The organism is Streptomyces albospinus (assembly GCF_014648695.1).
GTDB classification, from domain to species: domain Bacteria; phylum Actinomycetota; class Actinomycetes; order Streptomycetales; family Streptomycetaceae; genus Streptomyces; species Streptomyces albospinus.
Map to the genome: position 1 here is coordinate 374,163 of NZ_BMRP01000002.1, position 56,233 is coordinate 430,395.

The following is a 56,233-nucleotide window of genomic DNA, read 5'->3' on the forward strand; positions in this document are numbered from 1 at the left end:
CCCCGCCCGTCCGCCGGATCCGCGGACAACCTTGCCGGTCGCCGCACCAGCCGCGGCCCGGCGGCGGGAACTGCGGCCGCCGGTTGCGGAGGTGCCATCAGACGCTGTCTCCCCGGCGGTGGCCCGGCGGTCGGAGCCCCGGCTCCCCGTCCTGGTGGCTGCACCTGTCGCCGCTTTGGCCCCGCCGCCGTTTCGGCGTCGGCGGCCGGATCGCCTGCCGGGCTCGGTGTCGGTCTTCCCGTTCGGGCGGGAGGCCGTCGGTGTCGCCGGCTGGGGGACCTCGATGGTGACGGCCACGCCGGAAGGCTCGCGAGCACCGGTGATGGTGGCCAGTTCCGCGTCGCTGGAGGTGACGCGGGCCGTCCGGGGGCGGATGCCCGCGTCCGACATGAGCTGGGTGACGTCCCGTTTCTGGGCGGGCAGGACCAGCGTGACCACGCTGCCGGAGCCGCCGGCGCGGGCCGTGCGGCCGCCCCGGTGGAGGTAGTCCTTGTGGTCGGTGGGGGGATCGACGTTCACGACGAGGTCGAGGTCGTCGATGTGTATGCCCCGGGCCGCGACGTTCGTCGCCACCAGGGCGGTGACCTGGCCGTTCTTGAACTGTTCCAGGGTGCGGTTGCGCTGCGGCTGGGAGCGGCCTCCGTGCAGTGCCGCCGCGCGGACGCCGACGGCCAGGAGCCGCTTGGCGAGCCGGTCCGCGGACCTCTTGGTGTCGAGGAAGAGGATGACCCGGCCGTCACGGGCCGCGATGCGCGTGGTGACGGCCTTCTTGTCGGTCTCGTCCTGGACGTGGAGCACGTGGTGCTCCATGGTGGTCACCGCTCCCGCCGACGGGTCCACGGAGTGCACCACGGGGTCGGTCAGGAACCGCTGCACCAGGCGGTCGATGTTGCGGTCGAGGGTGGCCGAGAAGAGCATGCGCTGTCCGTCGGGCCGTACTTGCTGGATCAGCTTGGTGATCTGTGGCAGGAAGCCCATGTCGGTCATCTGGTCGGCTTCGTCCAGCACCGTGATGCGCACGCTGTCGAGCACGCAGTCCCCGCGTTCCACGAGGTCGTTGAGCCTGCCGGGAGTCGCCACGACCACCTCGGCGCCGCGCCGGAGCGCACCTGCCTGCTTGGTGATGGACAGCCCACCGACCACGGCGGCCAGGCGGAGGTTCACTGCGGTCGCGTAGGGGGTCAGCGCGTCCGCCACCTGCTGGGCGAGTTCACGGGTGGGCACCAGCACCAGGGCGAGGGGTGCCTTGGGCTCTGCGCGCAGTCCGGCTGTGCGGGCCAGGAGCGCCAGGCCGAACGCGAGGGTCTTGCCGGAGCCGGTGCGTCCGCGTCCCAGCAGGTCACGGCCGGCGAGCGAGTTGGGCAGCGTGGCGGCCTGGATGGGGAAGGGGGTGGTCACGCCCTGGGCGGTGAGGGTCTTCAGCAGTCCCGCGGGCATGTCCAGACCGTCGAAGTCCTCGACGGCGGGAAGTGTGGGTGTCGTGCTTTCCGGCAGCCGGAATTCCCTCGGTGACGACGCGGACCGTGGGGGTGACGAGGCGCGCCGGTTCGACTTCTGGGGCCTACGGGGCATGCAGTTATCTGCCTTCCTGGAAACAGCACAAACCGGGGTCCGCACCATGACGGTGCGAACCCCGGTGAGCGGATACGCGTCCGACGATCAGGCGGGGACGATGTTCTCCGCCTGCGGGCCCTTCTGGCCCTGCGTGACGTCGAACGAGACCTGCTGGCCCTCCTGGAGCTCACGGAAGCCCTGGGTCGCGATGTTCGAGTAGTGGGCGAAGACGTCGGGGCCGCCGCCGTCCTGCTGGATGAAGCCGAAACCCTTTTCGGCGTTGAACCACTTCACGGTTCCCTGTGCCATGACCTTCTCCTTCTGTAGGCAGAGGCCCCATCCGGAGATGCCGGAAACAAATAATGCGCCTGAAGGAGAAACATTCCTGTCAGGCGCGCATAGGTTCATGGGTACCACAACTGCAACGCCGAGACCGTAGCACGGCTCGGCGGCCCGTGGTGGATCATCGAGGCGCGCGCCGCTCCTCAGGGCCTTCGATGATCGTGACGTTCGCCTGGCTGTCGCCTTCGTACACGGTCCGGGGCCCGAACCGGCCGCCGGCGGCCCCAGCGGGTGGCCGAGGGCGATCGTTCCGCCGTTGACAGCTGCGTACGCGGAGGTGGTGAATGCGGGCACATGGGGTGAGCCCGCGGTCCCGGACTCGGTCCGCGCTGGTGAACGTCACCTCGGCGATCTTCGCCACGGGCATGCCCTGCGCGGACAGCAGCACCATCTGGGCCTGCGGCCAGGTCACCACCGCCCCAGTGCCTCCACAGAGCCGGCGCCGGCCGGGGCCGACCGACCTCGGAATTCGCCGCATTCGCCGGCCTGCTGTCCCAGACCAGTGCATCCGGGCGGTGATCAACCGCGAATAGCCGGAGACCATCACCAGCACCGGCGGCCGGCCGGTCCGTCCACAGCCCGGCGGGATATCGACGTCGGGGAACCACAGGTCGCACTGGGCCAGCTTGCCCGGACGATACGTTGTCCGCGACACCGGGTCGACCGGAGCACAGGCGGGGCGAAGCTCGCGGATCCGGTCCTTGAGGATCGGCATCCCCCTCCCCCAACCGATCCGCTCGGCGATCACCGTCGCTCACCCACCCACACTGGAACACCTGCAACGACGCCCCGCGCCAGGTCGGCCCTCAAGCACGCAGGCTCCCCCGACCCGACGCAGTGCGATGGACGAGCACGAGCCCACCTACCCTCGGGCCGAGGTCCGGCTCCCGGACGGCCAACGAATCCGGGTGGCAGTGACGCGGTGTCGGCCCGACCGTGGTGCGACTGCGAGCTGGAGATTCCCGACCGTCGACCGAAGCCACGGGCTGAGCCCGGTCATCGCATGGTTCCGCTTTCTACCGGCGGAGGGGCTGTATTCCGGCCGTGAACCATTCCTGACTACTCACCCGGCTGGCGTGACTCCAAAGCAAGCGCCTTGAGCGTTCCTCTGGTCGTCACGATCATCTCTCCAGCGCCAAGAGCTCGGAGGGCACTGATCCTGTGTGAGTGGGGCGATCTCTCCACGATCTGTCCGTCCGGTCGCAGGCGGAAGAGTGCGCCTTCGCTGGCCACGACGAACCCGCCATCTGCTCGCATCACACCGCTCACCAGCGGCTGTCCGACATCCACCCGCCACAGTGTCGATCCGGTGTCGGGGTCTGCGGCGAGATAGCCGGCGCGCGACTCCCGCAACCACACAACGCCGCCGACGAGCCCTGCACCCTCAGCTACCAAGTCGACGTCATGGCGGATGAGCTCATCGGCAGCTCCTGATAACTGAAGGCGCATCAAGGACCGCGGGCCCAGGCGCGCGAGACAGTGATCAGGGCCGACGGCAGTGAACACCGGGCGAAGCTCACTGTCGGCCAATGGCTCGGGCAATTGCCAGCGAGCCATCTCACTGCCGTCGCGTGGATCGATCAGCCACGCCTCCGGACCATGGCCCATCAGCACACCGCCGCCCCACGACACTGGAAGCGCCGTGTGCGCAGGCAACGGCGTCTGCCACAAAGGCCGCCCGTCCCGGAGATCGAACGCGGCCAGGGGGGTGTAGCCGCGCCAGCCACCGACGAGAACAGTGTCTGTGGAAGCGACGACATGCCCGGAGAGGCGAGGCAGCTCCACGTGCCACAACGCTGCCCCCGTCCTGAGATCGAGGCAGGACAGCTGGTGGGGACTCTGCGGCAGGACCAGGCAACGGCCGTTGGCTGTCACGAGGTCGCGCAGCCCTGTGCCTATGGGGGCATCCCAGCGGACGGAGCCGTCTTCACGGTCCAAGCAGACGAGGCGGGTGTGACGCTCGTGCACGACGACGCGGTCTTCCGTCACAAGGAACGACGAAGCGGAACCCCTTTGATGGAGATCTCGCTCCCACCGCGTTTCCCTGATCATCCGCCCAGTTGACCTGGCAAGTCCCCGTTGCAGCAAGCGCATCAATTCCAGCGGCATTGGCCCTCTTGGCCAGCAGAGCGCCCTGCTGCGAGGTACTCGGCCCAGGAGGTCTTCTGCATAGTTCGCCCAGCGGCGGGTGCCCGGAATCGGAACGACGTCGTCGCCCCGGTGCTGCACCCAGGCCAGCGCCAACTGGCCGGCGGTAACGCCTTCCTCGGCGGCGAGTTCGTTCAGCTTCGCCACGATGGCGAAGCTCCCGCCCGGCGTCAGCCGTCGCCACCGCCCGCTATGGCGCGCAGGGCGCGGCAGTGGTCGGCGAACACGGCCCGGCCGTCTGCCGTGAGGGCGAGCCAGGTGCGCGGACGCTTGCCGACGTATCCCTTGGTGACCGCTACATAGCCGGCCTTCTCCAGGGTGGCGACCTGCCGTGACAGGACCGAGTCGCTCACCTCGACCGTATCGCGGACGAACGCGAACTCGGCTTTCTCGGCGGCTGCCAGGGTCGCCACGATGGAGAAACGGACCGGGGCGTGGATGACCTCGTCCAGCCCGTGGCGCGGGTGGCTACCGGGGCGCGCGGCGGCTCCGGTCGCTGCGTCGACGTCCGGCGGTGCCGTGATCGCGTCGTGCGGGTCCGTCATCGTCGGGCCTCCAGGTATCCGCCGATCAGGCCGGGCAGGGCGACCGCCACCGCACCTGGCATCCACCAGCCTGCGACACCCTGGAACCAGATGAAGCCGGGCACCAGCACCGCCGCATAGAGCAGCGCCCAGGCGCCGACCATGATGGCGATCCGCGTCCCGAACCCCCGCCGGACGACGGGCTGTCGGCCCACGTACACCCACAATCCCGCCATGACGGCACCGAAGACCACACCACTGAACGACGCCGCGTACGCCGGTTTCAGCAGCCCGACGATGAGCAACTGCAGCCCGGCACCACAGCCGAACACGACCTGATACCAGGCAAACCACCGTGTGCCTCTGCGGACCACGGAGCCCAGCTCCTCCGCGCGAGCCAGCGCGGCAGACGCGTCGCTTGAGGCGTATTCCCCCATGTCGATTCCCCCTCGTCGTTCATGTTTTCGACACGCATCATACTGACAAGAACTTTCCAACCTGACAAGTACTTTCCGGCAAGCGTTCGCCAGCTGTTGGGTTTTCGCCGCGAACACGGCCGTGGCAAGGAGGTCCGGAGCCGCCCCGCCCTTCCCTGACCCCAGGAAGGCCAGGCACTGCTGCCCCGGCCACTGGCGCACCGCGCACCGGTAGTCGTACAGCTCGTCGGCGTACTTGTGGCCGAGCTGACTGGAGACGATCCCGCCGATGCCGCAGCCCTCGGCGGCGAGGTCGCCAGGCCCCGCTGCCGACGGCCGGTACGGGGGACCACCCACGTCGAGCGCTGCTCGCGGAAAGAGCCGCACGCTGCGCGCCCCGTCCCTAGCCCGGGAGGCGTGGCCGAACAGCGGCGCGAGCAGCACCATCGATGCGGTGCGCGCCGTTGTGGTGTTGTCGCCGATGCCGCGCTGGCGTCAGACAGCGTCGGGGAAGAAATGCGCCATTGTTCTGGATTGGTAACTTGCGGCGTGTGCAAGGGGTTTTGGGGTGATTGATCTGGAAGATTCCCTTTGCCGGTGACCAGCCGGCAGATCCGTGTCGTAATCGGCGGGGCTCTCGCCGATTACGCGAGGAAGGGAATCTTTCATGTCCTACAGCAAGCGCATCGCCGCCGCCGCGCTCGCGGCCGTCGCGGTCGTCGGCGTCGGCGCACTTCCCGCTTCCGCCGCGGACCGTGGCTACGACCACGGCCGTCACCACGGCTACCACGGCCGTCACCACCGCTACCACCACGACCGTGACGGATGGCGGCACGGCGGTGAGGGCTTCCGGGGTGAGGGATGGCGGCACGACCGCGACGGCTTCCGCGGATGGCGGCACGCCCGCCACGACTGGCGGTAGGCCGACGAGGCGTCAGGTGCCGCGCGTTGAGCCGGTCCGGGCCAGGTGATGAGACCTGCGGATGTGAGCGGGTGTCATCAAAGGCTTGATTCGGATTCGGCCGGGCAGCCGGCTCCGGGCACCGCGAACCGAGTGTGCGGCAGGCCCGCCAGCCCGGAGTTCACTGCTCAGGGCCGGCGGGCCTGTCGGCGTTGCCCGCCTGTCGCAGCGCCCAGCCGGCCGACCCCCCGAGGGTTTTCTCGTTCGCCATGGTCGGCACCGCACTGAGGCGATCACGCGGCGAGCAGCCGTTCACGAGAACCGGCCACCAGGGCGTACGGGCCGACCTGGAGCAGCTGCACGAGCGGGCCCGCCGCAAGGCGTCGTCGGTCGACACCAGCCGGGCCTGCCTGCTCTGGGGGCGTAGGCGGGGCAGGGTTTGCGGGCGGTCGTGCGCAGCGGGATGACCGCGCCGTCGGCTGCCTCGTTCCGGCTGGACGGTCGGCGCGGGTGGCATCCATGGTGCAACTCCTCGAAGGCGGTGGTGGTCATCGCCGCAGCCTGGGGCGAGGAGGGGCCGACCGGGCGCGCCCCCTGGCGGCTGAGTACGAGTCAATCGCTTGAGGGGCAGGCAGGCCCGCAGCCGGGTTGCGAGGTAGCAAACCCCTTGCTGGCAGATCGCAGCGGGGGTGACTGAACGATCAACTACAACTTTGCCTATTCTTGGTACATTTGGGCAAGGGTTTACATCAGTCTCTTCCTCAACGGGCGGCGATTCCAAGCGCATTGGCATCAATCGCCCCTCCCCCACGTATGAAGCGAGAGGAACGAACATGGTGACGAACAGAGCGCTGCGCCACGGCGCCCGGGCGGTGGCCCTGACCGCGACGGCGGTGGGCATGGTGGCGGCGATGGCCCTGCCCGCCGCCGCCGACAGCGGCCCCACCCGTAAGGAGCTCATAGCCGACTGCGCCTCCGGCCTGGGCAAGTGCAGCTTCAACGACCCGGTGCTCGGCAAGGCGTACCTCGGCGACTTCCGCCAGGTCTCCGACTCGCTCTACAACTGCAGTACCTCGCCCGCGACCCAGTCGATGACCTGGTCCGACACCGTGGGCTCCACGGACTCCGTCGGCGTGTCCATCACCACGGGCGGCAAGATCGCGGACATCATCGACCTCAGCGTGACGGCGAACTACAGCCACACCTGGTCGAGTTCCCACTCCGAGTCCAGCTCCCTGAACATGACGGTGCAGCCGGGCGAGGTCGGCTGGATCTCCCGCGCCCAGGTGATGCAGACCGTCTCGGGCACCTGGCAGACGCACTACGACAGCCCCAAGTGGAGCCACTACTACTGGTACGTCCCGGACACCGTCACCGGCCCCGCACCCAACGCCACGGACGGTGTGAGCAACGCCGTCGTCGTCAAGAGCCGCAAGATGACCCCGCAGGAGCAGGCGTCCTGCTCCGCGAAGAGCCACCAGGGGAAGACCTTCAGCCTCAGCCGGTGACGCCGCGAACGAGCGGCTGCGCCCCAGCCTGACTAAGGGCGGTGGGAGGTGCCCCCCAGCTCGACTGTTTGGGCGCCGGCGAGGCCGACCTGGGCGGGCACTCGTACGGCGGCTGGATCGCCCTGCACCACACCCTGCGGGCGCCCGCCCGGGTGCGCCGCCTGTTCCTCCTGGACCCGACCCGGTGTTTCGCCGGGTTCAAGGCGGCGTACCTGCTGCACGCCCTGCCGATGCTGGTGCGGCCCACGCCCCGCCGGGTCCGCGCCTTCCTGGAGTGGGAGACGGGGGCCGCCGGGGGAGCACCCCTGGACCCGGACTGGCTCGCCTTGCAGGAGGCGGCAGCCGGTTTCCCGGCCCTCAAGCCGGTCACCGGACCACGCCCGGCGCCGGACGTGCTGCGGGCGCTGGAGGTGCCGGTCCTGCTGCTCGTGGCTGCGAACAGCAGGACCCTCCCGCAAGCTCTCGGCTTCGCTCGAGCAGGGGCCCATCTCGGACGAAGTAGCGGCGAGGGCCGCTGAGACGCTGCCGCGCGTCGAGACCGCCGTACTGCCCGGCGTCTCCCATCACAGGCTCCCACAGTCCACACCGACGGACCTCACCGGTCGCCTCACCGCGTTCCTGTCCGGCGCCTGATGCTCCCGGCCCTCACCCCACCTTCTCGATCAGTGCGTGGCGGATGAGGAACTTTCCCGGTTCCCGGACCTGTTCGAAGGCCGCGTTGTTGAGCAGGACGCAACTGCCTGAGACCGAGGTGACCTTTACCGTCGTGGACTTCTTGTTGTCCAGGTTGGTGACCTTCAGGGCCGTCCCCGCCGGGAACTGGTCGCTGGACGCGGCCGGGGCACCGCCCTCGCCGGAGAGCGTGACGGTGGAGCCGTTGCAGACCTGCCGACCGGATGCGGCGGCACCACCGGCGCTACCGCCTCCGCCGGCGGCGGACTGCGAGGGCTGTGCGCTCGCCTGGGCACCACCGGGCTGCTGCTGCCCCGTCCGGGAGCCCTGAGCCGACTCCCCAACGGTGCAACCGGCCGCCTTCTGCTGGACCTTGATCTGCGCGACGACCGCCTGCCGGTTGGCGATCCGGGCCGCCGACTGGGCGTCCGGATTCGCCTGCTGCCCGGCGATGAACCGCTCGTTGTTGCCGAGAGCGGTGGCGAGTCCCCGGCAGGCGGTCGGGTCCCCGGCCGACAGCGCCTTCGCGTGCTGCGCGGGCTGGGCGGCGTTGGACGTGGTGGCGAGCGCGAAGGCCCCGCCGCCCGCCACGGCCGCGGCAGCGACGAGCAGCGCGAGCGTCTTCTTCGGGCCGAGAGTTCTCCTGTGCGACATGCGTGCCTCCTGAAGAGGTAAGGGAACGTACGTCGCAACGTACGAGATGCCGAACGAGGTGACTCAGCGACTACTGGAATCGCTGCTCTCTCCGCAAACCCCGGCGGCAGCAGCATCCAGTGTGCTAGGGGATGCCTCGTAATTGATCTTCAATCAGGTGAGCGTGCGGATGTCCGACCGGTAGGCGGCTCACTCACCCGGTGATGGCGAGGTTGTGCAGGCGGGCGATGCCGAGCATGGCGTGGTGTACGCCGATGCCCTTGAGGCGGCAGTCGCGCAGGATCTTCCAGCCCTTCATGCGGGCGAAGGCGTGCTCGACGCGGGCCCGAACCTGCTTGTGGGATCGGTTGTGTTCCTGCTTCCAGTACGGGAGTTCGGCCTGGCCTTTCGTCCGGCGGCGCGGCTTGACCAGGCCGGTGCCGGGATAGCCGCCGTCCGCGATGGTCGTCGTCTTGCCGACGGCGTCCTTCGCGCCGGATTCCGCCCATGCTCAGCGGTCGTTGCGGTTGCCGGGCAGCGGCCGGCCGACCGCGACGATGAGACGGGTGCCAGCGTCGATGACGACCTGGTGATTGGTCGAGTAACGGTAGGTAGTTCTTCGACTGCTCGGCCACCGTGTGGTCGCGGGTAGGTACCAGGGTGCCGTCCACAATGAGCACCGCGTCTTTCGCGAACCGCTGGCGCGGCTGGATCGCCAGCTTGGGGCCGATGTGGTCGGTGATCCGGTCAGCGGCGGACTTGGAGACGCCGAAGAGCGGGGCAAGCTGACGCAACGTCAGGTTCGTGCGCCAGTACGCCGCAATCAGCAGCACCCGATTCTCCAACGGAAGGCCCCACGGCCGCCCGCGCCGCGGCTCGTCCGCGATCTGGCGGCGCACCTCGGTCACCAGCTTGCCGAAGCAGCGCGGGCTCAGCTCGCCACCGCTGTTCGAACCCCAAAGGCCACCAGCACGGCTCCTGCCAGGCGACTCATCCACTGTCGAGATCGAGGCGTGTCGATCGCCTCGCCCGCGGAGGCGATTCACGAATGTCCAGAACAGCAGCCACACCAGCACGACGGCTACATGCGCGATCGCAAGTTCGACGCCTCCCGCGCGAAGTCCCAATGGGACACCTACGAGTACGTCAATCCGGCCAAGGAGTGGGACGGCCTCGGGCCGCCGTCCGCCGCCAAGGAAGCCGAACTGTCCAAGCTGACCAAGGCCCCCAGGACACAGCCTGACCGGGTCTGGTGGAGGTGGCTCCAGCAGAAGGACAACTACCCCAGGTTCGAGGACTACCGGGATGCGAAGTTCATCACGAACTCCGGGAACGACCCCCGCGGCAAGGCCTTCGAACGGAAGGTGATCAAGGATCACGGGCTGGTCGGACCGGACTGGATCTGCCAGAAGGAGGTCGAGTTCAAGGACCCCGAGACCGGCGAGACCTACCGGCGCAAGCTCGACGCCTACAACACGCGCACAAAGCAGATCCTGGAGATCAAGTCCAACGGCAGCCCGGACCGCAGGGAAATCCCCAAGGACCTGGCGTGGGCCAAGGACCCCAACTGGAAGGACAGCCGGTCTGTTTGATCCGCCGAGCTGTGCGCCGAGCAGATGTGATCCGCAAGGGGGACGGCCTCCAGGTCGTCGTCAAGGACCGTCCAGTACTTTTGCCCGGACGGCAGCACCACGGGAAACGCCCGCATCAGCAACTCCTGCTTCGAGTCGTACAACAACCCGCCGCAGAGCCACACCCCCCGAGAACGAGTCCCGGAAGGTCAACGAACCTCCATCACCACACGTCACAGCACACCCGATCCACACCCGGAGAAAGAGGGTTTCCGCCGGCGCCGTAGCGATGAGTGGGTTCTTGGCAAGATGTACAGGGGCCGATTTGTCGCGGCGTGCAGCGCAGCTCCGCCGTCACGACCCTGCGGTCGTGAGGCCGGCGGAGCGGTGTCAGCGGCGTCGCGGGTCTACCCGGCTGCGACCCTGGCGCCACCGTCCAGCCGCCCCCGCGTCGGTGGTCAGCCGACGTTCGACCCGGGCACGCGAGGGACGACCGCTGACCGGTACCCCGTTGCCCCGCCCGGGAGGACATTTGACTCAGAAAAAGGTTTTGTCCCAGCTGTCCGTTCCGATGGCGCGGATGGCATTCTCGAAGCCGTTGGCGATCCGCTGAATCCCGGCGTCGCCGGAGATGAAAATGTCATCATTGTCGGCCAGTAGCACAACGTCTTCGGTATCCCAGGCCGTACCGATCAGCACGACGGGCTGGCCGATGCGCTTTGCGTCGATGCGAACGTTCCTGGGGAGGGCGTGCGTTGCCTCCAGGGTCCTCTCTACGGAGGTCGTGAGTTCAACTTCGCGCTGCCGCCACGGCCAGATCACGGTGAGTTCGCCGTAGTCGGCCAGGAAGTCCCGCAGGCGAGAGCTGACTTCGTAGCCTTCTTCGGCGTATCGGCGGCAGGCGACCTCGACGTCCAGCGGACCGGCCTCAATGCGTGCCTCTCCCGCAACGGCAGCGCGCAGCCGCTGAACCGCTGGACGGTCAGGGGTGTTGTTCATCCTGTCAGGACCTCTCCTCCGAAGCCGGGCACCCACGTCTTGCAGTTGTCACACATGGGGAATTTCTTTCCCTTTGTGTTGATGGTCACCAGGTCGATGTTCTTCGGGTCTGCGCCATCCTTGATCGCGTTGGTGAACATTCGTGGTTCACCGCAGACGTTCGCCGGACGGCCATCTTTTGTATCCGAGGTGGCTGCGCAGCTCTGCCGGCACGAGCTACGCGGCGGAGTCGCGATGGGTGATCCCACGACGTTGGAGATGCTGCACTCCGTGTGGGAGCGTTGGCGCCCCGGCAGAAGCACATGACGTGCGGGATGCACCTCCGGCCGCTCCAGGCGCCCGGGGGACGTCTTCTTAGTCGCCGACCGAAGAGTCCACGGATGCGCCCCATGCGGCCGCGTCGGCCGCGATCGCCTGCAACGCGGACAGGTGGTCGGTGAGAGCAGTCCTGCCCGCAGCACTCAGGCGAAGCCACGTCCTGGGCCGCTTCCCGACGTAGCCCTTACGCACCTTGATGTACGAGGCCGACTCAAGGACCGCGGCCACCTTGCTCAGCGCGGACTGGGATACCGCGCACCCCTCCTGGACGGCACGGAACTCCGCCTCCGCGCAGCCCGAGAGAAACGCCATCACTGCGAGCCGGGTGGGGTGATGAATCAGTTCGTTGAGCGCGGGAGGGCGTGGACCGGTGCTCATGCGGCGCCCGTCATGGAGCGCTCCCGGTGCAGCAGCAGCCAGTTCACCAGACCACCGCTGACACCCGTGGTGATGAACAGGCCGGCCAGCCCGAAGGCGAGGCACAGCACGGCGGCCGGAGCGAGCGGAACCAGGTACGCCGTCGTGAGAAGTCGCCCACTGATGAACCGAGGGACGGTCTGGATGATTCCGGGGCGGCGTTCGATCCGCTGGGCGAGGGCGCACTGGACGACCAGCAGTACGGCGCCCGCGAGTTGGCAGCCTGCTGTCAGCTGCCAGGGGGCGGTGGTGACGACCCACTGGAGACCGATCAGTGTGAACCCGGCTGCGAACAAGAGGCCGTTGGCGGCCGGATACCACGACGGCAGCGGGCGGGGCCGTTGGGCGGCTGCTGTACGGGCCGTCTCGGCGATGCGCAGTGCCGCTGCGGCCCTGGCAGCGCTGGTCGCGGGTGTGTCATCCATCGGTAAACCTCCAAAAGACCAGTACAACACGTCATTTGAGATAGTGGCATTTACATTCCCAGCTGGCAAGTACTAGCGTGGCAGGCATGCTGGCCGGTGCGGAGAGCACGGCCGGGCGCGCCCACAGCCGCGCCGTTACACAAGACCGCAAGCGCAATGGGGGGAGATGCCTGTGTTCAACGGGTTGAGCAAGGGGACCGACGACAGGCTGGTGGAGGGGACATGACGGTGACTGCGGACGCCGTTCGGATGACCGACGGCACGACGTACGACCTCGCGATACGCACCACCGGACTGCGTATGCGGTACGGACAGCGGGATGTTCTCGACGGGATGGACCTCGAGGTACGCCGGGGGGAGCTGTTCGCGCTGCTCGGTCCCAACGGAGCCGGCAAGAGCACCACGATCGAGATCCTCGAGGGCTACCGACGCCGTTCCGCAGGCGACGTCGAGGTGCTCGGGAGGGATCCCGAGCGGGGCGACCCCTCTTGGCGGGCGCGCATCGGCATCGTGCTCCAGTCCAGTCGGGATCACGGCCGCTGGCAGGTCGGGGACATGCTCGACCACTTCGCCCGGCATTACGCCGACCCCTTCGACGCAGCCGAGCTGATGGAGCGGGTGGGACTCACGGCACAGGCATATCAGCCGCTGAGCACGCTCTCCGGCGGCCAGCGCCGGCGGCTCGACGTCGCCATGGGCATCGTCGGCCGCCCCGAGCTGGTCTTCCTGGACGAGCCGACAACCGGCTTCGATCCCGAGGCACGCCGCGACTTCCACGAGCTGATCGCGGAACTGCGCAACGAACGCGGCATGACCATCGTGCTCACCACACACGACATGACCGAGGCTCAGCAGCTCGCCGATCGCATCGGCATCCTCCAGTCCGGTCGCCTCACCGCACTCGGCACGCTTGAGGAACTCGCGGCGGCGGCCAGCGCCCGGTCCGAGGTCCGCTGGACGGACGAGGACGGAGTGACACAACGGCTGCTCACCGCGGACCCGTCACAGACCCTCTGGGAGCTGCACCAGCAGTTCAACGGCCCTATTCCCGGAATCGAGGTACGGCGTCCAACCCTTGAGGACACCTACCTCGGCATGGTCGGCACCGACCTTCCCGAAGGGTCCGAAACCGACCTCACCGCCGCCCGTACGGAGACATCGTGAACGCATTCCGCCTCGGCCTGCACCGCGGCGCCATCGAGCTGCGCCAGGTCCTGCGCACCCGCAAGGACCTCTACGCGTATCTGACGACTCCCGTGGTCTTCCTGGGTATCGGCTACTGGCGGGCCGGAGGACACAAGGGCGAGATGACCCAGCTGTCCCTGGCCGGCGGCATCGCCTCGACCATCGTCATGTTCGGCCTGATGACGGTGCCGCAGTTTCTCTTCGGCGACCGGGAGGACGGGACACTGCTGCGACTGCGTGGCATACCCGGAGCGATGACGTCCTACCTGACGGGCAAAACACTCTTCGTCCTGGTCAACTTGATTGCCTCGGTTGTGTTGCTGATCGTCGGCGGCGCGACGTTGCTGGGAGCCGATCTCCCGAGCGGTCCGGGGCAGTGGCTCACTCTGTGCTGGGTGGTACTCCTGGGCATCGCTGCCGTGGTGCCGATGGGCGCGGCCATCGGAGCGGTGCTTCCTGCGGCGCGGGAGGCCCTGGCTCTCTACATGCTTCCCGTCATGGGCCTGATGTTCATCTCTGGCGCCTTCGCGCCGCTGCGGAACCTGCCGTCATGGGTGCAGGACTTCGCGTCGGTGTTCCCGCTGCGGTGGATTGCCCAGGGGGTCCGTTCCGCATTGCTTCCTGACGCCGCAAAGGTCTTGGAGCCGACAGGTAGTTGGCAGCTCTTGTCCATGATGGGGGTACTGGCCATCTGGGTAGTTCTGGGATTTCTCCTGGCTCCCCAGTTGCTGCGCCGGATGACCAGCCGCGAGTCCGGCAGCCGACTCTCGGAACGCGAGCAGAAGCGTGTGGCCAAAACGGCCTACTGATGCAGCGGGCGGGCCTGCACAGGCTATTGCCTGTGCAGGCCCACCCCGGGACCCCGTCAAGCGCTGATGTACTGCCGTGCTATGAGTGCGGCTTCGGTTCGACTCGTCACGCCGAGGCGTTCGTAGAGGTCAGCCACGCGCCGATGGAACGTCCGAAGCGAGACGCCCAATTCACGCGCCCGGGCGAGGTCCTTTCCCGGCTTGAGAATGAGGGCCAGCAGCTCTTGGTCGGCGGGTGCCAGACGGAGACGCTCCTCCGTGAGCTGCCCGAGTCCGGTGGCCTGTTCCCACGCCTGCGAAAAGAGACCCCGCACCACCACCAGATCGGACTCCTTCGTGATCACGGCGCCGCCCTCAGGGTCTTCCGGGTTCGTGTAAAGGAGGGCTGAACGGTTGTCGCAGATCAGCAGGTTGCTCTTGAGGTCTGCCGCGATTCTGATCTCTGCTCCGGCCGCGCTGATCTGGCGGATGTATGCGCGAGTCGAAGCATCATCCAGCGCGGCGGAGTCAAACAGATAGCGTATTGCCACACGCCGTCGGAGCCAACGGAACGTCAGGTATTCATGAAGCTCAAGGCGATCCGGAGTCAGCCGGTCCAGCCGGAGGGCAGCAAGTACTTCATGATGGGTGGCGAAGGCCAGGTCCTCGATCTGTTCGCGTATTTCCTCCGGGCTGCTCAAGCGGCGTATGTGGACGCCACCTTGGCATCTTTCCGCTGATGCCGTATCGATATCACCAAGAAAAGGTTCCACGTTAAACATTTCCCCCCGAGGTCCACTGGACCCTTGCATGCGACTCAGCCCGATCAGGACCCACCCGCTCTAACGCAATGAGCCGGAATCGCCCCCCTCGATCACAACGAGTCGGAAAACAGTCTCCCCGATCATAATGAGTCGGACATGACCATTCCACCGTGATCGCCTGAACTTCGCAGGTATATACCAAGAGTAACCCTCAGCGTCACAGGCGAAAATGCGCCATGTATTGCCGTGCTTGAGCTGGAACGATTGAAAGGTCGGCATCATGCCGGGTACTCGCCTCAAATGAAAGGGTTTCCGTCAGTGATCTACTTGCCGCTACCGAACCGTCCGTCACCCCCCGACCTCGAGCCCATCAGAAGCGCCATCCAGGATGCACTCAATGATGCCGATGAGTCGGAACGTCCTGGTTTGCGAAGGGCGCTCGACATTGTGGACGAGTTCATCTCCGCCGACCGGTCCCCTGCCACGGAAGAGTGGGCTCGGAAGGCGCTTGCCGTTGCCGGAGTCGATCCAAAAGCCAAGGAGATCAAGGCAATTCAAGCGCTCCGGGCCGCGCGGCCGGGCCTGGGGATGAAGGCGGCAACTACCCTGGTCCGGTCTCTGAGGTCGTAGACCGCGACCGGCACGGAGCCGGTGTCTCTGGCGCTTGCGGGTTTTCCTACAGGGGAGGGGCGCCGGCGGGTCCTCCCTGATCGCGATCCTCAGAGACCAGAGCGCCGGCGCTCGGCCGCTCGCACTCGACTCGGGGCTGATTGCCGCTGGCGTGGCAGCAGTTCGCCCCTCCACCGGGCAACAGTGCGGTGCGAGGGTCGCGGTGCAACAGGACACATGCTGCCAACAGGATTCGCTGAGGAACCGTCCGATCGTCGATGCCGAGCAGCAAGGCAGCAACGACGGCGCCGGCAAGGAACAGCAAACCGACCACTGCAATCACGGGCGGGTGGCCGAAGCCGACGACCAGGCTGGCGGTCAAAGCTGCGGGTCGGACATTCAGTACGCGGCGTTCGCTCATGCATCCAGGTTGGCAATCCGGTGTCCTCAAACTCCTACATGATCACGGGTACATGCTGTTGGCTTGCTGAACATGCCTCGCGACTACAGCCGAGCCGACCGCGAGTTGGCCGAGCAGATCCAGGTGTCCCCACGTCAGATCGAACGATGGCGTGATGAGGGATGCCTGCGTTCTCCTGCGCAGTCGCACCCGTCAGGGGTGCCGGGGTCGTCCTCCGCGCATCCGCCGGACGCCACTGACCAAGCCGACGCGGTGCGGGCCTTGCTAGAAGCAGGCCCCCTCCTGTTCCCTGGTCCGAAGACCTCATTCGATGAAGTGCGCATCAGGCTGTGGTGGTCAGGCCGGTTCGTCGAGATCGAGCACTTACGGGCCAGCTACCTTGCCCTCCTCGGCCTTCTCGACCCGAGCGTGCGCGGCTACAAGAACGTCGCTCACGCGAAGCAACTCGCAAACGCCATAGTCGGCCGGGCCAGCAGGCCCCAGTCACTACGGTTGTGGATCGAGGCGCTCAAGCTAGCGAACAAGCACGGCGGCCGTTCCTGCGCTGATGCCGCAGAGCAGATACGGCTCGGATTGGCAGTGATGTTCACGCTGCTGCAAGGGGGCTCACCGAGCGACGACGACGTTATCGACACGATCGACAACCTCGGATTCGACCTCGACGACACCCTCACGGCCCACGACCTGGCGTTCCTGGACCTCGATGCAGTGCGCGCCGCCGTGACTCACGCTGGAAGCGCCGAGATCGAGCAGGGGCGGGATTGCCTGAGGGCTGTGCTCCGTTACGCGGAGACGCTCTCCTACCTCGGTTCGCGACTTGACCGATCCCTGCAGTGGCCCGCGCTGAGCCTGGTGGTCAAGAGGGTACTCACTGCGAATCCGGGCCAACTCTCGACAGCGGTCCCGTGCATGATCGCGATCCGCCGGCAGTTCCTGGCCATCGACGCGGGCTGGGACAAGACCTTCGACCGGCGCCTACGTCGCGCCGAGGCACAGGCCAGCTGCCTGCTGGCAGTGCCCAAACACCTGCACCGATTCATGATGCCAAGCGCCAGAACACGACGACGGCCCAGCCCGAAGCAGTGGCAAGCTCTTATGGACGCGGTCGGAGCATGGGCAGCCCGCCACCCTGATCTGGCCGAGTTGATCGGTAGTGGCGACCAGATGTGACTGTTGAATGCAGAGCCGGACCGAAGTAGGGGGTCTGCCATGTGGGCGCGAGCAGGCAGGACCAGTGGGGCGGGCGGACTGGTGGCGATGACACGCATCGCCCGGGCGGTTGCTAATTGGTATGGAGTCCACGAACTGGTCCAGATCGCCAGCTCGTTGAACCACCTCGGAATTGCCCCAGTGATCAGCGAGAGGTCCGACGCCTGCAAGGCGGCGGCGAGCCGGAAGCGGCCCCCATCTGAAGGGAAGAACTGGCCTCGCCCTACTTGCCCTTATCGACTGGCTGTCCATCCGCTTATGGAAGCCCCTCCGCTGGACGGTCGCGGTTGCGGGCGCGGTCGTGGGCGGCCGAGGGACAGGGGTGCCGTCACGGGTCAGGCCCTCGGCGATGGCGTATAGGCCACTGGCGCGCAGGTATTTGGGAAAGGAGAGGACCACGATGGGGCGGCGTCAGGGTCTGGTTCGAGGCGTGGGGGCGTTTGCCGTTGGCAGCCTGGGCCGGGTTGGGGTGCGGGCCCGCGTCGGCGATGCGGTAGCCGTAGGGGCGTCGGGGGTCCGCCGCGGTAGCGGCCCTCGATCTGGGCCTCGAAGGCCGTGGCGGTGCGGACGCGGATCTTGATGCGGTTGCATTCGCCCTTGCTCATGCCTCCCAGACTGCGGCAGCGTCAGGGCGCCTTCCGCTCTACGTCCGTTACATCCACCGGAATTCGGCTCCGTACGACGAGTCCATCTCGCCGGAGGACTGTGCGCATCGCGGGGGGGGCAACGACAGATGCCGCCTGCGGCGGTGATCTCCATGTACGCACTGTTATGAAGGTGTTGACGGCTCACCCGGGGCAGACGATTGGATCGAGCTCCGGTGCCAGCAGCTCGTCGATCGTCTGCCGGTGGCGGATCAGCTTGGTCTCGTCTCCGTCGACGAGGACTTCGGGAATGAGCGGCGGCGAGGTCCTCGTGCAGACGGCCTCGCATCGCTACTCCGCGCGCACTTGCCGTACGAGAGCCGTACGGTGTCGGCGAGTTGGCGTCGGGTGAGTGGGGCGTACTGCCCGTAGGCTCACTGCGCGCCCATGAGTTCGAGGACCTTGTTGACGGCCTCGACGATCGGTACGCCGAGCCCGCCGATGGTCGCGGCGATGCCCGCGACGGCGAGCAGAGCGCGGTGCCGCTCCTGCGGTTGGACGTCCGACTCGGTGCGGAGTGCCGGCAGCGCGTCGTCGAGGGCGTCGGCGCTGGCCGTCGGGACCTGGGCGCGCAGCTCCTGGACCAGGGCGAGGAGCTGGTGGAGGGCCTCTCGGACAGCCTCGGGCAGCTCTTGGGCCGGGGTGACACGCTTGTCGATGCCGACGTTGCCCGAGCCACCGTGCATGGTGACGTGGTCGCCGCCGCCGAAGTAGTAGTGCTGGTCTCCGCCGCTCATCAACTCGCCATCCCTACATTGCCGGTGCCGCCGTACATGTTGACGTTGTCTCCGAAGTAATAGTGCTTGGGGCTGATCGTGATGGTGTCCACCCGCACCTCGAACTCCGCCTTCGGGTTCTCGATCGCGTCGGCGATCTGCTGGGCGAGCCGCCTCAGTTGGGCCCGGTCGGGGCTGGTCACCACGGCGGTGGAAGGTCCGGACGTCTCGACGGCCAGGACGAAGTGTGACGGCGCGCCGAGTACTTTCAGCATCTCTACGAGGGAATAGACCAGCGCCGCACCCGCGCCGATCACGACGAGAGCGGTGAGCCCGGGGGAACCGCCGCTGCCGCTGCTTCCGAATCCGCTGGACGAGTCGATCAGGACTGCGAGCAGCCCGAGGAGTGTCAGCACCGCCCCGGTGATCAGCAGCCGCTTCACAAAGAGCAGGACGGCGTCCTTGCGCCGCGGATGGATGGTGAGCGTGTACACCCGGGCGATGTTCTGGAGCGGGTAATAGGCGTCACCGACCCAGAGCAGCCGCCTGCTCACCCGCAGGCTGACCCCGATGACCCGCTGCGCCGAGGCCGCCGGTGGCACATCAGGATAAGGGTCTGCGGCGGGGGGCGGGGCGGCCGGTGGCTCCGGCGGTACGGCGGGCGGCGAGCCCGCGGGTGTGAGTACGGCGTCGGCAGACGTGTTCCACGCCTCTCCCGTTGGATCTGCTGACGTCACACGAGCCCCCTGGTCAACCTTGCCGAGTGAAGTCGATTCACTTCGTCGCGTCTCACTCACGCAAGCGCTTCTGTCAGGAAAAGTATTACAACAGAAGGGAGTTGACGCCCAATGACTTGGCGTCACGCCGTGGTACCCAGCCTCGGCCGACGGTCGGGGTCGCTCTGCCGCCTGGCACTGACAGGCGCCGAACCGACGAGCACGCACCATGGCCGGCAGCCGCCCCGGCAGGTGTCGCAGGTTCGGATCCTGCCGGGGGCTCGAACCTGCGGCCAAGGCCACCCTCCCGAGCCCACGGCCCAAAGCCTCCCGCTCCCCAACGCTCGCTGACTTCCCCTGTCGGCGGCGGGGCCATCCGGTCGGGCCGCTTCACGTCGAACACCTCGACCTGCTGGGCCAGCAGAGAGCGGGACAGGGACGCATCGTAGCTGCCAGCCCCTTCCACCCCGACCCGGCGCACCGCGCCCGCAGTAGGTCCACTTGCCGGAGAGGTACGGCCGGGCAACTGGCGGGCGTCTACAACCGCTTGTCTGCATGGGCCCGCCGATGATTTCATCGCCTCCACCGAGGAGCTCCACGGCTCGCGAAAGCCTACGGCAAGGGCGCCCCCGACCTGCTGGCCATGGGCTTCCTCCGCAGGAGAGGAGAAGTACGACGACTTCAGGTTGTGGGGACTCCTCGGCGCTGCCGACGCTGGGCCAAGGGCGCGATGCTCCGGAAGGCGTTCACGGACAGATTCACCGGCGCCGAGTTCGGCGCCGATCACCTGATGGCGACCGTGTGTGGCCACTACAGGGGTGGATCACGGTCGGCATCGAGGCAACACCAGCCCTGGCGAGCCAACCCCCTGACGAGGCCTGGGTGCATACCCTACGGTCGGACCGTGGGACCGGAACGCATGCGCATCGCCGCCGTACTCGGCGCCCGTCAGGGCAGTGGCTATCTCCTGACGCCTCGTCTTGTCCTGACGGCCGGCCACGTGGTGAAGAACCGCGGTAGCGGACCAAGCGCGGTTTGAACATGACCACTGGCTTCGCCAACAGCGTCTGGAACTGTTCAGTCAATTCATGGGTACGTCCGAGAAGATCAAACGGGAACAGCTTCGGCAACCAGTTTCTGCCGGGCAACATGTTCGGCCCGTACTCCGGCGATGTCGCCAAGGAGCTCTACAACAACTCAGGCGTCCTGAGGTACAGCACGGCGCAGGGGTCCTCACACCCGTAACAGCCGGGCACGGTCCGCATGTTTTCTGCTACCGGCCGTTACGGGATTCACCATCGGAGACCACGCCCCGGTTTTGGCTTTCGCATGACGAACTTATTACCTTGGGCCGGGAGTATTTCGAGGGCAAGGCGGCGCGCCAATTCACCCCCAACAGGGAGCGAACGCCGCCAAACGGACACTTGAAATTCACCCGCCGTTCATCTCTGCTTCATGCTACGCTCGCCGAATCTACCCCTCGAAGGGGTGACGGTACGGGAATGCCATTCAACGGCGGGGGACATGGCACTTCATCAGCATCCACATTCGCTCGACATGCCCTTACAGACAGGGGTTGTCGTGCTGGCCGCCGGACACGGCGAACGACTCGGTCTCGGCCCCAAAGCCCTCATCAGGGTGGGCGATAGGCCGCTGCTTTTGCACGTCCTCGATTCCATGGCCACCAATGCCAGCGTAAACACCGTTGTGGTGACCGCGCCGGACGATATGGTCGCCGACTTCCAGGAATTGGCCGACTCCATAAACCCGGCCGTACTAATCCGGGTCACACCCGGAGGCGCAACCCGGCAGGACAGCGGACACGCGGGCGTCGCGGCGCTCCCCCCGGAGGTGGACTGCGTCGCCGTCACGGACGTCGCCCGCCCTTTCACTCCGCCCGGCACGATCGACCGCCTGCTGGAAGATCTGCGCACGGCGGCCCGGGACGCGCGGCCCGGCCTGGGCCCTTGCGGAATCGTCCCTGCGCTGCCGCTGGTTGACAGCGTGCATCTGCGCGGCGAGGGACCGCTCCTGAAGAAACCTTTCGACAGAAGTCTGTTACGGGCCGCGCAGACGCCCCAGCTGTTCCACCGCCGCTGCCTGGCCGCCGCCTACGAGGCCGCGGCGAAGGACGGCGCGGCATGCACCGACGACGCCGGCATGATCAGCCGTTTCGGGGGCGCCGTCGCCACCTCACCGGGCGATGCCGCCAACTTCAAGATCACCTACGAGTACGACCTGGCGCTGGCCGAAGCGTTCCACGCCCATGCTGCGAAGGCGCTTGTGGAGCGGGGGGCCGGCACATGAGGGATCTGCAGGGCAAGGTGGCCGTGGTCACCGGTGCCAGCTCCGGCATCGGCGCGGCCACCGCGCGCCGGCTGCACGCGCTCGGCGCCCATGTGGTGCTCGGCGCCCGGCGCGGCGACCGCCTCAAGACCATCGCCGACGAGCTGGGCAACGAGCGAGTCGCCTGGGCCGAGGTTGATATCCGCTCACCGCGCCAGGTGGCGGACCTCTTCGCCTGTGCCGTGGACGCGTTCCGACGCGTCGACTGTCTGATCGCCAACGCCGGTGTGGGGGCGTACGGCGGCATCCTGGATCTCTCCGACACGGAGGTCGAGGAGGTCATCGACACCAACCTCACGGGGACCGTCTGGTCCGTGCGCCAGGCCGTCCCGCTGCTGACCGACCAGGGCGGCGACATCGTGCTGGTCAGTTCCGTGGCCGGTCTGCGGGGCCGTCCTGACGAGGCCGTGTACGCGGCCACCAAGCACGCTGTCGTCGGCCTCGCCGGATCGCTCGACCGGGAACTGCGGCCCAAGGGAGTTCGCGTCACCGCGCTGTGCCCCGGCGCCACCGACACCGAATTCGCCATGGGCAAGGGGCGATTCCCCGATATGCCCGAGCTGAGGACGATGATGCGGGCCGAGGACGTAGCCGATGCCATTGCCTACGCGCTCGCCCAACCCGCTTCCATGAGGACCCTGTTGTGGAGTATGCGCAGCGCCATGTCCGAGAACTGACACCGCCGAGAAAGTACCGAATACCTCGCGCCATGCAAAAGTTACGGTCGATTACGGTCCGGGCGCCCGCCAAGGTCAATATGCAATTGACCGTGGGCGGCCGCCGCAATGACGGTTACCACGAACTCGCCAACGTATTTCTCGCGGTCTCCTGCTTTGATGAGATCACCCTGACCCCGGCCGACCGGCTGCACCTCACCGTGTCGGGGAGGGGAACGGCCCAGGTGCCGATCGACGATTCCAATCTCGCCGCGCAAGCCGTCAAGCTGCTTGCGAAAAAAGGCGGGGTGGATCCCGGCGTCCATATCCACATCGACAAGCGCATTCCCATACAGGGCGGCATGGGCGGCGGCAGCGCGGACGCGGCGGCGGCCCTGGTCGGGTGCAACGCCCTGTGGAACCTCGGCCTCGACCGCCCCGGCCTGCTGTCGCTCGCCGCCGAACTCGGCAGCGACGTACCGTTCGCCGTCCTGGGAGGAGCGGCCCTGGGGACCGGCCGAGGCGAACGGCTCATCCCCCTCACCGGCAGCGGGGCCCTCCACTGGGTGTTCGCCATCGCCCCGTTCGGCCTGTCCACTCCGGAGGTCTACGGGGCGGAGGAGCGACGGCGCCGACAGGCGGGACTGCCCTCGACCGCCGATCTGATGCCGTCGCCGAAGGCGTCCCAGCGGCTGCTGGACGCCTTCGCGCGGGGCGATGTCGGCGCCTTGGCGCAGACACTGAGCAATGACCTCGAACCGGTGGCCCTGTCCCTGCGGCCGAAGCTGGCCGCGACGCTCGCCACGGGTAAGGACGCGGGGGCGCTGGCAGGCATGCTGTGCGGCACCGGAGCTACCACCGCGTTCCTCGTTCCCGACGCCCGTGGCGCGCAGCGCGTCGCGGACGCACTCCTGGCATCCGGAACCTGCGCCTCTGTGCAGATCGCACACGGTCCCGTGCCAGGGCCCTCGCCCGAAGAAACCACCGCGACAGGGGAGCAGTCCATGACGGCAGACGTGCGCTCGCGCGAGGAAGTCCTCGCCCTTCTCCGCCGGATCTGGGAGGAGGTACTGGAGACCACCGTCGACGATCCCGAGGAGAACTTCTTCGACGCGGGAGGCGATTCCCTGCTGGCGCTGGTGGTCGCCAACCGGGCGGAGGAGGCCGGGCTCGCCATGCCCCCGACCGGCGTCCTGCGCCGCCCGACCCTGCAGGACCTGACCGAAGCCGTCCTCGACCCCCGCGAGTTCGACCATTGGTAGCCGAACGACGCACGACGCGGCGCGTACGCGTCGGAAACGTGGAGGTGGGGGGTGGTGCCCCGATCAGCGTCCAGTCGATGACCACCTCGGCGACCACCGACACCGACGCGACGCTCCGGGAGATCGAGGAACTGGCCACGGCGGGCTGTGACATCGTGCGAGTGGCGGTGCCGAGCCGCGACGACGCCGCGGCCCTGCCAGCAATCGCCAGCAGGGCCGCGATCCCCGTGGTGGCCGATATCCACTTCCAGCCCCGTTATGTGTTCGCGGCCATCGACGCGGGCTGCGCCGCCGTGCGGGTCAACCCGGGCAATGTGCGAAAGTTCGACGACCGGGTCGCGGAGATCGCCGCCCAGGCGTCCGCGGCGGGCATCCCCATCCGTATCGGCGTCAACGCCGGTTCACTCGATCCCCGCGTGCTGGCCGGCCACGGGCAGCGGACCGCGGAGGCGCTGGTGGATAGCGCTCTCGGGGAATGCGCGCTGTTCGAGGAACACGGTTTCCGCGACCTCAAGCTCTCGGTCAAGCACCACGATCCGGTCGTCACCATCCGGGCCTACCGGCTGCTGGCCAGACGCTGCCGTTATCCCTTGCACGTCGGGCTGTGGGCTGCCGGAACGCCGCCATACGGCACGGTGAAGTCCGCGGTGGCGATCGGCGCGCTGCTCGCGGACGGGATCGGGGACACCATCCGCGTGGGCCTGGCCACCTCACCCGTCGAAGAAGTCAAGGTCGGCATCGCGATCCTGGAAGCGCTCGGTCTGCGCGGCCGGCCCCCGACGCAGAACGCTTCAGGCGAGAACTCATGAAAGGCTCTGGCGCAATGCCCTCGCGGCACCGTGTTTCCTGGGCTCAGCGACACCGACTGGGTCAAATCGTGGCCGAAGCGGCCACCGGCGTCTATCGGCCGCACCACCCCTCCGTCGCGCTCCGTATCCGCGGTCCTCTTCAGGCGTCCGCCCTGGCACGGGCCTGGCTCCGCCTCCAAGAACGCCACCCGGTCCTGCTGTGCGGCTTCGACCGGGACGACTTCACCTGGCGGCTCGATACGCCGGCGGAAGCGACCGGCATCACCCGGGCCGGGCCGGCGCCGGAGGCCACCGCGGACGACGTGTTACGCCTCGTGGAGCGCCTCGTCGACGCCCCGTTCGACTTCACCGGTGGGCCGCTGGCGCGCCTCGTACTGCTGGAACGCCCCGACGAGACCCTGTTCGTCCTTGTTCTCGATCATCTGGTGGGGGACTTCTGGTCGCTCGATCTCCTCATGACTGACCTGACCACGTTCTACGTCGACGAACTCGGCCTGCCGACCGAGCCGTTGCCGCCGGTCGCGCTGACCTACCCCGAGCAGGTACGCGAGCAGAACGCCTACCTCGACTCGCCCGACGGTCTGCGTGCCCTGCTGCGTGTCTCCGACAGCCTCAAGGCCGTCGGTCCGGTGCCCGAAACGCGTTTCGCCGGCTTCTCGGGGGCCGCCTCCGCACGCTATGACCACACTGGGCTGGTCCGCGCGACCATCGCCGGCGAGCTGAGGAAGGCGGTGTTCGCCTGCGCACGCGCCTTCCGCACAAGCCCGTGGACACTGATGCACGCAGCTGTGCATCGCGCCCTCTACCGCCTGAGCGATCAGTCCGCCATAGGCACCACGCTCATGACGGCCAACCGGGAGTCGTCGTCCGTCCACCAGACCGTCGGCTTTCTCGCCGGAAAGGTCGTCGTCGCGACGGACCGCGATGCCGGCGCCACCACCGCCGAATTCCTCCGCGGATTCCAGCGCGCGATGCTGCATGCACTCGATCACACCGCCATCCCCTGGCCGCGACTCATCGCACACATGGAGCCCTCGCTCCTCGGCCGCCACGCCACTGTTCCCTACATCGGCTTCAACCCGCAGAACGCCACGATGCGGAGATGGCTCGGTGGCTGGCGGTTCCCCGGCTGCGAGGCGGCACCACTGGAGCTGGCGGGGAGCACACCGGACGCCGCCATCGTCATCTCCCTGACCGAGGGGGAGGACGGCATCTCGGTGTCGCTGTTCCACAAGACCGACTGGTATACGGCGGATGCCGTCGAGACGTTTTGGCGGACCACGGAGCACACGCTGCGGGAGTGGGCGCACGAGGCCGGAGTCGGTGACCAGGTACCGTGAAACTCCGTCAACTCCGATCGAATTTCCCGCGGTTCGACGGACCGGCGCGGCCGCTGCTCGCCGGGACGTTCGCGTACGCCCTGGGCCGCGGCATGTACAGCACGGGCGGCATCGTCTTCTTCACGCTGTCGTTCGGGCTGCCGGTGCAGCAGATCGCAGTGGCTCTGTCGGGAGCGGGCATCGCTGCGTGCGCTGCGGCGCTGCCGGCCGGCTATCTGACGGATCGGTGGGGGCCCCGCCGCATGGCCCTTGTCATGACCACCGCCCAGGTGGTGCTGCTCGCCCCGCTGCTGCTGTCCGGCTCCCCTCTCATCGTGCTGCCGGTGGTGGTCGCGCTCGGCGCCGCCGACCGTGTGAACTCCATCGCCCGCCGGGCTCTGGTCTCGGAGGTGATGGGCGAGTCGGCGCGGGTGCGCACCCAGGCGTATATGCGCACCATGGCCAATACGGGCATGTCGCTTGGCGCGCTCGCCGTGGCGCCCCTCCTGGCCGTCGGCACACGGTCGGCGTTCGTCTTCCTGATCGTCTTGACCTGCGGCGCCTATCTGCTGGCTCTCGTCGCGACAGCGCGGCTGCCCGCACGCCTGCGCACCAGCCCGTCGTCGTCCGTCTCCCCGTCCGCCCGGCGACGGCAGCGGTCGCGGGCGGCACTGCCGGAGAGACAACGGCTCGCGGCATTCATGACGCTGGGTCTGCTCAACGGACTGTTCGCCCTGCACATCAGCGTCCTGGAGGTGGCGCTGCCCCTCTGGGTGACCCGGCACACCGACGCACCCGCGTGGACGGTCGCCGCCCTCGTCTTCGTCAACACCGTGCTGGCGATCCTGCTCCAGGTCAGGGCGAGCCGCGGTGCCACGAGCGTGGGCGGCGCCGCCAGGGCGCTCGCCGTCTCCGCGGTGTTCACGGCGCTGGCCTGCATCCTGTTCGCCACCACCGCCGCGGGCACCGGCGTCCTGGTGATCGGCACGCTTTGTCTGGCGACAGTGGTGCTCACCGCCGGTGAGCTCCTTCAGTCGGCCGGTGAGTGGGGACTGTCGTTCGGGCTGGCGCCCGCGCAGGCCCAGGGCAGATACATCGGTGCCTTCTCGGTCGGGACGACGCTCCAGGACATCGTGGGGCCCACTCTCGTGGGGGCCGTGGTCGTCGCGTATGTCCCCGGGGGCTGGCTCCTCCTCTCCGCCGTGCTCCTCGCCGGAGCCGCCGTGGTCATCCCCATGACGCGCTGGGTCGCCAACCTGCACGCCGACCGGGACGGCCACGAGGAGCAAGTCCCGGTGCCGCTTGCCTCAACCGCCAGTTCGAGGAGATGACCATGCAGACCGCCCGTTCGCCCCTGCACCAGCGCTTCGCCGACGTGGCGCTGCGCCGCCCCGATGCCCCGGCCCTCATCGATGAGGACGGCCCGGTCACCTATGCCGAACTACGGGCCGCCGCCGATGAGCTGGCCCGTACGCTGACCTTCTTGGCGACGGACGACGACCAGCTGATCGCCGCCAGGTTCGGCCGCGGCCGGTCCGCGCCGACCGGCTTTCTGGGGATCCTCGGTAGCGGCCGGGGCTATGTCCCCGTCGACCCGGACTACCCGCCGGCCCGCCGGTCATTTCTGCTGGAGGACTGCGGGGCCCGGCTCATCGTCACCGACGGCGGCCTGGAGCCCGACGAGTCTCTGTTGGCCAAAGTGGGCGGCATCACCGTCGCGGCCCGGAATGCGGCCCCCGCCAGGTCGGGTGGCGACATCCCGGCCGACACCGCGTATGTCATCTACACCTCCGGCTCCACGGGCGCGCCCAAGGGGTGCGTCGTACGTCAAAACAGTGTGCTCTCACTGCTGGGCGCTTGCAGCGAGGTCTTCACCCTGCATCCCACCGATGTCTGGACGGTGTTCCACTCCTTCAGCTTCGACTTCAGCGTCTGGGAGCTGTGGGGCGCCCTGCTCACCGGCGGCACGGCCGTGCTCGTCCCCAAGCGGGTGGCGCTGGATCCCGCTGCCCTCGTAGAGCTGCTGGCATACCGTCAGGTGACGGTGCTGAGCCACACGCCCTCCATGTTCGGCTTTCTGGTCGGGCAGCTGCGCCGCTCTCCACGGTCATTGCCGCACCTTCGCTACGCCGTGCTCGGCGGCGAGGCGGTCAACACTCGGGACGCCCTGGCATGGCTCGAAGAGGGTATGGCGCCCAACTGCCGGCTCATCAACATGTACGGAATCACCGAGACCACGGTGCATGTGACGTACTTGGAACTCGATGCCGAGGCATGCCGCTCGGCGGACTCCCGGCGCACTCCCATCGGCCGTCCCCTCCCCCATCTGCGGGTCTCGCTGAGGGACGCTGCGGGCCGGGCGGTCGCCGACGGCACCCCGGGAGAGATCTGGGTCGCCGGAAGCGGGGTGGCCTGGGGCTATCTGGGCCGGCCCGAACTCACCCGTGAGCGCTTCGTCGTGGACTCCTCGGTCATGGACTCCACCGTTGTGAACCCCTCAGGCGAACCGCGCCGCTTCTACCGCAGCGGAGACTGGGCGGTCCGCCAGGACGATGGAAGCCTGCACTACATCGGCCGATTCGACGGACAGGTCAAGCTCCGCGGCCATCGCATCGAACTTGGCGAGGTCGAAGCCGTGCTCGCCACCCTGAGCGGCGTGCGCGGCGTCGCCTGTGCCGTACAGCCCCATCACAGCGGCCAACGCGTCCTCGTGGCATATGTGATCGACGAGCCGGACGCCCGGCTCACCCCCGCGCGGCTACGCGCCCACCTCGGCAACCGCCTTCCCGGCCATATGCGCCCTCACCGGTTCCAGCGGGTGGCGAGGCTTCCGGTCACAGCGAACGGAAAGCTCGACCGAGCCGCTCTTGCGGCACTGCCCGTCCTGGACTGGCCGACCTCACCTGCGAAGGACCGATGACGTCTTCCCCTTGCCTGATCGTGGTGTACGACCGAGGAGCGGCAACCGTCGGCGAGATCGCCGCGGCGCTCCCCCAGCTCGCCTCCGTGGTCTTCGTGACACGGGAAGCCTCCGAGCACACCCGGCCCCTGCTCCCCTTGCTCCAGGACATCGGTGATGTCGTCACCTTCCGGGAGAGCCCCGCCGAGGCGGTTGGTCGCCTTACGTCGGCCCGCCCGGACGGCATCGTCACCTACAGCGAGAGCATGCTGCCGGTCACCGCCGAACTGGCCGCCGAGCTCGGCCTTCCCTTCCACTCCCGTGACACCGTGCGACTCCTCACCGACAAGTACGCGCAGCGGCGGCGGCTCCATGCCACCGGCACCGACAGCGTCGCCAGCCGGCTGATCACCTCCCCGGAGGAGTGGCCGGGCGCCCTGCGGGCCGTCGGACTCCCGGCCATCGTCAAGCCAGTGCGTGGTGAAGGAAGCAGAAGCACCTACCGAGTCGATGACTCCGGGGGCGGGTTTCGGCTGGTGTCCCGGCTTCTTGCCGCCGAACCGGGCCTTGTCATGGAGGAGTTCCTGCAGGGGCGGCCGTGCCACCCCTACGGCGACTACGTGTCCGTGGAGAGCGCCGTCTCCAAGGGTGCGGTCTCGCACCTGGCCGTCACCGGTAAGTTCCCCCTCATCCCACCGTTCCGGGAGACCGGCCAGTTCTGGCCGGCCCCACTTCCGGACGAGGAGCTACGGCGTGTGCAGGACCTCACCGGCGAAGCGATACGGGCGCTCGGCATCACCACGGGTATCACCCACACCGAGATCAAGCTCACCAATGCCGGACCGCGGCTGATCGAGGTGAACGGACGGCTGGGCGGCAATATCAACGATCTGTCCGTCCGGGCAGTCCGACGGGACCTGGTCGAGCTGGCCGGCCGCCTGGCCCTCGGCGAGGCCGTCGACGCTCCGCCGGTGACTCTCAACCGTGTCGTGTTCCAGTACTCGAATCTGGCACCGTCCCGGCCCTGCCGTCTCGACTCCCTCAGCGGACAGCGGCGGCTGCGCAACGCCCCCGGCATCACCGGCTACCGCACCTGGATCCGGCCCGGCACACCCATCGACGGCGGCGTCTCCACCCACGATCTGGACCTCATCCGCGGCGAGGCCGCCGACCACGCCGAGATGATCGCCCTTCTGGAAACGGCCCTGTCCCACCTGACTTTCGGCTTCACCCTGCCCGACGGCTCGATGGACTTCTGCACCCCGGCACTCGGCACCCTGCACGGGAAGGAGGCCGGGCGTGTCTCCCCCACCGCATCGCCTGATCCGACGAGATCAACCATCCGGTGAACCGCCCAGGGCACAGCCCGCGGCATCACCGGTCAAACCCTCTTCGCGTCATGATTATTCGCATTTTCCCCATCCGCCCTTGGCCAGACCTTCGCGGTCGCACGGGGGGGACGGGGAAGAAAGAAAAGCGGACGAGTCGGCCTGCACGCCGGGGCTATCGCGGCACGGGCGAGTTCCTCGTCGGCCCTTGCCCGCACGACGATCGAGCGCATCCGCCCACGCAGCGTGATCTCCTGGACCTTGAGTCCCCGGAAGCCGTACAGCGAACGCACCCGTCGGTCGGAGTGCTTGCGCTGCCTGCCGCCTGCCAACCTGATGTCGAGCGTCACCCGGGCAAGGCGGTCCCGAAACAGCTCGAACGGCGCCACGTCGTCCATGAGTTCGCGAATCTGTACTCGAGCTCCCTGCCACGCGTCGGGAGAGTGCAACGGCACCCGGACCACGGTAACGAAGACGCGCGAGCCGATACGCCGGACCGTCTCCGGGACCTGCTCGAGGGCGATCGGCACCTTGAGGCGGGGCAGGTTCTCGCCCAGGAGACCCGAGCGGTCCTGTCCGTCCGCAACCGCCCGGATAGGGGGGCGAGCCTCTGCTCCGGGGCCAGAGCAAGCACGGGTTCCAGGGCCTCCAGTGCGCCCTCGGGGTGCCCCAGGGCCATGTGCGCGCAGGCGAGCGTGATGCGCATCTGAGCCTCCGTGCCATACGCGCGGCGGGCGGGGATGGTCAGTGCACCGGCCGCCGCGTCCAGGGCTGTTGCTGCGCGGCCGGTACGCAGCTGCACTCCGGTGGCGTAGTTGATGCGCCGGAAATCATCGCAAGCGAACAGGCCGCCGATGTCGTCCGAGCCATGCTGCGCGGAGCGTGCCTCATCCGCGCGGGCCAGGGCAGCCTGGGCGTTGTCAGGGGCGCCGAGGCGGGCCCACGCGTCCGCTTCCTGAAGCGCCAGGAGCACTCCCACGGTGCCCTGGCTGCGGTAGGCGGACCCCCGGCGGGCCAGAGTGATGGCCTCCTGCGTCCGGCCGTCCCACAGAGCCACTTTCATCCGCGTGGAGAGCGTCCAGGCGCGCAGTCCGTCGTGGTCGGCCAGTTCTGCGCACAGCCACGCCGTCCGCCCCTGGGTGTCGGCCCGGTGAGGCTCTCCCATGTCCGAGGAGATCCAGGCCAGCAGCCCGCACAGGTAGCCCGCCAACACATAGAGTTCTGTGGTCTGCCGGGGGTGCTGATGTCCTTCCAGCAGCGCGAAGATGCGGTTACGCATGACGCGGGCCTTTGCGAACACGGCGAGCGGCGGCTCTGCGGAGGAGAGGTATGCGGCGGCCAGGGCGCGGGTCTCGGCGAGCAGCTGCTCCAGCGCGACGTCGCCGACGTTGGTGGACTCCGCCCACATCGCCCAGGCGGCTGACTCGCCCGAGGCAGTCTCCACCAGGTCGATGCCCTCCGGCTCCGGCGTCGGCGTTTGTGGAGCTGGCGCCGGCCGTACCGGCGCAGGTGGGGGCTGGTGCTCCAGCAGCTGTAGGTCGGCTGGGGGGAGGGCCTTGCGATCCTCGTCGTCGAGCAGGTCGGCGACGTCGCACCCATACAGCTCAGCCAGCACCACGAGCACGTGCAAAGAGGGCTTCCGGCCTGAGAGAGCTGGCCATTTCTCCCACTTCGCGACCAGTGAGGCGTCCGCGGCGACTTCTGCTCCCCGGCGGGCGGCCCCGAGTTCGCTGATGCGGTCAGCGGCGGCTTGCAGCGTCAGGCCGTGCGCCTGTCTCCATGCCTCACGCGGCCTCATCCGGAACCGTGTCCGCATCTCCATGCTGATCTGCGCCAAGCCGCAGCCAGCGGCCGTCATCTCCTGCCGGAGCTGGTCCCGCGCACGCTTCGCGCCGGTCGGATTGGGGGCCATGTCCACTCCTCCACATATTCCTGCCCTCACGGTAGGGCTGCGGCGATCCGCGGGAGCGTCAACTGTGCACTCCACAGGCGGTTTCAGCGACCAAAACCGTTCCACGCAACCGGCTTCGCCGCAGGTCGTGGCGCCTCGCCGTGTCCACGAAACTTGGACACCGCCGCCCGCGACAGGAGCCGTGAATCTTGGAACCGTGGAGCCCTACTCCTCCTGTCGTCACCGGCGTGGCATGTGACGGCAGTTCGCCGCGTTCCGTCGCCCGCACGAAGGGGCCACGTCATGACACACCAGACCACCAAGGCCGCACAGCAAACGCGCCAGGCCCACGTGGCCGGCGCTACCGCGGCCGCGACACTCGCGGCCGCCCTGGCTCGGCTGGACATCGTCCTGCCATCGCTGCACGGTTCATGGCCGGTCGGCAATCGCGGCTTTGTTGAACTGGGTGGCTGCAGCGCGTCTCTGGCGTCCCGGCTCGCGCAGCGCATCAACGCCGCCGCCGATGCCCTGCAAGCGGCACAGCAGGAGGGACAGTGAGCATCCTGTACGACCCTGACGGGCATCTCGACGCCGCGATCGGCCTGCCGCTGGACCGGACGACGCACCTGCGGCTGGCCCATGCCATCATCAGCGCCGCGGCAGACGGCTCCCCGGGTCTTGCGGACCGCGACTACGAACAGATCGCCCTCCAGCTCACCGGCCATGCACGGCTGGTGGCCCGCGAAGTCCGGGGCCACTGCGATCGTCTTCCCTCGCACGCCGACCCACGCGTACTGGCAGAGCTGGTCCTGGACGAAGTTGACCGGCGACTGGCCCTACCGCTGCTGGGCACGGTGCGGTGTGCTGCATCGCGGGCCCGGCTGGTGCGCGCTTTGTACGAGCGACTGGACCGCCTCGAGTCCGCCATTGCCTCGCCCACATCAGTCTCCTGACCATCGCGCCCCCGGGGCCCCTTGACTGCCGCGTGTCGGGCTGGACCCGCTCCCTCGGCCCGCGGCGCACCACCCCGTCGCCCGGTCGGGCGGCGGCCGCCACACCACGACCGAGAGGTGAAAGGCATGTCCCCTGCACTTCCCGCCCCGGCCACGCTCGCCGCGCGCGCCGGGCAGATCCTGTCCGCGATGGAGGCCGATCCCGAGTTCGAGCGGCTGCGTGCCAGCTGCGCGAAGTACGACGAGGACTGGACCTCGTTCACCGGATACGCGCTACTGGACGGCTGGAACGCCGCCACGGACCCCGCAACGCTGTTCCCCGAGGCAGTGCGCGCGATGGCCCTCAAGGCCGCAGCCTACGAGCTGACCGGCGATGAGCACCTGGCCGAGCTGCCAGTCGCCATCCCCGTCGACAAGATGATCCACGCCCTCGCCGCCCAGTACACAGTGATCTCCCGAATGCAAGACCGTCTCGGCGTGCAGTTCGTGCACGCCACCGACCTGGAGAACATCGGCGGCTGGGACCACGGCAACTACACCGACCGCGCCTACCGGGCGGCCTGGGGCGAACCGAACCCTCGCTACTGGCTGGGGAAGCAGGAAACCGCCCGCCGCAAGGCCATCGCCATCAAGCGCTATGAGCCTTTGGGCATCTTCGACGGTGGCCGCCGCATCGTGCCCGGCTTCGCTCTCACGGCCGAGTCAGCGGCCTAACCGCCGGACAGCACCCGTCGCAGCACTGTCAGCACGTCCTCGTCGGGGAACTGCGCGCGGGCGGCGGCCTCCGCGCCCGCGAGCACCTCGGCGAACCGGTCGGGCTCCACTCCGGCGAGCAGCCCCTCCACTCCCAGCGCTCGGAATTCCTCGGCTCCTGCTTCGGGTCTGTCGGCCTGGGCCCGTAGGGCAGGTCGGCGTAGTCCATGGCGTGGAGAATCTTCCGGGCTGTCGCTTTGGCGGCCCGGAAATGCGACGGTTCAAAGCGTTTCGGGTGCTCGACGAGACGAATCTTCCACGGATGGGTTTCCGATTCGGTGCCGCCCGGCCGGGGTTGGGGGTGGCCCATGGCTGACCTCCTTGGCTCGGCCTCACGGGCGGGCCACCGGCTCGCGGGGCGAAATCCCCCTGTTTCCGTCGTGCTCCGCGAACCGGCCGGCCGCGACTGGAAAACGATGATCGTGCGCAAGGCCCCTAACGCCGCCGTGCTTCCGCGGTGTGACGACAGAGCGGCCACCGCAACCAGGGCCTGGGCGATTCGCCGCATCGTGACCCCCTGTTCCGACGTCCAAGCGGAGAGATGCCTTCAACCAGCCTCGTCACCGATCCGAAAAGGTGCCGAACGTCTGCCGGTTGACGTCGGCAGTCCGGTTGCAGGGCATTCGGGGGAGAGTAGCCTGGAGTTGATTTCCTGCCGGTTCTGGAGGTAGGCGATGTTTCTCCGATTGCTGCGGCGCCGTATGCCGCATCGGCTCGTCCTTCTCGGTAACGGCCGTCTGATCCGCGGCTTCAGCGGCGGATTCTACGACGGTCACGGATACCAGCACTGACACCGTTCACGGTGGAATCCTGGAGGATATGCGGTGGCAGAGGACCCCGATGCCCTGGCAGCCATGGCAAGGATCCTGTCACCGCATTGCCGCGTCACCCGGATGTCCGACGGAGCGCTGATCGCGGACTGGAAGCGGACGCGTTTTCTGGGATTGGCGACGACGGAAGTCCAGAAATTCGCCTCCGGGAGCCCTGAGGAACGCGCCGAACTTGTCACCGGTCTCATGCGTGCCGGGTGCACGACGGGCCGCCGGAAGAAATACGCGGACGCCGGCGTCGGGCACTGGCTGGGTGGAGTGCGCCTGCTGATCCGGGCCCTTGGATTCGGGCGCGTCCTCCGGCTGCTGTCCTTGGCCGCCCCGGGTTACGCCCGCGCGGACCTCCCCTCCGCGGAGGAGGTCGGACGGCTGAAACGAGCAGTGCAGTCACACAGCAGCAGAAGCTGGTTCGTCAACGGCGACTGCAAGTCCGAGGCGGTGACCGCCTTTGTCCTGCTGCGGCGGCGTGGCCTGAAAGCCGTACTCCACGTCGGTGTGCATGAACACCCGTTCGCCCTGCACGCGTGGACAACCTCGGGCGGCCTGTGCATCCCCGACGCCGATCCGCGAGGGCACGCCTTCACACCGGTGCTCTCGATCGACTGCGGAGGACCGTGATATGGATGCGCTCCGCCTCGAGTGGGCCGGGGGCGTACCGAGGCTCCGGACCAGCGAGGCCATGGCGCGTCAGGGACTCGTGACGACGGTCTCCTCGCGGGCCGGCACCGCGGCCGTCGTCGGCTGGGTCGGCTCGGCCCGTGACCGGGCGGCGGGCGCGCGCGGCCTCCTCGACGACTCCGGCAGACAGGGGGTCGCCCCGCCCGTGCCGGCCGGCGACTACGCGGCTGTTCTGGTGTACCGCGACCGCATCCTTCTGACGCGCGACGAGCAGGCACGCATCCCGCTGTTCTTCAGGGAGTCCGGTGGCCGCGTGAGCGCCGTAAGCACCTCGGTCCGCTGCTTGGGGAGCGTCACAGAGCTGGAACCCCGCTACTTCTGCCGATACCTCATCGGGAACATGGCGCAACCGCACTCGGACCTCACCCCTTTCACCGGGGTGCACCGCGTCCTCGGCGGCGAGGTGGTCGAGCTGTCCCTCACCGGGCAGATGCGCAGTCGAACGCTGCGACGCGCCCGTCGGGCCACCGAGCCGACTGCACACGGCTCCTGCCTCGATGAGGCCGCGCAGGAGTTGCGCCTCGCGCTGGAGAACGCTGTCGGACGCCGTATGGGCACGACGACGGCATGCCATGTCTCGGGCGGCACCGACTCCACCAGCGTCGCGCTGCTCGCCGCACGTCTGCTGGCCGCGGAACGGGGCGGCGCCGGTGACCTGGTCCTGCTCGCCGGGCGTTTCTCCCGCGGGGAGCTGGCCGCGGAGCGGCCGTACCTCGACGTCGCGATGGAGGAGATCCGCCGTCACACACCCGCGGCCCGCCCGGTGATCGTCGATGCCGACGACGTGGCCGACTTCGACGACTTCCAGCACCACGCGGGAGACGCCGACGAGCCTCATGCGCACGCCTTCCGCGCCCCGTTCTGGGCCAGGCTTCACGCCGCGGCCGCGGAACTGGGCTGTGACACGCTCCTGACCGGTTGCGGGGCCGATCCGATCGCGGACGCCAACCCGTTCCACCTGCACAGACTGGCCCGCACGGGACAGCTCCGGCAGATGACCGAGCAGGCACGTGCCTGGGCCGCGGGAAGCGAGCGGGGCTTGCGGGACATCGTCCGCGCCTATGTGGTGCAGCCGGCTGTTCCGCTGGCAGCCGAACGGATCACCGCGCTCCTCCGCGGCGGAACGGTGCTCGGCGGCCTTGGCACCTTCAACCGCCCCGGATGGCTGCGATCCGGATTCGCGCGCGCTCACGGCTATCGGGATGCGGGCATCGCGGAGAGCCGGTTCGTGTTCGGACGCAAGCCGGAACAGTCGTTCTACGACGCCGCCAATTACGTCGCCGCGCCCGACCTGCTGTCCTGGCAGCGCGCACGACGGGACGGGTTCTTTCTCTCGCACCCCTTCCTCGACCCGGAGGTCGTCGCCACGATGAGCCGCCTGCCCGCCGCAGCCACGTTCCAGCCGGGCCGTCCGAAGGCCGTTCTCCGTGAGGCCATGGCGGATCTGCTCCCGGCCCCGATCCGCGGCAGGGCGGTCAAGGTGCCCTTCAACGACCTCTATGCCCGCGGCCTGCGGACACACGGCGACGAACTCATCGCCCTGTGCCGCTCTGCCCGACATCCGCTGATCGCGGAGATGTTCGACGTCGAGACGCTGTGCCGGGCCGTGCGGGAGGCCCAGCTCGGCCTGGGGGACTCGTACTCCTGGGATCGCGTGAACAGCTCGCTCGCCCTGGTGGCCTGGCTGGAGCGACTGGACCGGCGTTCCTGCGCGCTGGGCGCGGCGGTGCCCGTCACCGCTGGCTCTTGACGTCCCACAGGGTCCGCTCGACCGGGCCGGTGACGAGGTTGACGAGGCCGTACCGGCTAGATTGCTCGAATTGTTCCGCTGGGGAGGGGATGCGGCTTTCCTCGCCTTTTCGCGTAACGGATGACCCCACGCTCGCGCCGTGCGGGCCGAATGTCCAGTAGACGGTGACGAAACGCGGGTCCCTCGTGTGTTCGTCGATCGCATTGTTCTCATGCACCCTGGCACGGTAAATGAGAGAGTCACGACCGGTCTTCTGTTGCATATTCAACCATTTGGGGACTTTTTCCCTACCCCAGGAGTACGCCACGAAGCGGAGCGGTGGCTGCAGCACGAGCCGGTCCTTGCGCGCGAGGTTCGCGGAGGCATAGATCGCCACCTGGTCGTACGGCGTGTCCATGGGCAGTTGCACCACCACTCGCGTGGCGAAGGTGTCGTTCGAATCAACCCAAGTTCCCTCGGGCATCCACGGTTTTGCCTCGACCAGCTCGCCGGGCTGGTTCATCTCCCGCCGGGAGAGCGGGTTCACGTCCGAGGAGTTGCGCCACTGCTCGGCATCGGTTCGCCACTGCTGGCGGAGCCGGTCCTTCGGGCTCAGCGGCACCTTTTTCCCCATGGCGTGGACCTCGGTGCCGAGCACGTAGAAGCCCGTGTCGCCCTGGTTCCGGAGGGTGATGTCGACCGGTACGGCGAATGCCGTGCGGTCCTTGCTCAGCGCGGGCTTTCCCATGGACAACGTGATGAGAGGCCTGGTTTGTCGCTGGTACGGCAGGTAGAGGTTCTGGTAGCCGAAATTGGCGATCGCGATGATCGAGGAGACGATCAGCGCGGCGGCCACCCGCTTCGGAGTGGGGATCGCGACCGACGTCCGCCACACCGCGAAGACGGCGTATGCCGAACCCGCCGTGAGCGCGCTCAACAGCGCCGGGTAGGTCGCGGAATCGCCGTTCTTGAGGGTCTGCACCAGGAGCATGGCGTTGGTCAGCAAGGCCGCGAACGTGCCGATCAGCGCGACCAGGCCGGAGTAGGGGAAGCTCTGCCGGATGTAGTAGTCCAGGACCGCGGCGGCAGCCACGAGCGTGGTGAACGAGACCACGAGAAGGACGGCACCGGTGATGCGACCGGCGAAGGTCAGATCATGGGCGAAGTCGTCGAGGCCGATCCGAGCCAGCAGCAGCGTGGTCATGAGGAGGACCAGCACGATCACTGCCAGGGCCACCCGCGACTGCCAGGTTCTCAGCGAGGGCTGTCGCGTTTTCGGGTGCGAGCGGGAGTGAGGACTGGGAGGAGTCCGCACGCGATCACCTCCTGAGGCCGCCGGTCGTGCCCTACACGTGTGCAGCGCGGACACAGGAGATCTGCCGCCGCGCCGAAGGTTTGATCACCATCGTCCGTGGTGATCCATCGGGTCGCCATCCCGATGCCCCCGGACGTGCGAGCCGATGGTTCGCCAGGTGGGCTTCGCGACGTCGCCATAGGACCAGCTGTGGCCCTTGGGCATCTCGAAGTGCAGGTGCGGCCCTGTGGCGTTGCCGGTGGCCCCGACTTTGCCGAGCTGCTTGCCGATGGCGACCTTCTCAGTCTTCGTTTACCTGCCGCTGCCACAGATGGCAGAGGTGCAGACATGGCCGTTGTCGGCGCGCAGCCCGACCCACTGGCCGTACGCTCCGCCCTTGCCGTTCGACCAGACGATGGTTCCGTAGCGTACGGCGACCACGGGGACGCCCGTCGGTGCGGCGAAGTCCTCCCCCACCTGGCGGCCGACCCCGTCCGGCTTCCAGGCGAACGGGCCGCGTCCTGGTGCTGGACAGGCCAATCGATTTCCCAGCGGATTGCGAGGAGTACCCGCCCATGAACCCCCACCTGGCCCTGGTCGTCGCACCAGTCGTACTTGGGCTGCTGGCACGGCTTCTACGCCGACCGCAGCGCGCACTGGCCGAAATCACCCGTGGGCTGCGGGACTTGGCGCGCAAGACGGCTTTTCTTCACCTGCCAGTCTGCCCAGCTTGACAGTGATCCACTGCGCAGGTCTCGGGATCGAATCCCCGTTCGCCTGCACCGACGATGCAGGCTCGACCGCCCTGGTCGGGCCGCTCCGAACCAGGTACTTCCCAGGGATTTTGCAGGGACTTTCAGCTCTGTCCCAGGGACTTTCCGCTGAGTAGGAGGGAAAGGCTCTGACGGCTCCGAAAGGAGCAAAGTCCCAGGTCGGGGCAATGCCGGTGAGTTAACGGGTTTGCGCAGGTGAGGGCGCTGTGCGTCGCGGTTTGAGGCAGTAAGTAACCTTGTGACGCTGGGTAGTTCGTCACTTCCGGTGACGTGGATGCCAACCGCGGAGCATGGCAACGGAGCCCCCGGTAAGACAGGCGATCGACCAAGATCCGTCCGCCCCCCGGAGAGCTCCGTTGGGTGTCCAATCTGTCATTGATGCCGTCCCGTCTGCCATGACCACCCGCGGGCGGTCCTGCCGAGCACTGGCAGGACCGGGCTTCGGCGAGCACATCCGTCTCGGGGTGCTGACCGAAGAGATCGCCCCCGGGCTGGTGGACGAGGTACTTGAAGCCACCGGCCGCCTTGAGCAGCGCCGCCGCCTGCTCCCGGCCCGCGCGGTGGTTTACTTCGTCCTCGCGTTGTGCCTTTTCAGCAGTGCGGACAGCCTGGGTCCGCCGGGATACCGGTCGGTCCTGCGCGCGCTGACTGAGAAACTCAGGCATCTGCCAGGCACGTGCGTACAGCGGCTGCCCACGAGTTCGGCACTGACCCGGGCGAGGCAGCGACTGGGTGACAAACCGCTGAAGGTACTGTTCGAGCGGCGGTGCGGCACGCTGGCCACGGCAGCCACGCCAGGCGCGTTCGCCTTCGGACTACGGTTGGTTGCCTGGGACGGGACCGCACTGGACGTGCCCGACACCCCCGCGAACGCGGAGGAGTTCGGGTTCACCGGCAAGAACGGCGTCAACCAGGGCGGGAACCCGCAGGTCCGCCTGATGGCACTGACCGAGTGCGGCACACACGCCTTGATCGACGCGGCCTTCGATGCGGTGGCCAAATTCAGCGAGCACAAGCTCGCCCGCCGACTGCTGGCCTCCTTGCGGCCGGACATGCTCCTGCTGGCCGACCGGAACTTCTCCGGGTACGAGCTGTGAGGCCTGGCCCGGGCCACTGGTGCCCATCTGGCCTGGCGCATCAAGAAGAACCTGGTCTTCGTCCCGCTGCAGATGCTGCCCGACGGCTCCTATCTGGCCGTCATGCCGACCCCGAAGGAGACCGTCCGGCACGGGCAGGCCAGGGCTGCCGGCCGCACCCTGTCCCAGCCGCCCCAGGGCCACACCGTCCGGATCATCCAGTACACCGTCACCATCAAACCCCGCTCCGGCCTGCCCCGCACCGAGACGTTCCGGCTAGTCACCAGCCTGCTCGACCCCCAACTGGCCCCGGCCCGCCAACTCGCGATGATCTATCACCAGCGGTGGGAAATCGAAAACGGCTATGCCGAACTCAAAAACCGCCTGCGGGGCGCCGGGTTCATCCTGCGCTCCAAGGCACCCACACTCGTCTGTCAGGAGATCTACGCTCTTCTCACCGTCTACCAGGCACTATGCGCGCTGAAAGCCCACGCCGCAGAACACTCCGGGACTGATCCCGACCGGATCTCCTTCACCGTCACCGTGCAACTTGCCCGGCTCAATACAACCGCGCAAGCCGCAGCCGACCCAGGCACCCTACGCACGTCACGCCGCGAGGTCGTCCAAGAACTCCTCGACAGCCTCCTCCCGGCACGACGTGACCGTCAGTGCGAACGGCTCAAGAAGCCGTCCAGGAACACCTTCGACGTCAAGAAACGGGACCAACCACGCACCCTGAGTAACGTCCACTACGCACTCAAAGTGACCCGGTACCCACTCCGACCTGCGCAAACCCGTTAACTCACCGGCATTGCAGCTCAGAAGGCACTTTCGCGTTTCCGCTCAAGATCCGGACGCCACCGCAAGTGAAACGCGGAGGCTAGGGCACTCCCGGGAACCCGCAGGTCAGCGAGGGATGCCCATCAGCCCCCACAAAGGCCCGCCGAAGACGTTTTCCCTGGTCAGGGTGGAGAAAGCGGACGAGTAGGCCTGTACGCCGGGTTTAGTCAGCACGGGCAGCTCACTCATTTCCCGGCACGGTAAGGATGAGCAGGGGTGATGACAGGTGACGAGGGATCAGGTTTCCCAGCACCATCCCAGCACGGGAAAATCAGGAGTCCACCCCTCAAAGACCGGACCCCTTCTGACCTGTATGTTTGCTAGATCAGCGACGTGGTGGCATATCGCGCGCTACACGCTGAACCGGAACTCCACGACTTGGTGCGTCTCGCGACCGTGAAGCTCGCCAGCGGCGACTACCGGCTCAGCTGGACAGCCACCCGAATGATCAGATCACCCCCACCAGCGTGCGGTTCCGCCGTTCCAGCTCGAACCTGCGCAGCGCAAGCAGCTCAGAGAAAGCCTCATGACCACGTCAGCCAACCCGCGTCTTTGGTAGATGCATCGACATGGTCACGACGAGCGAATCTCCGCAGGTCACAGGGGTTGCGGCACGACCAGCCCTTGTTTGCGGCTCCTGCCGAGGACTCGAACCTGCGGCCAAGGCCACCCTCCGCCCCCCAACGCCCGCTCTCCCACGGCCAGCGCGGCCGACAAACAAGTCGACGCGCTTCTCGCCGGCCAGAGGTCAAGTGGCGGTGACCGGCAGCACGTCCGGCGACAGCGCCGCTCCCCGCGCCGCGGCGCTCGTCATCCGCCTGCGGTGATGACGTCGGCAGAGCACCTCGTACCCGACCTCCGCCGCCGACTGAGCCACGTCGCCCACGACAACCTGCTCCCCCTCGACGACCATCTCTCCACCCACGGTGCGCGCATTGTGCGTGGCCCGAGCACCACACCAGCACATCGCCTCGACCTGCAAAGTCTCCAGGCGATCGGCAAGCTCGATCAGACGCTGGGAGCCAGGAAAGAGCCTCGTCCGGAAGTCAGTGGTGATGCCGAACGCGAAGACGTCCAACTCCAAGTCGTCCACGATCCGGGCCAGTTGGTCGATCTGCCCGGACAGCAGGAACTGGGCCTCGTCCACGATCACGTAATCGACCCGGCCACCCCGAGACAACTGCCCCGCCACATATCCGTACAGATCCAGCCCCGGCCCGGCCTCCACCGCGTCGGTCACCAGCCCCAGACGCGACGACAGCTTGCCCTCACCCGCACGGTCATCACGCGTGAAGATCAACCCCTGCAGACCACGCGACGTTCGGTTATGTTCGATTTGTAGCGCCAAAGTTGACTTCCCGCAGTCCATTGTTCCAGAGAAGAACACCAATTCGGACATCAGGCCACAGGAACCTTTCACACCAAACGAACAGACGGGGCACCATCGGCACAAACAACTCCGCCACCAGCCGACACAACACCACCCACGCCAAGACCAGCCGATGGCGAATACCCAAGAAAGTCGGTCGACTTCCCGCAGTCCATCGTTCCGGAGAAGAACACCAACTCGGGCATGAGGGGTGGCGGGCCTTTCGGGCTCGTGCGGAGGGGGCGGGACGGCGCGCGGACGGGGCCGCGCAGACGGGGGCGGGACGGGTCAGGTGCGGACTTCGAGGAGCGGCACCAGCTGCTCCACTGCGGTCATCGAGCCGTGCAGACCGACCATCTGCGACTCCCGGGGCTCCCGTTCGGTGGCGATGATGGCCATGTCGGCATGGGCGGCGGCGACCACGTCACCGATCCGGCCGCGCACCCGGTCGTCGACGCGCGGCCCGAACCAACCCGCGGCGATGGCCTCTTCGCGGCTCGCCACCCACATCTGGTCGCCGACCACCTCGCGCCAGACGGCGAGGACATCGGCGGCGGCTCCCCGATGAGCGTACACATGCCGGGCCCGGCCCTCGCCGCCCAACAGGCGGACGCCGGCGCGCAGTTCCCAGTCCTCGTCGAAGTCGATCCGGGAGTCGGGGTCGAAGGGGACGTCGATCATGCCGTGGTCGGCGGTGATGTAGAGGGCGCTGCGCGGCGGGAGTTGCTCGGCCAGCCGCTGGGCGAGCCGGTCGACGTACATCAGCTGGCCGCGCCAGGCGTCGGAGTCGACGCCGTAGCGGTGGCCCTTGCCGTCCACCTCGGAGTAGTACGTGTAGACCAGCGAGCGGTCGCCGGCGGCCAGTTGCTCGGCGGCGAGGTCCATCCGCTCCTCGCCGGAGAGCCGGCCGTGGAAGGTGCCGCCGCTGAGCGCGACCTTGGTGAGCGGGGTGTGCTCGAAGTCCGGTGCGGAGACCTGGCAGGTGCGGATGCCCGCAGCGTCGGCGAGCTGGAAGACCGTCGGATACGGCTGCCAGACATGCGGATCGGTCCACGGGCGCCAGCGCAGCTGGTTCATCAGCGCGCCGGTGGCCGGGTCCTCGCAGGTGTAGCCGGGCAGGCCGTGGGCGCCCGGTGGCAGGCCGGTGCCGACCGAGGCGAGGGAGGTGGCGGTGGTGGCGGGGAAGCCGGCGGTGAACGGGCGGCCGGTGCCGTTGAACGAGGTGCCCAGAAGGGAGGTGAGGAACGGCGCCTCGTCCGGGTGGGCGCGCAGCAGCTCCCAGCCGAGTCCGTCGATCAGGAAGACGCAGGCCCGGTCGGCGGGGGCCAGTTCCATCGTGGTGACGAGGTCGCGGACGCCCTGCCCGGCAACGATGGTGGGCAGCAGATCGGAGAGTGAGCCGGTGCCGTACAGGGGCACCGGGGCGCTGAGCGGGTCGAGCGGTTCCGGTTCCGGCCAGGCGGGGGCGGTGTACGCCATCAGCGGGTGCTGGTGGTGGCCGCGGTGGCCTCGGAGAGCGCCTGGGCGAAGGCGAGGGTCTCGCGTACCGAGTCCGGGCCGTCGCCGGCCTCGCTGACCCGCAAGGAGAGGTCGTCGGCGGTGGACGAGCCGGTGTAGCCGTGGTCCGCGTCGCAGTTGGGGTCGCCGCAGCTGGCGGGCTCCAGGTCGAGGCGCGCGACGGCGCCCCAGCCGATGGTCAGCACGACCTCACGGGGCAGCTGGCCGGGGGTGTACGACTCGGGGTTGGCGACGACACGGCTGAGCACCACGGACGAGATCCGGCCGAGCTTGACGGACTCGGTGGAGGTCGTGGCGTACGGGGACGGGGAGGTGGCGTCGGCGGCCTGCTCGTCGGTGTGGCTGACGATGAAGCGGGTGCCGGTCAGGACCAGGACCGTCACATGGCGGCGGACCTCGTTGGCGTCGAACGTCGTCTCCTGGTGGACGAGGTACGACACGACCGGCTCGCCGCCCACCGCGGCCTGCACCGCCTCGGCCACGAGCGTCGGGTAATAGCCACTGCGCTCGATCGCCGCGCGCAGCCCCTGGGTCGTCGTACCGGTCTTAGCCATGGGGTCCATCTTACGGGGCGTACCGGGCCGCGAGAGCCTCAGTAGACGGGCAGCCGGCGGGGGCCGAGGTCGGTGGTGGCGGGCGGCCTGGCGATCCGGACGGCGGCCCCGAGGACCGAGAGGCCGTGCGGGGCGACGACGACCGGTTCGAGGTCGACGCCGACCACCTCGGGGTGGTCGTCGACCAGCCGGGAGACCCGCAGCAGCAGCTCTTCCAGCGCGGCGGTGTCGACGGGCTGGGAGCCGCGCCAGCCGAACAGCAGCGGGGCGCTGCGGATCGACCGGATCTGCTCGCTGACCTCGCGGTCGGTGGCCGGAATCAGCCGGTGGGCTATGTCGCCGAGCAGCTGGGAGGGCGCACCGGCCAGCCCGAAGGAGAGCACGGCGCCGGCGGCGGGGTCGATGGCGGCGCGGACGACCGTGTCGACACCGCGCGGCACCATCGCCTGGACGACCGGTTGCAGTTCCTGGGGGGAACCGAGGAAATCGGTCAATTCGGCATACGTACGGCGGAGTTCGGCCTCGCCGGCGATGTCGAGGCGGACGCCGCCGAGGTCGGCGCGGTGCCGCAGATGGGGGGCGATGGTCTTGAGGGCGACCGGATAGCCGAGCCGGGCGGCGGCCCGGACGGCGCTGTCCGGGTCGGGGGCGGGCAGGGCGGTGCGGGCGTGGATGCCGTAGCGGGCAAGCAGGGCCTCGGCGTCGGCCGACGGCAGCCGTACGGAGCGGCCGGGGGCGACGCCCTGGGTGAGCCGGTCCAGCAGCCGGTCGAGGTCGGCGCCGGCCGCGGCCTCCTGGATGTCGTCGTACTCGGGCACCCGGCCCGGCTCGGCCGCCGACCGGCGCCAGGCCGCGTACCGGACGGCCTCGGCGAGCGAGCGCACGGCGCGCTCGGCGGCGGGATAGGCGGGGATACGGGCGGGACGGGGGCGGGGCGCGGCGGGCGCCTCGGCCTCGGAGGCGGCCGGCCGGGAGCCCGGTATGGGCGGCGGGCCCGGAGGACCGGGGGCGTAGGAGGGGGCCGGGGGGTGCGGCGGCATCGGGGGGTAGGGCGGGCGGGACGGGGCGGGCGGCTGCTCCGGGGACCGCTCGGGCGTCTCCGGGCGGGGCGGCGCACCGTCCGGAGCCGGGGCCGCCGGCTCGTCGGGGCCGGGCGGAGCCGCCAGGGCCTCGGCGAGGTCGTCCATTGCGAGGTGGACGACGGTGACCGGCTTGCCCGGGTCGGCGGCGACCGCGGCGCGCAGGGCGACGGCCAGCGAGGCTCCTTCGCTGCCCCCTGGGGAGGCGGCGGCCTCCTCCCCCACCCACGGGATGGCGGTGACGACGACGGCATCGCAGCCGTCGCCGGCCAGCGCCGCGGCGAGTGCGGCGCGGAAGTCCTCCGGGGTCGCGTCGGAGGCCAGCACATGGGGGCGCTGCGGGCGCAGCCCCTCGGTGAGGCAGGCGTCGTACGCGAGCAGCGCCAGCGACTCGGAGTTGCCCAGGATGGCGATGCGGGGGCCGGCGGGCAGCGGCTGGGAGGCGAGCAGCAGCCCGGCGTCGATGAGTTCGGTGACCGTGTCGACGCGGATCACGCCGGCCTGGCGCATCAGGGCGGCGACCGTGCTGTCGGGGATACGGACGGTGGGGACGGCATGGCCCAGGGGGGCGGTGCCGGTGTGCCGGGCGCCCTTGGCGACCACGACCGGTTTGACGGCGGCGGTGCGGCGGGCGAGCCGGGCGAACTTGCGGGGGTTGCCGATGGACTCCAGATAGAGGATCGCGACATCGGTGTCCGGGTCGTCGTACCAGTACTGGAGGAGGTCGTTGCCGGAGACGTCGGCGCGGTTGCCGGCCGAGACGAAGGTGGAGATGCCCGCGATCCCCCCGTCGCCGGGGCCGCGCGCATGCAGTCCGCTGAGGAGGGCGATGCCGATGGCGCCGGACTGGGTGAACAGGCCGATCCGGCCGGCGCCGGGCATCCGGGGGGCGAAGGAGGCGTTCAGCCGGACGTCGGGGGCGGTGTTGATCAGGCCGAAGGCGTTGGGCCCGATGAGGCGCATGCCGTAGGAGCGGGCCTGGCGGAGCAGCGCGCGCTGCCTCTCACGGCCTTCGGGGCCGGCCTCGGCGTAACCGGAGGAGAGGATCAGCACCCCCTGGACGCCGTGTTCGCCGCAGTCGCGGACCACGTCGGGGACGCCGGCCGCGGGGACGGCGATGACGGCGAGGTCGACCGGCTCGGTGATCTCGCGCAGCGAGCGGGCGGCGTGGACTCCCTCGGGCTCCAGGTGGCGCAGGTCTTCGGGGAAGGCGTGGTTGACGGCGTACAGGCGGCCGGTGAAGCCGGAGTCGAGGACGTTGCGCAGCGCGGTGCGGCCGACGCCGCCGAGGGCGCGGCCGGTGCCGATGACGGCCACCGAGCCGGGGGCGAGCAGGCGCTGGACGGAGCGGGCCTCGGCGCGCTGCTCCCGGCCGCGCATCACGGCCATGGACTGCTCGGTCGGTTCGAGGTCGAACTCCAGGCGGACCACACCGTCCTCGAAGGTGCGCTTCTGGGTGTAGCCGGCGTCCGTGAACACCTTGATCATCTTGGAGTTGGCGGGCAGCACCTCGGCGGCGAACCGGCGGATGCCGCGCTCCCTGGCGACCGCCGCGATGTGTTCCAGGAGGGCGGAGGCGACACCGCGGCCCTGATGGGCGTCCTGGACGAGGAAGGCGACCTCGGCCTGGTCGTCGTCGGGGCTTTTTGCCGGCAGGCCCCGGTCGTTGATCCGGTCGTAGCGGACGGTGGCGATGAACTCGCCGCCCACGGTGGCGGCCAGGCCGACCCGGTCCACGTAGTCGTGGTGGGTGAAACGGTGGACGTCGCGGTCGGACAGGCGGGGGTAGGGCGCGAAGAAGCGGTAGTACTTCGACTCGTCCGAGACCTGCTCGTAGAAGGAGACCAGCCGCTCGGCGTCATCGGGCGTGATGGGGCGGATGCGCGCCGTCCCGCCGTCGCGCAGCACCACATCGGCTTCCCAGTGGGTCGGGTACGCATGATCAGGCGGCGTCTGCATGCCGACAGCGTACGGCCGGGCACCGACAACCGGCTCGGCGTGCGTACGCTCGGTCGCAGGGCCTGTCTTCGGCGGGACGAACGGCCGGGAAGTACGGCCGGTAACGGGACCGGGAGGTCAGGACGGAGGGCTGTGGGAGCATTCCCCGCAGCGTGAGAGACTGGTCTAGACAACAGTCACGACTTGAAGGGCAACACCATGGCTGAGCGCCGCGTCAATGTCGGTTGGGCCGAGGGCCTGCACGCCCGCCCCGCGTCGATCTTCGTCCGTGCGGCCACCGCGTCCGGTGTCCCCATGACGATCGCCAAGGCCGATGGCAACCCCGTCAACGCGGCCTCCATGCTCGCCGTGCTGGGCCTGGGCGCCCAGGGTGGCGAGGAGATCGTGCTCGCCTCCGACGCCGACGGTGCCGAGGCGGCGCTCGAACGCCTGGCGAAGCTGGTCGAGGAGGGCCTGGAGGAGCTCCCCGAGACCGTCTGAGGTCCTTCGAGGACCGCTGCGGACCCGCTCTCGCCCACCGGGCCCGCCGAGGCTCCCTCTGCTGCGGCCTCGCCGCGACGACCGGACACGGTTGCCGCGGCGGGGCCGTTTCGCTGCACGCGTTTCGATGATTCGGTACGCAGGGCGGGCACTGCGGAGCCGCTACCCCGTTAAGGGACCGTCGGCGATTACGCGATGCGGACATCCGGATTCACGGACGCGGAACTCGGTACGCGGAAAATGACATTCGAGGGGAATCGGCGAGAACTCCGGGCATAAAAGCCGGCGGAATGACGGCGCACCTCACCCGCCGACGCATCCCACGGAATTACAGAAATGCATTCCGGCGCGAGCGCGACGCATTCCGCACCTCTTTGTATACGGCTCGCGTGTTAATTCCGCGCACGCGCCGTGTTGACGGGCTGTTTCGAATCGCTCACGGCTGCCGCGGCGGGGCGCCGCAGCCGGTGCACCGGCAGGGAGCGCTCGATGTGGGCCGCCATCAGGGCACGTGCCCGTTCGGCGTCACCCCTTGCCACCGCGTCCAGTACGGCGCCGTGCTCGTCCCAGGCGTCGCCGACCCGGGCCGTCGGCTCCACGACGTACATCCACTCGATCTTGCGACGCAGCTGGGTGAGCAGCGCCGTCAGGCTGGGGCTGCCGGCCGCCTGGGCGAGCGTTTCATGGAACCAGCCGTCCAGTTGCCGCAGGTCCGCGGGGTGGCCGTGCCGGGCCCGCTCGCGGCCGAGCCGCACCAGGCCGCGGAGCACCTTCAGATGGGCGGAGCTGCGGCGGACGGCCGCGCGGGCGGCGCCCATCGGCTCCAGGAGGGCGCGGATGTCCAGGAGGTCGGTGGCCTCCTGCTCGGTGGGTTCGGCGACGCAGGCGCCCGCGTGGTGGCGGGTGGTGACGAAGCCCTCGGACTGGAGGGTGCGCAGCGCTTCTCGGACCGGGACTCTGGAGACTCCGTAACGCGCGGCGAGAATGTCCTCGATCAGCCTGCTGCCCGGCGCGAGCACGCCGGAGACGATATCGTCGCGAATCGCTGTGCACACCGCATGCGCGGAAATGTGGCCTCGCATCGTCCGTGCCTCCGCCGTATTCCCCGGGAAACGCCGCCGATCGGCAGCTTTCCCCGACTCTATTCGACCGGGACGGTTTTTCCTGCGGATGCCGTGAATTTATCGATATTTTTTGGCCGGCGCGCAGGGCGGCGCACTGACGGCGGCTCGGCCGGACATCCGGCCCAACGGGGGCAGTGGATACGGCAGATGCGGCGGAGCCCCGGCCCGGATGGGGGGCGGGCCGGGGCTCCTGGGGGACGCGTGGCGGGAGGTCAGACGGTGACGCCGTGCGAGCGGAGGTAGGCGACGGGGTCGATGTCCGTGCCGTACTCGGGGCCGGTGCGGGCCTCGAAGTGGAGGTGCGGACCGGTGGTGTTGCCGGTGTTGCCCGAAAGGGCGATCTGCTGGCCAGGGGTGACGGTCTGGCCGACCGAGACGCCGATGGACGACAGGTGACCGTATTGGGTGTACGTACCGTCGTTCATCTTGATCACGATGTTGTTGCCGTACGCACCGCCCCAGCCGGCCTCGACGACGGTGCCCGAGCCCACGGCATGGACGGACGTCCCGGAGGCGGCGTGGAAGTCGATACCGGTGTGGCTGCCCGAGGACCACAGGCCGCTCGACGCCTTGTACGGGGTGGAGACGTAGGAGCCGTCCACGGGGGCTACGAAGGTGTTGAGGCGCTTGCGTTCGACCTCGCGGGCGGCGCGCTCCTTGGCCACACGCTCCGCCTCGGCCTTCTTCTTGGCCTCCTCGGCGCGCCGCTTGGCCTCGGCTTCGGCCTTCGCCTTCGCGGCGGCGGCCTCGGCTGCCGCCTGCTGCGCGTCGGCCTGGGCCTCGATCCAGCCGGCGAGCTCGTCACCCACGACGACGGCCTGCTGGAGTCCGGTGTCGTGGTGCGCCGCGTCGTCGGTGGCGGCCAGCGCGGGCGACGCCACGGAGGCGACGACGCCGGAGGCCGCGAGGGTGGCTATGCCGGCGATGTTGCGGGTCGTACGAGCGGTGCGGCTCGCACGGCGGTGCTTCCCGGTGGCACGGGTGAACGCCATGTGCTGGCTGGTCCTTTCCTTCCCTCTCGCCTACCGGGTTAGCTGACGGGTTCGGAGCAGGAAGGTCTCCTACGGGCTCCTCCGGAGAGGGGCCCGATTCACCCCAAGGGACGTGTGGGTCCCCGGCTCCCCTGGCTCGCGCCGTACGGGGACTCGGCGATGACTGTCCGGTGCCACTGTTGTGGCGGTCTTGTGACGAACAGCCGGACCGACGCTAAACGGGACAACTTTCAATCGGCAAACAGAATCGGCTGTTTGTGCGGGACGCCACACCTCGGGTGGGCAACCAGTAGTACTGCGTGGGACATCAGCGGCAGGGACCGGCAACGGGGCGACGGTGCGCGCGCACCACGCGGCCTGCCCGCCCAACAAGGGCACGGCGATCTGCGGGATCGGCCGCGGACCCGCAGCGGGCCGGCGGCGGACATGCGGCGGCTCCCGCGGCGCATGATCGCCACGGGAGCCGCTTTGTCGCTATGTGACCAGCCGTCGCATGACAGGCCGTCATACGGGCGGACGCTAGCCGCCGACGACCGTCACCTCGCCGATCCCCAGCGCCTTGACGGGCTCCGCGATCTGCTCCGCGTCGCCCACCAGGACCGTCACGAGCCGGTCCACCGGGAAGGCGCTGACGGCCGCCGCGGTCGCCTCGACCGTGCCGGTCTCCGCGAGGCGGACGTACAACTGCGCCTGGAAGTCGTCCGGGAGGTGCTGCTCCACCTGGTCGGCGAGCGTGCCGGCGACCGCCGCCGCGGTCTCGTACTTCAGCGGGGCGACGCCGACGAGGTTCTGCACCGCGACATCGCGTTCGGCGTCGGTCAGCCCGTCTGCCGCAAGGGTGCGCAGCACCGTCCACAGGTCCTGCAGGGCCGGCCCCGTGGAGGCGGTGTCCACCGAGCCGCTGATGGCCAGCAGCGCGGCGCCCGTGGCGCCCTCGGGAGACGAGGGCGCGGAGGACCGCAGCACCTGCCCGAAGGCGCGTACCCCGTAGGTGTAGCCCTTTTCCTCCCGCAGCACCCGGTCCAGACGGGAGGTGAGCGTGCCGCCCAGGCAGTACGTGCCGAGCACCTGCGCGGGCCACACCCGGTCGTGCCGGTCGGGGCCGATCCGGCCGATCAGCAGCTGCGTCTGCACAGCCCCCGGACGGTCCACGATCACCACGCGGCCGGAGTCGTCGGCCACGATCGGCGCCGGCTTCAGCGGCTCGGCGGTGGATCCTGTCCAGGCGCCAAGGGTGTCGGCGAGGGCCGCGTCCAGGTCGACGCCGGTGAAGTCGCCGACGATGACGGCGGTGCTCGTGGCGGGCCGCACATGCGCGTCGTAGAAGGCGCGGACGGCCGCCGCGTCGATACGTGCCACGGTCTCCTCGGTGCCCTGGCGGGGCCGGGACATCCGGGCGGTGGCCGGGAACAGCTCCTTGGACAGCGCCATCGCGGCGCGGCGCGCCGGGTTGGCGAGCTCGTGCGGGATCTCGTCGAGGCGGTTGCGGACCAGCCGCTCGACCTCGCTGTCAGGGAAGGCGGGGGCGCGCAGCGCGTCGGCGAGCAGACCGAGTGCACGCGGCAGCCGGGAGGCCGGGACCTCCAGGGAGACCCGTACGCCGGGGTGGTCGGCGTGCGCGTCCAGGGTGGCGCCGCAGCGCTCCAGCTCGGCCGCGAAATCCTCGGCGGTGTGCTTGTCGGTGCCTTCCGACAGGGCGCGCGCCATGATCGTGGCGACGCCGTCCAGGCCCTCGGGCTCGGCGTCCAGAGGGGCGACGAGGTTGACCTCGACGGCCACGACCTGCTGGCCGGGGCGGTGGCTGGTCAGGAGGGTGAGGCCGTTGGGCAGTTGGCTGCGCTCGGGGGCCGGGAACGCCCACGGCTTGGGCGCGCCGCCCTGGGGCTGCGGGTGGAAGTCCATGGTGCTCACGGGGGCGTCGTCGCGGGTGGTGGCGTCGTTCACTGCGCCGCCTCCTCTTCCTCGGTGTCGGCGGCGTCGGTCTGCTCGGTGGGCTCGTAGACGAGCACCGCGCGGTTGTCGGGGCGCAGCCGGGCCTTGGCGACCGCCTGCACCTCCAGCGGAGAGATCTCCAGGACGCGCTGGACGGCGGTCAGCGCGAGCTGCGGGTCGCCGAACAGGACGGCGAAGCGGCACAGTTCGTCGGCGCGGCCACTGACCGTCGCGAGGCGGTCCAGCCATTCGCGCTCCAGCTGGGCCTGGGCCCGCTCCATCTCTTCCGGAGTCGGCCCCTCGTTGGCGAAGCGGGCCAGCTCCTCGTCGACCGCGGCCTCGATGGCGGCGACCTCCACACCGCCGGACGTCTTCACGTCCAGCCAGCCCAGCGAGGGCGCGCCCGCCAGCCGCAGCAGGCCGAAGCCCGCCGCGACGGCACTGCGGTCGCGGCGCACCAGGCGGTTGTACAGGCGGGAGGACTCGCCGCCGCCCAGGATGGTGAGCGCGAGGTCGGCGGCGTCCGCCTCACGGGTGCCGTCGTGCGGCAGGCGGTAGGCCGCCATCAGGGCGCGGGAGGGGACGTCCTCCTCGAGGACGGTGCGCAGCTGGCTGCCGATGACCTCGGGCAGGCTGCCGTCGCGCGGCGGCTGCTTGCCGTCGTGCGAGGGGATCGAGCCGAAGTACTTCTCGACCCAGGCCAGCGTCTGCTCGGGGTCGATGTCGCCGACGATCGAGAGGACGGCGTTGTTCGGCGCGTAGTACGTGCGGAAGAAGGCCCGCGCGTCCTCCAGGGAGGCCGCGTCGAGATCGGCCATCGACCCGATGGGGGTGTGATGGTACGGGTGGCCCTCCGGGTACGCCATGGCCGTCAGCTTCTCGAAGGCCGTGCCGTAGGGGACGTTGTCGTAGCGCTGGCGGCGCTCGTTCTTGACGACGTCGCGCTGGTTCTCCAGGGACTCCTCGTCGAGGGCGGTGAGCAGCGAGCCCATCCGGTCCGCCTCCAGCCAGAGCGCGAGCTCCAGCTCGTGGGCGGGCATGGTCTCGAAGTAGTTGGTGCGCTCGAAGCTCGTGGTCCCGTTGAGCGAGCCGCCGGCGCCCTGGACGAGCTCGAAGTGGCCGTTGCCCTTGACCTGTGCGGAACCCTGGAACATCAAGTGCTCGAAGAGGTGAGCCAGGCCCGTACGGCCCTTGACCTCGTGGCGCGAGCCGACGTCGTACCACAGGCAGACCGCCGCCACCGGCGTCAGGTGGTCTACGGAGAGCACCACGCGCAGGCCGTTGGCCAGCCGGTGCTCGGTCGCTGTCAGGCCGCCGGAGCCGGCTTGTTCTGTGGCCGTGTGACCCATGGGCATGTACGTCCCTTCGATCCGCTTGCGAGGAAGTTCTGTCACTGTATGCAACCGCGTCGGCATCTGGCGAAGTTCCCATGAGGAAGGCCCCGAACGTGCACCGTGCCCGGCCCCCGCGGAAGGGGAAGAGGGGAGTCGCGGTCGGCGTTGTCAGTGGGGCGGTCCACAATGGTCCGCGTCAGACTCAGGCAGACTCACCGGTCGAACCCCAGCCGGTCGACCACAGCGTTGATCCAGAGCGTTGATCCAACACCGGCAGTAGACGCAGCAGAAGGAGCCGCAGCCGCGATGGCCCGCCGCAGCACGAAGACCCCGCCGCCGGACGACTTCGAGGAGAGGATCCTCGACATCGACGTCGTCGACGAGATGCAGGGTTCCTTCCTTGAGTACGCGTATTCGGTCATCTACTCCCGCGCCCTGCCGGACGCCCGCGACGGGCTCAAGCCCGTACACCGCCGCATCCTCTACCAGATGAACGAGATGGGCCTGCGCCCCGACCGCGGCTACGTGAAGTGCGCCCGGGTGGTCGGCGAGGTGATGGGCAAGCTCCACCCGCACGGCGACGCGTCCATCTACGACGCCCTGGTGCGCATGGCGCAGCCGTTCTCGATGCGGCTGCCCCTGGTGGACGGGCACGGCAACTTCGGCTCGCTGGGCAACGACGACCCGCCCGCCGCGATGCGGTACACCGAGTGCCGGATGGCGTCGGCGACGTCCCTGATGACGGAGTCCATCGACGAGGACACCGTCGACTTCGCGCCGAACTACGACGGCCAGGAGCAGGAACCGGTCGCCCTCCCCGCCGCGTATCCGAACCTCCTCGTCAACGGGGCGTCCGGTATCGCGGTCGGTATGGCGACGAACATGCCGCCGCACAACCTGGGCGAGGTGATCGCCGCCGCCCGCCATCTGATCAAGCACCCGAACGCCGATCTGGACACCCTGATGCGCTTCGTGCCGGGTCCGGACCTGCCCACGGGTGGCCGGATCGTGGGCCTGAGCGGGGTACGGGACGCGTACGAGAAGGGCCGCGGCACGTTCAAGATCCGCGCGACGGCCACGGTGGAGAACGTCACCGCCCGCCGGAAGGGTCTCGTCGTCACCGAACTCCCCTTCACGGTCGGCCCGGAGAAGGTCATCTCCAAGATCAAGGACCTGGTCGGCTCGAAGAAGCTCCAGGGCATCGCGGACGTCAAGGACCTCACCGACCGCGAACACGGGCTGCGCCTGGTGATCGAGGTCAAGAACGGCTTCAACCCCGAGGCCGTCCTGGAGCAGCTCTACAAGCTCACGCCGATGGAAGAGTCCTTCGGCATCAACAACGTCGCCCTGGTGGACGGCCAGCCGCTGACCCTGGGTCTCAAGGAGCTGCTGGAGGTCTATGTCGACCACCGCTTCGACGTGGTGCGCCGGCGCAGCGAGTTCCGCCGCACCAAGCGGCGCGACCGGCTCCACCTGGTCGAGGGCCTGCTGACCGCCCTGGTCGACATCGACGAGGTCATCCGCCTGATCCGCTCCAGTGAGAACAGCGCGCAGGCCAAGGAGCGCCTGATGGAGCGCTTCTCGCTGAGCGACATCCAGACCCAGTACATCCTCGACACCCCACTGCGCCGGCTGACCAAGTTCGACCGGATCGAGCTGGAATCGGAGCGCGACCGGCTGCGGTCCGAGATCGAGGAGCTGACCCGGATCCTGGAGTCGGACGCGGAGCTGCGGAAGCTGGTCTCCGGCGAGTTGGCCGCGGTCGCCAAGAAGTACGGCACGGCGCGCCGCACCGTCCTGCTGGAGTCGGCGGGCGCCCCGGTCACCGCGGTCCCGCTGGAGGTCGCCGACGACCCGTGCCGGGTGCTGCTGTCCTCCACCGGCCTGCTGGCACGCACCGCGACGAGTGAGACGACGTTCGACGCCGACGCCAAGCGCGTCAAGCACGATGTGATCGTCTCGGCGGTGCCGGCCACCACCCGTGGAGAGGTGGGCGCGGTGACGTCGCTCGGGCGGCTGCTGCGGATCTCGGTGGTCGACCTGCCGCAGCTCCCCGAGACCGCGGCGGCCCCCAACCTCTCGGGTGGCGCGCAGGTCTCGGAGTTCCTGACGCTCCAGGAGGGCGAGGAGCTGATCTGCCTGACAACGCTGGACGAGTCCTCTCCGGGCCTCGCCCTCGGCACCGAACAGGGCGTGGTGAAGCGCGTGGTGCCCGACTACCCGTCCAACAAGGACGAGTTGGAGGTCATCGCCCTCAAGGACGGCGACCGCATCGTGGGCGCGGCCGAGCTGCGTACGGGTGAGGAGGACCTGGTCTTCATCACCAACGAGGCCCAGCTGCTGCGCTATCCGGCGTCGCAGGTACGGCCGCAGGGCCGTCCGGCGGGCGGTATGGCGGGCGTCAAGCTGAGCCAGGGCGCGCGGGTGATCGCCTTCTCGGCGGTCGATCCGGCCGTCGAGGCCGTGGTCTTCACGGTCGCCGGGTCGCACGGCACCCTGGACGACTCGGTGGCGACGGCCAAGCTCACCCCGTTCGACCAGTATCCGCGCAAGGGCCGGGCGACCGGCGGTGTGCGCTGCCAGCGGTTCCTGAAGGGCGAGGACTGCCTGACGATGGCCTGGGCCGGTCCTGCTCCGGTACAGGCCGCGGACGCGAAGGGCGCCCCGGTCCCCCTGCCGGAGCCGGACCCCCGCCGGGACGGCTCCGGAGTGCCGCTGACGAAGCCGGTGGCAGCACTGGCCGGACCGGTGTAACCGCGCGTTTCCGCATGTTCTGACGGCTGACGCCGCCGGACCGGTGAAGAACCGGCTTGGCGGCGTCAGTCGTATACCGGGGAAATCACCCTTGCGTGTGCGGGGAAGTGGCACCCCGAAAGAGCCGCTCGCGGACGGCGGGCCAGTATGAGGTGACCAGTTACCGAGTGGTGGGTGACCACGGTTGGGGAGGGTGGTCGCCATCGGGCCGGTGACCGGCGG

At 68.9% G+C, this 56,233-nt stretch carries 50 protein-coding genes, 7 pseudogenes and 1 riboswitch; of the genes and pseudogenes, 25 read left to right on the top strand and 32 right to left on the bottom strand.

The features are described 5' to 3' along the window. From IEZ17_RS04965 to IEZ17_RS42015, 7 genes and pseudogenes are all read right to left on the bottom strand, one after another. On the bottom strand, window positions 1-1,572 hold a 1,572-nt coding region (locus IEZ17_RS04965), incomplete at its 3' end, for a DEAD/DEAH box helicase (protein ID WP_189297004.1). An 87-nt stretch (window positions 1,573-1,659) separates the two neighbouring features. Continuing rightward, entirely contained in the window at window positions 1,660-1,863 is a 204-nt protein-coding gene (locus IEZ17_RS04970; RefSeq protein WP_189296748.1) for a cold-shock protein, read from the bottom strand. A gap of 343 nt (window positions 1,864-2,206) precedes the next feature. After that, a pseudogene (locus tag IEZ17_RS44365) lies at window positions 2,207-2,404 on the bottom strand (hypothetical protein); the annotation flags it as partial. A gap of 551 nt (window positions 2,405-2,955) precedes the next feature. Beyond that, window positions 2,956-4,005 (bottom strand): outer membrane protein assembly factor BamB family protein, encoded by a 1,050-nt coding sequence (locus tag IEZ17_RS04975; RefSeq protein WP_308427592.1) that lies wholly within the window; start codon window positions 4,003-4,005, stop codon window positions 2,956-2,958. A 48-nt stretch (window positions 4,006-4,053) separates the two neighbouring features. Beyond that, window positions 4,054-4,203, bottom strand: a pseudogene (locus IEZ17_RS42010) (aldo/keto reductase); the annotation flags it as partial. An 11-nt stretch (window positions 4,204-4,214) separates the two neighbouring features. Beyond that, complete coding sequence (locus tag IEZ17_RS04980) at window positions 4,215-4,589, bottom strand: winged helix-turn-helix domain-containing protein (protein ID WP_229851866.1); 375 nt, start codon at window positions 4,587-4,589, stop codon at window positions 4,215-4,217. Then, window positions 4,586-5,431, bottom strand: coding sequence for a hypothetical protein (locus tag IEZ17_RS42015; protein WP_229851871.1), 846 nt, complete (start codon window positions 5,429-5,431; stop codon window positions 4,586-4,588). The genes IEZ17_RS04980 and IEZ17_RS42015 overlap by 4 nt, the downstream gene beginning before the upstream one ends. A gap of 220 nt (window positions 5,432-5,651) precedes the next feature. Between IEZ17_RS42015 and IEZ17_RS04990 the strand changes: the two genes are divergently transcribed. The 3 genes and pseudogenes from IEZ17_RS04990 to IEZ17_RS05000 all read left to right on the top strand — a co-directional run. After that, window positions 5,652-5,906 carry a hypothetical protein gene (locus IEZ17_RS04990; protein ID WP_189296752.1) on the top strand — a complete coding sequence of 85 codons (255 nt, stop codon included), beginning with the start codon at window positions 5,652-5,654 and terminating at the stop codon, window positions 5,904-5,906. A gap of 812 nt (window positions 5,907-6,718) precedes the next feature. Next, the gene (locus IEZ17_RS04995) at window positions 6,719-7,393 is read left to right on the top strand and encodes a hypothetical protein (RefSeq protein ID WP_189296754.1); all 675 of its coding nucleotides are present in this window, start codon (window positions 6,719-6,721) and stop codon (window positions 7,391-7,393) included. Window positions 7,394-7,452: 59 nt separating this feature from the next. Then, window positions 7,453-8,026 (top strand): annotated as a pseudogene (locus IEZ17_RS05000) (alpha/beta fold hydrolase); the annotation flags it as partial. Between the two features lie 12 nt (window positions 8,027-8,038). On the opposite strand, the gene IEZ17_RS05005 reads toward IEZ17_RS05000, so the two are convergent. Continuing rightward, a complete protein-coding gene (locus IEZ17_RS05005) occupies window positions 8,039-8,719 on the bottom strand; it encodes an SCO2207 family protein (protein ID WP_189296756.1) in 681 nt (226 codons plus the stop codon). A 193-nt stretch (window positions 8,720-8,912) separates the two neighbouring features. After that, window positions 8,913-9,633, bottom strand: a pseudogene (locus tag IEZ17_RS05010) (transposase). Between the two features lie 150 nt (window positions 9,634-9,783). Between IEZ17_RS05010 and IEZ17_RS05015 the strand changes: the two are divergent. Then, entirely contained in the window at window positions 9,784-10,290 is a 507-nt protein-coding gene (locus IEZ17_RS05015; protein WP_189296758.1) for a hypothetical protein, read from the top strand. Between the two features lie 516 nt (window positions 10,291-10,806). Here IEZ17_RS05015 and IEZ17_RS05020 read toward each other — a convergent pair. The 4 genes from IEZ17_RS05020 to IEZ17_RS05035 form a co-directional block, all read right to left on the bottom strand. Beyond that, window positions 10,807-11,268: an SUKH-3 domain-containing protein gene (locus IEZ17_RS05020; RefSeq protein WP_189296760.1), complete on the bottom strand. Its 462-nt coding sequence runs from the start codon at window positions 11,266-11,268 to the stop codon at window positions 10,807-10,809. Then, entirely contained in the window at window positions 11,265-11,408 is a 144-nt protein-coding gene (locus IEZ17_RS05025) for a hypothetical protein (RefSeq protein WP_189296762.1), read from the bottom strand. Before IEZ17_RS05025 ends, IEZ17_RS05020 begins: the two co-directional genes overlap by 4 nt. A gap of 214 nt (window positions 11,409-11,622) precedes the next feature. Then, window positions 11,623-11,964 (bottom strand): transcriptional regulator, encoded by a 342-nt coding sequence (locus tag IEZ17_RS05030; protein WP_189296764.1) that lies wholly within the window; start codon window positions 11,962-11,964, stop codon window positions 11,623-11,625. Continuing rightward, window positions 11,961-12,428: a hypothetical protein gene (locus tag IEZ17_RS05035; protein WP_189296766.1), complete on the bottom strand. Its 468-nt coding sequence runs from the start codon at window positions 12,426-12,428 to the stop codon at window positions 11,961-11,963. Before IEZ17_RS05035 ends, IEZ17_RS05030 begins: the two co-directional genes overlap by 4 nt. A gap of 222 nt (window positions 12,429-12,650) precedes the next feature. Between IEZ17_RS05035 and IEZ17_RS05040 the strand changes: the two genes are divergently transcribed. Beyond that, complete coding sequence (locus tag IEZ17_RS05040; protein ID WP_373299727.1) at window positions 12,651-13,592, top strand: ABC transporter ATP-binding protein; 942 nt, start codon at window positions 12,651-12,653, stop codon at window positions 13,590-13,592. Continuing rightward, entirely contained in the window at window positions 13,589-14,422 is an 834-nt protein-coding gene (locus tag IEZ17_RS05045; protein WP_229851874.1) for an ABC transporter permease, read from the top strand. The genes IEZ17_RS05040 and IEZ17_RS05045 overlap by 4 nt, the downstream gene beginning before the upstream one ends. A gap of 56 nt (window positions 14,423-14,478) precedes the next feature. On the opposite strand, the gene IEZ17_RS05050 is transcribed toward IEZ17_RS05045, so the two are convergent. Beyond that, window positions 14,479-15,102 carry a response regulator transcription factor gene (locus tag IEZ17_RS05050; RefSeq protein WP_189296768.1) on the bottom strand — a complete coding sequence of 208 codons (624 nt, stop codon included), beginning with the start codon at window positions 15,100-15,102 and terminating at the stop codon, window positions 14,479-14,481. 309 nt (window positions 15,103-15,411) lie between these two features. Between IEZ17_RS05050 and IEZ17_RS05055 the strand changes: the two genes are divergently transcribed. Beyond that, a complete protein-coding gene (locus tag IEZ17_RS05055; RefSeq protein ID WP_189296770.1) occupies window positions 15,412-15,795 on the top strand; it encodes a hypothetical protein in 384 nt (127 codons plus the stop codon). A gap of 46 nt (window positions 15,796-15,841) precedes the next feature. Here IEZ17_RS05055 and IEZ17_RS05060 read toward each other — a convergent pair whose 3' ends face one another. Continuing rightward, window positions 15,842-16,195, bottom strand: a complete 354-nt coding sequence (locus IEZ17_RS05060; protein ID WP_189296772.1) for a hypothetical protein — start codon at window positions 16,193-16,195, stop codon at window positions 15,842-15,844. Window positions 16,196-16,258: 63 nt separating this feature from the next. On the opposite strand from IEZ17_RS05060, the gene IEZ17_RS05065 reads away from it, so the two are divergent. Continuing rightward, window positions 16,259-17,365, top strand: a complete 1,107-nt coding sequence (locus tag IEZ17_RS05065) for a hypothetical protein (protein ID WP_189296774.1) — start codon at window positions 16,259-16,261, stop codon at window positions 17,363-17,365. Window positions 17,366-18,422: 1,057 nt separating this feature from the next. Here the strand turns inward: IEZ17_RS05065 and IEZ17_RS05070 are convergent. Together IEZ17_RS05070 and IEZ17_RS05075 are read right to left on the bottom strand one after the other, a co-directional pair. After that, entirely contained in the window at window positions 18,423-18,785 is a 363-nt protein-coding gene (locus tag IEZ17_RS05070) for a hypothetical protein (RefSeq protein WP_189296776.1), read from the bottom strand. After that, the gene (locus IEZ17_RS05075) at window positions 18,785-19,366 is read right to left on the bottom strand and encodes a DUF6232 family protein (protein ID WP_189296778.1); all 582 of its coding nucleotides are present in this window, start codon (window positions 19,364-19,366) and stop codon (window positions 18,785-18,787) included. Before IEZ17_RS05075 ends, IEZ17_RS05070 begins: the two co-directional genes overlap by 1 nt. Window positions 19,367-21,004: 1,638 nt before the next feature. On the opposite strand from IEZ17_RS05075, the gene IEZ17_RS05080 reads away from it, so the two are divergent. The 8 genes and pseudogenes from IEZ17_RS05080 to IEZ17_RS05115 all read left to right on the top strand — a co-directional run bounded on the left by IEZ17_RS05080 (window position 21,005) and on the right by IEZ17_RS05115 (window position 30,120). Further along, the gene (locus IEZ17_RS05080) at window positions 21,005-21,787 is read left to right on the top strand and encodes an IspD/TarI family cytidylyltransferase (protein ID WP_189296780.1); all 783 of its coding nucleotides are present in this window, start codon (window positions 21,005-21,007) and stop codon (window positions 21,785-21,787) included. Then, entirely contained in the window at window positions 21,784-22,503 is a 720-nt protein-coding gene (locus IEZ17_RS05085) for an SDR family oxidoreductase (protein WP_189296782.1), read from the top strand. The genes IEZ17_RS05080 and IEZ17_RS05085 overlap by 4 nt, the downstream gene beginning before the upstream one ends. A 32-nt stretch (window positions 22,504-22,535) precedes the next feature. After that, window positions 22,536-23,744, top strand: coding sequence for a 4-(cytidine 5'-diphospho)-2-C-methyl-D-erythritol kinase (locus IEZ17_RS05090; protein ID WP_189296784.1), 1,209 nt, complete (start codon window positions 22,536-22,538; stop codon window positions 23,742-23,744). After that, window positions 23,738-24,517: pseudogene (ispG, locus tag IEZ17_RS05095) on the top strand (flavodoxin-dependent (E)-4-hydroxy-3-methylbut-2-enyl-diphosphate synthase); the annotation flags it as partial. The gene IEZ17_RS05090 and the pseudogene ispG, both read left to right, overlap by 7 nt. A 104-nt stretch (window positions 24,518-24,621) precedes the next feature. Then, window positions 24,622-25,893 (top strand): condensation domain-containing protein, encoded by a 1,272-nt coding sequence (locus tag IEZ17_RS05100; protein WP_189296788.1) that lies wholly within the window; start codon window positions 24,622-24,624, stop codon window positions 25,891-25,893. Then, entirely contained in the window at window positions 25,890-27,203 is a 1,314-nt protein-coding gene (locus tag IEZ17_RS05105) for an MFS transporter (RefSeq protein ID WP_189296789.1), read from the top strand. The genes IEZ17_RS05100 and IEZ17_RS05105 overlap by 4 nt, the downstream gene beginning before the upstream one ends. A 2-nt stretch (window positions 27,204-27,205) precedes the next feature. Next, a complete protein-coding gene (locus tag IEZ17_RS05110) occupies window positions 27,206-28,792 on the top strand; it encodes an amino acid adenylation domain-containing protein (protein ID WP_189296790.1) in 1,587 nt (528 codons plus the stop codon). Next, window positions 28,789-30,120 (top strand): ATP-grasp domain-containing protein, encoded by a 1,332-nt coding sequence (locus tag IEZ17_RS05115; RefSeq protein WP_189296791.1) that lies wholly within the window; start codon window positions 28,789-28,791, stop codon window positions 30,118-30,120. The genes IEZ17_RS05110 and IEZ17_RS05115 overlap by 4 nt, the downstream gene beginning before the upstream one ends. A gap of 325 nt (window positions 30,121-30,445) precedes the next feature. On the opposite strand, the gene IEZ17_RS05120 is transcribed toward IEZ17_RS05115, so the two are convergent. Further along, a complete protein-coding gene (locus IEZ17_RS05120; RefSeq protein ID WP_189296792.1) occupies window positions 30,446-32,011 on the bottom strand; it encodes a helix-turn-helix domain-containing protein in 1,566 nt (521 codons plus the stop codon). Window positions 32,012-32,293: 282 nt separating this feature from the next. Here IEZ17_RS05120 and IEZ17_RS05125 point away from each other — a divergent pair, with 282 nt between their 5' ends. The 3 genes from IEZ17_RS05125 (at window position 32,294) to IEZ17_RS05135 (ending at window position 33,657) form a co-directional block, all read left to right on the top strand. Continuing rightward, window positions 32,294-32,548, top strand: a complete 255-nt coding sequence (locus IEZ17_RS05125; RefSeq protein ID WP_189296793.1) for a hypothetical protein — start codon at window positions 32,294-32,296, stop codon at window positions 32,546-32,548. Then, window positions 32,545-32,943, top strand: a complete 399-nt coding sequence (locus tag IEZ17_RS05130) for a restriction endonuclease (protein ID WP_189296794.1) — start codon at window positions 32,545-32,547, stop codon at window positions 32,941-32,943. The genes IEZ17_RS05125 and IEZ17_RS05130 overlap by 4 nt, the downstream gene beginning before the upstream one ends. Before the next feature lie 126 nt (window positions 32,944-33,069). Further along, complete coding sequence (locus IEZ17_RS05135) at window positions 33,070-33,657, top strand: hypothetical protein (protein WP_189296795.1); 588 nt, start codon at window positions 33,070-33,072, stop codon at window positions 33,655-33,657. On the opposite strand, the gene IEZ17_RS43780 is transcribed toward IEZ17_RS05135, so the two are convergent. Then, on the bottom strand, window positions 33,654-33,788 hold the full coding sequence (locus tag IEZ17_RS43780) for a hypothetical protein (protein WP_268249807.1): 135 nt from the start codon (window positions 33,786-33,788) through the stop codon (window positions 33,654-33,656). The two genes, IEZ17_RS05135 and IEZ17_RS43780, sit on opposite strands and share 4 nt — an antisense overlap. Window positions 33,789-33,823: 35 nt before the next feature. After that, window positions 33,824-34,204, bottom strand: a pseudogene (locus IEZ17_RS44130) (DUF6424 family protein); the annotation flags it as partial. Window positions 34,205-34,520: 316 nt separating this feature from the next. Here IEZ17_RS44130 and IEZ17_RS05140 point away from each other — a divergent pair. Beyond that, complete coding sequence (locus IEZ17_RS05140) at window positions 34,521-35,144, top strand: lasso peptide biosynthesis B2 protein (RefSeq protein WP_229851879.1); 624 nt, start codon at window positions 34,521-34,523, stop codon at window positions 35,142-35,144. Between the two features lie 61 nt (window positions 35,145-35,205). Next, the gene (locus IEZ17_RS05145) at window positions 35,206-36,954 is read left to right on the top strand and encodes an asparagine synthase-related protein (protein ID WP_229851881.1); all 1,749 of its coding nucleotides are present in this window, start codon (window positions 35,206-35,208) and stop codon (window positions 36,952-36,954) included. Here IEZ17_RS05145 and IEZ17_RS05150 read toward each other — a convergent pair. The 3 genes and pseudogenes from IEZ17_RS05150 to IEZ17_RS42035 form a co-directional block, all read right to left on the bottom strand. Next, entirely contained in the window at window positions 36,938-38,158 is a 1,221-nt protein-coding gene (locus IEZ17_RS05150; protein ID WP_229851883.1) for a hypothetical protein, read from the bottom strand. The two genes, IEZ17_RS05145 and IEZ17_RS05150, sit on opposite strands and share 17 nt — an antisense overlap. Before the next feature lie 174 nt (window positions 38,159-38,332). Further along, window positions 38,333-38,521 (bottom strand): annotated as a pseudogene (locus IEZ17_RS42030) (hypothetical protein); the annotation flags it as partial. Between the two features lie 18 nt (window positions 38,522-38,539). Next, window positions 38,540-38,767, bottom strand: coding sequence for a M23 family metallopeptidase (locus IEZ17_RS42035; protein WP_229851884.1), 228 nt, complete (start codon window positions 38,765-38,767; stop codon window positions 38,540-38,542). 628 nt (window positions 38,768-39,395) lie between these two features. On the opposite strand from IEZ17_RS42035, the gene IEZ17_RS05160 reads away from it, so the two are divergent. Further along, entirely contained in the window at window positions 39,396-40,097 is a 702-nt protein-coding gene (locus tag IEZ17_RS05160) for a transposase domain-containing protein (RefSeq protein WP_189296798.1), read from the top strand. Between the two features lie 39 nt (window positions 40,098-40,136). Beyond that, the gene (locus tag IEZ17_RS05165) at window positions 40,137-40,877 is read left to right on the top strand and encodes a transposase (protein ID WP_373299735.1); all 741 of its coding nucleotides are present in this window, start codon (window positions 40,137-40,139) and stop codon (window positions 40,875-40,877) included. A gap of 105 nt (window positions 40,878-40,982) precedes the next feature. Here IEZ17_RS05165 and IEZ17_RS43785 read toward each other — a convergent pair whose 3' ends face one another. The 5 genes from IEZ17_RS43785 to IEZ17_RS05185 form a co-directional block, all read right to left on the bottom strand. Further along, complete coding sequence (locus IEZ17_RS43785; protein ID WP_268249803.1) at window positions 40,983-41,105, bottom strand: hypothetical protein; 123 nt, start codon at window positions 41,103-41,105, stop codon at window positions 40,983-40,985. Window positions 41,106-41,664: 559 nt separating this feature from the next. Next, the gene (locus tag IEZ17_RS05170; protein ID WP_189296802.1) at window positions 41,665-42,315 is read right to left on the bottom strand and encodes a thymidine kinase; all 651 of its coding nucleotides are present in this window, start codon (window positions 42,313-42,315) and stop codon (window positions 41,665-41,667) included. A gap of 258 nt (window positions 42,316-42,573) precedes the next feature. Then, window positions 42,574-43,764: an alkaline phosphatase family protein gene (locus IEZ17_RS05175; protein WP_189296805.1), complete on the bottom strand. Its 1,191-nt coding sequence runs from the start codon at window positions 43,762-43,764 to the stop codon at window positions 42,574-42,576. Further along, entirely contained in the window at window positions 43,764-44,357 is a 594-nt protein-coding gene (locus tag IEZ17_RS05180; protein WP_016571516.1) for a DUF5998 family protein, read from the bottom strand. The genes IEZ17_RS05175 and IEZ17_RS05180 overlap by 1 nt, the downstream gene beginning before the upstream one ends. A 38-nt stretch (window positions 44,358-44,395) precedes the next feature. Next, a complete protein-coding gene (locus IEZ17_RS05185; RefSeq protein ID WP_189296807.1) occupies window positions 44,396-47,395 on the bottom strand; it encodes a bifunctional acetate--CoA ligase family protein/GNAT family N-acetyltransferase in 3,000 nt (999 codons plus the stop codon). Between the two features lie 198 nt (window positions 47,396-47,593). On the opposite strand from IEZ17_RS05185, the gene IEZ17_RS05190 reads away from it, so the two are divergent. Then, window positions 47,594-47,875: an HPr family phosphocarrier protein gene (locus tag IEZ17_RS05190; protein ID WP_189296809.1), complete on the top strand. Its 282-nt coding sequence runs from the start codon at window positions 47,594-47,596 to the stop codon at window positions 47,873-47,875. Window positions 47,876-48,267: 392 nt separating this feature from the next. Here IEZ17_RS05190 and IEZ17_RS05195 read toward each other — a convergent pair whose 3' ends face one another. From IEZ17_RS05195 to IEZ17_RS05210, 4 genes are all read right to left on the bottom strand, one after another. After that, window positions 48,268-48,957: a GntR family transcriptional regulator gene (locus IEZ17_RS05195; protein WP_189296811.1), complete on the bottom strand. Its 690-nt coding sequence runs from the start codon at window positions 48,955-48,957 to the stop codon at window positions 48,268-48,270. Window positions 48,958-49,211: 254 nt separating this feature from the next. Next, on the bottom strand, window positions 49,212-49,991 hold the full coding sequence (locus tag IEZ17_RS05200) for a M23 family metallopeptidase (RefSeq protein ID WP_189296813.1): 780 nt from the start codon (window positions 49,989-49,991) through the stop codon (window positions 49,212-49,214). Window positions 49,992-50,003: 12 nt separating this feature from the next. After that, window positions 50,004-50,160, bottom strand: a riboswitch (cyclic di-AMP (ydaO/yuaA leader). A gap of 350 nt (window positions 50,161-50,510) precedes the next feature. Next, entirely contained in the window at window positions 50,511-51,893 is a 1,383-nt protein-coding gene (locus IEZ17_RS05205; RefSeq protein WP_189297020.1) for a M16 family metallopeptidase, read from the bottom strand. 38 nt (window positions 51,894-51,931) lie between these two features. Next, window positions 51,932-53,272 carry a M16 family metallopeptidase gene (locus tag IEZ17_RS05210; RefSeq protein ID WP_189297022.1) on the bottom strand — a complete coding sequence of 447 codons (1,341 nt, stop codon included), beginning with the start codon at window positions 53,270-53,272 and terminating at the stop codon, window positions 51,932-51,934. Between the two features lie 291 nt (window positions 53,273-53,563). On the opposite strand from IEZ17_RS05210, the gene IEZ17_RS05215 reads away from it, so the two are divergent. Beyond that, the gene (locus IEZ17_RS05215; RefSeq protein WP_189296815.1) at window positions 53,564-56,011 is read left to right on the top strand and encodes a DNA gyrase/topoisomerase IV subunit A; all 2,448 of its coding nucleotides are present in this window, start codon (window positions 53,564-53,566) and stop codon (window positions 56,009-56,011) included. Window positions 56,012-56,233: the final 222 nt, after the last annotated feature.

Bases quoted from the DNA above. Each gene is read 5' to 3' on its own strand.
- IEZ17_RS04970 (WP_189296748.1), bottom strand. From the start codon at position 1,863: ATGGCACAGGGAACCGTGAAGTGGTTCAACGCCGAAAAGGGTTTCGGC.
- IEZ17_RS04975 (WP_308427592.1), bottom strand. From the start codon at position 4,005: ATGCCGCTGGAATTGATGCGCTTGCTGCAACGGGGACTTGCCAGGTCA.
- IEZ17_RS04980 (WP_229851866.1), bottom strand. From the start codon at position 4,589: ATGACGGACCCGCACGACGCGATCACGGCACCGCCGGACGTCGACGCA.
- IEZ17_RS42015 (WP_229851871.1), bottom strand. From the start codon at position 5,431: ATGGTGCTGCTCGCGCCGCTGTTCGGCCACGCCTCCCGGGCTAGGGAC.
- IEZ17_RS04990 (WP_189296752.1), top strand. From the start codon at position 5,652: ATGTCCTACAGCAAGCGCATCGCCGCCGCCGCGCTCGCGGCCGTCGCG.
- IEZ17_RS04995 (WP_189296754.1), top strand. From the start codon at position 6,719: ATGGTGACGAACAGAGCGCTGCGCCACGGCGCCCGGGCGGTGGCCCTG.
- IEZ17_RS05005 (WP_189296756.1), bottom strand. From the start codon at position 8,719: ATGTCGCACAGGAGAACTCTCGGCCCGAAGAAGACGCTCGCGCTGCTC.
- IEZ17_RS05015 (WP_189296758.1), top strand. From the start codon at position 9,784: ATGCGCGATCGCAAGTTCGACGCCTCCCGCGCGAAGTCCCAATGGGAC.
- IEZ17_RS05020 (WP_189296760.1), bottom strand. From the start codon at position 11,268: ATGAACAACACCCCTGACCGTCCAGCGGTTCAGCGGCTGCGCGCTGCC.
- IEZ17_RS05025 (WP_189296762.1), bottom strand. From the start codon at position 11,408: ATGTTCACCAACGCGATCAAGGATGGCGCAGACCCGAAGAACATCGAC.
- IEZ17_RS05030 (WP_189296764.1), bottom strand. From the start codon at position 11,964: ATGAGCACCGGTCCACGCCCTCCCGCGCTCAACGAACTGATTCATCAC.
- IEZ17_RS05035 (WP_189296766.1), bottom strand. From the start codon at position 12,428: ATGGATGACACACCCGCGACCAGCGCTGCCAGGGCCGCAGCGGCACTG.
- IEZ17_RS05040 (WP_373299727.1), top strand. From the start codon at position 12,651: ATGACGGTGACTGCGGACGCCGTTCGGATGACCGACGGCACGACGTAC.
- IEZ17_RS05060 (WP_189296772.1), bottom strand. From the start codon at position 16,195: ATGAGCGAACGCCGCGTACTGAATGTCCGACCCGCAGCTTTGACCGCC.
- IEZ17_RS05070 (WP_189296776.1), bottom strand. From the start codon at position 18,785: ATGAGCGGCGGAGACCAGCACTACTACTTCGGCGGCGGCGACCACGTC.
- IEZ17_RS05080 (WP_189296780.1), top strand. From the start codon at position 21,005: ATGGCACTTCATCAGCATCCACATTCGCTCGACATGCCCTTACAGACA.
- IEZ17_RS05085 (WP_189296782.1), top strand. From the start codon at position 21,784: ATGAGGGATCTGCAGGGCAAGGTGGCCGTGGTCACCGGTGCCAGCTCC.
- IEZ17_RS05090 (WP_189296784.1), top strand. From the start codon at position 22,536: ATGCAAAAGTTACGGTCGATTACGGTCCGGGCGCCCGCCAAGGTCAAT.
- IEZ17_RS05110 (WP_189296790.1), top strand. From the start codon at position 27,206: ATGCAGACCGCCCGTTCGCCCCTGCACCAGCGCTTCGCCGACGTGGCG.
- IEZ17_RS05115 (WP_189296791.1), top strand. From the start codon at position 28,789: ATGACGTCTTCCCCTTGCCTGATCGTGGTGTACGACCGAGGAGCGGCA.
- IEZ17_RS05120 (WP_189296792.1), bottom strand. From the start codon at position 32,011: ATGGCCCCCAATCCGACCGGCGCGAAGCGTGCGCGGGACCAGCTCCGG.
- IEZ17_RS05125 (WP_189296793.1), top strand. From the start codon at position 32,294: ATGACACACCAGACCACCAAGGCCGCACAGCAAACGCGCCAGGCCCAC.
- IEZ17_RS05135 (WP_189296795.1), top strand. From the start codon at position 33,070: ATGTCCCCTGCACTTCCCGCCCCGGCCACGCTCGCCGCGCGCGCCGGG.
- IEZ17_RS05145 (WP_229851881.1), top strand. From the start codon at position 35,206: ATGGCGCGTCAGGGACTCGTGACGACGGTCTCCTCGCGGGCCGGCACC.
- IEZ17_RS05160 (WP_189296798.1), top strand. From the start codon at position 39,396: ATGACCACCCGCGGGCGGTCCTGCCGAGCACTGGCAGGACCGGGCTTC.
- IEZ17_RS43785 (WP_268249803.1), bottom strand. From the start codon at position 41,105: ATGAGTGAGCTGCCCGTGCTGACTAAACCCGGCGTACAGGCCTACTCG.
- IEZ17_RS05170 (WP_189296802.1), bottom strand. From the start codon at position 42,315: ATGTCCGAATTGGTGTTCTTCTCTGGAACAATGGACTGCGGGAAGTCA.
- IEZ17_RS05175 (WP_189296805.1), bottom strand. From the start codon at position 43,764: ATGGCGTACACCGCCCCCGCCTGGCCGGAACCGGAACCGCTCGACCCG.
- IEZ17_RS05180 (WP_016571516.1), bottom strand. From the start codon at position 44,357: ATGGCTAAGACCGGTACGACGACCCAGGGGCTGCGCGCGGCGATCGAG.
- IEZ17_RS05185 (WP_189296807.1), bottom strand. From the start codon at position 47,395: ATGCAGACGCCGCCTGATCATGCGTACCCGACCCACTGGGAAGCCGAT.
- IEZ17_RS05190 (WP_189296809.1), top strand. From the start codon at position 47,594: ATGGCTGAGCGCCGCGTCAATGTCGGTTGGGCCGAGGGCCTGCACGCC.
- IEZ17_RS05195 (WP_189296811.1), bottom strand. From the start codon at position 48,957: ATGCGAGGCCACATTTCCGCGCATGCGGTGTGCACAGCGATTCGCGAC.
- IEZ17_RS05200 (WP_189296813.1), bottom strand. From the start codon at position 49,991: ATGGCGTTCACCCGTGCCACCGGGAAGCACCGCCGTGCGAGCCGCACC.
- IEZ17_RS05205 (WP_189297020.1), bottom strand. From the start codon at position 51,893: ATGGACTTCCACCCGCAGCCCCAGGGCGGCGCGCCCAAGCCGTGGGCG.
- IEZ17_RS05210 (WP_189297022.1), bottom strand. From the start codon at position 53,272: ATGGGTCACACGGCCACAGAACAAGCCGGCTCCGGCGGCCTGACAGCG.
- IEZ17_RS05215 (WP_189296815.1), top strand. From the start codon at position 53,564: ATGGCCCGCCGCAGCACGAAGACCCCGCCGCCGGACGACTTCGAGGAG.